Origin of the sequence: Paenibacillus sp. RS8 (assembly GCF_041956825.1) — a bacterium.
In the GTDB taxonomy this organism is placed as follows: domain Bacteria; phylum Bacillota; class Bacilli; order Paenibacillales; family Paenibacillaceae; genus Paenibacillus_AQ.
In genome coordinates this window covers 2,011,578-2,069,248 of sequence record NZ_CP168131.1, presented here as the reverse complement: position 1 = coordinate 2,069,248, position 57,671 = coordinate 2,011,578, and the positions used below count along the sequence as shown (strand labels likewise).

Annotated in this window: 53 protein-coding genes and 1 riboswitch (2 of these 54 cut by a window edge); of the genes, 15 read left to right on the top strand and 38 right to left on the bottom strand. The window is 46.0% G+C overall.

The window, feature by feature from the left end; translation table 11 throughout:
• From ACDZ28_RS10535 to ACDZ28_RS10500, 8 genes are all read right to left on the bottom strand, one after another.
• Positions 1-579, bottom strand: partial view of a sensor histidine kinase gene (locus ACDZ28_RS10535; RefSeq protein WP_375104603.1) — the 5' portion only. 1,395 nt of this gene lie to the left of the window's left edge; only the first 579 of its 1,974 coding nucleotides appear in the window; its start codon is at positions 577-579; its stop codon lies beyond the left edge, outside the window.
• Between the two features lie 65 nt (positions 580-644).
• Positions 645-2,321 (bottom strand): extracellular solute-binding protein, encoded by a 1,677-nt coding sequence (locus tag ACDZ28_RS10530; protein ID WP_076116625.1) that lies wholly within the window; start codon positions 2,319-2,321, stop codon positions 645-647.
• Between the two features lie 91 nt (positions 2,322-2,412).
• Complete coding sequence (locus tag ACDZ28_RS10525; protein ID WP_042123720.1) at positions 2,413-3,303, bottom strand: carbohydrate ABC transporter permease; 891 nt, start codon at positions 3,301-3,303, stop codon at positions 2,413-2,415.
• A gap of 18 nt (positions 3,304-3,321) precedes the next feature.
• Positions 3,322-4,311: a sugar ABC transporter permease gene (locus ACDZ28_RS10520; protein WP_081389681.1), complete on the bottom strand. Its 990-nt coding sequence runs from the start codon at positions 4,309-4,311 to the stop codon at positions 3,322-3,324.
• Positions 4,312-4,529: 218 nt separating this feature from the next.
• Positions 4,530-7,757, bottom strand: a complete 3,228-nt coding sequence (locus ACDZ28_RS10515; RefSeq protein ID WP_375104602.1) for a cellobiose phosphorylase — start codon at positions 7,755-7,757, stop codon at positions 4,530-4,532.
• A 28-nt stretch (positions 7,758-7,785) separates the two neighbouring features.
• Entirely contained in the window at positions 7,786-9,123 is a 1,338-nt protein-coding gene (locus tag ACDZ28_RS10510) for a glycoside hydrolase family 30 protein (protein WP_339288963.1), read from the bottom strand.
• Between the two features lie 323 nt (positions 9,124-9,446).
• Positions 9,447-10,460 (bottom strand): LacI family DNA-binding transcriptional regulator, encoded by a 1,014-nt coding sequence (locus tag ACDZ28_RS10505; RefSeq protein ID WP_339288961.1) that lies wholly within the window; start codon positions 10,458-10,460, stop codon positions 9,447-9,449.
• A gap of 52 nt (positions 10,461-10,512) precedes the next feature.
• The gene (locus tag ACDZ28_RS10500; protein ID WP_076116620.1) at positions 10,513-10,995 is read right to left on the bottom strand and encodes a hypothetical protein; all 483 of its coding nucleotides are present in this window, start codon (positions 10,993-10,995) and stop codon (positions 10,513-10,515) included.
• 367 nt (positions 10,996-11,362) lie between these two features.
• Between ACDZ28_RS10500 and ACDZ28_RS10495 the strand changes: the two genes are divergently transcribed.
• Entirely contained in the window at positions 11,363-12,088 is a 726-nt protein-coding gene (locus tag ACDZ28_RS10495; protein ID WP_375104601.1) for an HNH endonuclease, read from the top strand.
• 102 nt (positions 12,089-12,190) lie between these two features.
• On the opposite strand, the gene ACDZ28_RS10490 is transcribed toward ACDZ28_RS10495, so the two are convergent.
• Positions 12,191-12,388, bottom strand: coding sequence for a YwbE family protein (locus ACDZ28_RS10490; RefSeq protein ID WP_042123710.1), 198 nt, complete (start codon positions 12,386-12,388; stop codon positions 12,191-12,193).
• Between the two features lie 61 nt (positions 12,389-12,449).
• Between ACDZ28_RS10490 and ACDZ28_RS10485 the strand changes: the two genes are divergently transcribed.
• Positions 12,450-12,752, top strand: coding sequence for a hypothetical protein (locus ACDZ28_RS10485; RefSeq protein ID WP_042123708.1), 303 nt, complete (start codon positions 12,450-12,452; stop codon positions 12,750-12,752).
• Between the two features lie 32 nt (positions 12,753-12,784).
• Here ACDZ28_RS10485 and sdaAA read toward each other — a convergent pair whose 3' ends face one another.
• The 4 genes from sdaAA to ACDZ28_RS10465 all read right to left on the bottom strand — a co-directional run bounded on the left by sdaAA (position 12,785) and on the right by ACDZ28_RS10465 (position 15,520).
• A complete protein-coding gene (gene sdaAA, locus ACDZ28_RS10480; protein WP_042123707.1) occupies positions 12,785-13,663 on the bottom strand; it encodes an L-serine ammonia-lyase, iron-sulfur-dependent, subunit alpha in 879 nt (292 codons plus the stop codon).
• Positions 13,660-14,370 carry an L-serine ammonia-lyase, iron-sulfur-dependent subunit beta gene (gene sdaAB, locus ACDZ28_RS10475; RefSeq protein WP_042123705.1) on the bottom strand — a complete coding sequence of 237 codons (711 nt, stop codon included), beginning with the start codon at positions 14,368-14,370 and terminating at the stop codon, positions 13,660-13,662. The genes sdaAA and sdaAB overlap by 4 nt, the downstream gene beginning before the upstream one ends.
• 152 nt (positions 14,371-14,522) lie before the next feature.
• Positions 14,523-14,942, bottom strand: a complete 420-nt coding sequence (locus ACDZ28_RS10470) for a GNAT family N-acetyltransferase (RefSeq protein WP_375104600.1) — start codon at positions 14,940-14,942, stop codon at positions 14,523-14,525.
• Entirely contained in the window at positions 14,939-15,520 is a 582-nt protein-coding gene (locus ACDZ28_RS10465) for a DUF4269 domain-containing protein (protein WP_375104599.1), read from the bottom strand. Before ACDZ28_RS10465 ends, ACDZ28_RS10470 begins: the two co-directional genes overlap by 4 nt.
• Before the next feature lie 319 nt (positions 15,521-15,839).
• Here ACDZ28_RS10465 and ACDZ28_RS10460 point away from each other — a divergent pair, with 319 nt between their 5' ends.
• Positions 15,840-16,295: a hypothetical protein gene (locus ACDZ28_RS10460; protein ID WP_052414434.1), complete on the top strand. Its 456-nt coding sequence runs from the start codon at positions 15,840-15,842 to the stop codon at positions 16,293-16,295.
• Positions 16,296-16,302: 7 nt separating this feature from the next.
• On the opposite strand, the gene ACDZ28_RS10455 is transcribed toward ACDZ28_RS10460, so the two are convergent.
• The 10 genes from ACDZ28_RS10455 to ACDZ28_RS10410 all read right to left on the bottom strand — a co-directional run bounded on the left by ACDZ28_RS10455 (position 16,303) and on the right by ACDZ28_RS10410 (position 28,786).
• Positions 16,303-17,946, bottom strand: coding sequence for an NAD(P)H-hydrate dehydratase (locus ACDZ28_RS10455; protein ID WP_375104598.1), 1,644 nt, complete (start codon positions 17,944-17,946; stop codon positions 16,303-16,305).
• A 46-nt stretch (positions 17,947-17,992) separates the two neighbouring features.
• On the bottom strand, positions 17,993-18,625 hold the full coding sequence (locus ACDZ28_RS10450) for an NAD(P)H-binding protein (protein WP_339291217.1): 633 nt from the start codon (positions 18,623-18,625) through the stop codon (positions 17,993-17,995).
• A 217-nt stretch (positions 18,626-18,842) separates the two neighbouring features.
• Entirely contained in the window at positions 18,843-19,256 is a 414-nt protein-coding gene (locus ACDZ28_RS10445; protein ID WP_042123695.1) for a GNAT family N-acetyltransferase, read from the bottom strand.
• A gap of 20 nt (positions 19,257-19,276) precedes the next feature.
• Entirely contained in the window at positions 19,277-19,492 is a 216-nt protein-coding gene (locus ACDZ28_RS10440) for a hypothetical protein (protein WP_042123693.1), read from the bottom strand.
• A 55-nt stretch (positions 19,493-19,547) separates the two neighbouring features.
• On the bottom strand, positions 19,548-20,621 hold the full coding sequence (locus ACDZ28_RS10435; protein WP_375105334.1) for a glycoside hydrolase family 88 protein: 1,074 nt from the start codon (positions 20,619-20,621) through the stop codon (positions 19,548-19,550).
• A 108-nt stretch (positions 20,622-20,729) separates the two neighbouring features.
• Positions 20,730-22,685 (bottom strand): alginate lyase family protein, encoded by a 1,956-nt coding sequence (locus tag ACDZ28_RS10430; RefSeq protein ID WP_375104597.1) that lies wholly within the window; start codon positions 22,683-22,685, stop codon positions 20,730-20,732.
• 79 nt (positions 22,686-22,764) lie between these two features.
• Positions 22,765-24,387 (bottom strand): extracellular solute-binding protein, encoded by a 1,623-nt coding sequence (locus tag ACDZ28_RS10425; RefSeq protein ID WP_339288948.1) that lies wholly within the window; start codon positions 24,385-24,387, stop codon positions 22,765-22,767.
• Positions 24,388-24,446: 59 nt separating this feature from the next.
• Positions 24,447-25,307, bottom strand: a complete 861-nt coding sequence (locus ACDZ28_RS10420) for a carbohydrate ABC transporter permease (RefSeq protein ID WP_339288946.1) — start codon at positions 25,305-25,307, stop codon at positions 24,447-24,449.
• A 10-nt stretch (positions 25,308-25,317) separates the two neighbouring features.
• On the bottom strand, positions 25,318-26,238 hold the full coding sequence (locus tag ACDZ28_RS10415; protein ID WP_339288945.1) for an ABC transporter permease subunit: 921 nt from the start codon (positions 26,236-26,238) through the stop codon (positions 25,318-25,320).
• Positions 26,239-26,524: 286 nt separating this feature from the next.
• The gene (locus ACDZ28_RS10410) at positions 26,525-28,786 is read right to left on the bottom strand and encodes a helix-turn-helix domain-containing protein (protein WP_339288944.1); all 2,262 of its coding nucleotides are present in this window, start codon (positions 28,784-28,786) and stop codon (positions 26,525-26,527) included.
• Positions 28,787-29,045: 259 nt separating this feature from the next.
• Between ACDZ28_RS10410 and ACDZ28_RS10405 the strand changes: the two genes are divergently transcribed.
• On the top strand, positions 29,046-29,354 hold the full coding sequence (locus ACDZ28_RS10405; protein ID WP_042123682.1) for a hypothetical protein: 309 nt from the start codon (positions 29,046-29,048) through the stop codon (positions 29,352-29,354).
• 315 nt (positions 29,355-29,669) lie between these two features.
• Here ACDZ28_RS10405 and ACDZ28_RS10400 read toward each other — a convergent pair whose 3' ends face one another.
• The 4 genes from ACDZ28_RS10400 to ACDZ28_RS10385 form a co-directional block, all read right to left on the bottom strand.
• On the bottom strand, positions 29,670-29,894 hold the full coding sequence (locus ACDZ28_RS10400) for a YezD family protein (protein ID WP_042123679.1): 225 nt from the start codon (positions 29,892-29,894) through the stop codon (positions 29,670-29,672).
• 111 nt (positions 29,895-30,005) lie between these two features.
• A complete protein-coding gene (cysW, locus tag ACDZ28_RS10395) occupies positions 30,006-30,869 on the bottom strand; it encodes a sulfate ABC transporter permease subunit CysW (RefSeq protein ID WP_076116607.1) in 864 nt (287 codons plus the stop codon).
• A 512-nt stretch (positions 30,870-31,381) separates the two neighbouring features.
• A complete protein-coding gene (gene cysT, locus ACDZ28_RS10390) occupies positions 31,382-32,236 on the bottom strand; it encodes a sulfate ABC transporter permease subunit CysT (RefSeq protein WP_042123674.1) in 855 nt (284 codons plus the stop codon).
• A 100-nt stretch (positions 32,237-32,336) separates the two neighbouring features.
• Positions 32,337-33,464, bottom strand: coding sequence for a sulfate ABC transporter substrate-binding protein (locus ACDZ28_RS10385; RefSeq protein WP_375105333.1), 1,128 nt, complete (start codon positions 33,462-33,464; stop codon positions 32,337-32,339).
• A gap of 485 nt (positions 33,465-33,949) precedes the next feature.
• Here ACDZ28_RS10385 and ACDZ28_RS10380 point away from each other — a divergent pair, with 485 nt between their 5' ends.
• On the top strand, positions 33,950-36,217 hold the full coding sequence (locus tag ACDZ28_RS10380; RefSeq protein WP_375104596.1) for an alpha/beta hydrolase family protein: 2,268 nt from the start codon (positions 33,950-33,952) through the stop codon (positions 36,215-36,217).
• Between the two features lie 128 nt (positions 36,218-36,345).
• Here ACDZ28_RS10380 and ACDZ28_RS10375 read toward each other — a convergent pair whose 3' ends face one another.
• Positions 36,346-37,395 carry a lactonase family protein gene (locus tag ACDZ28_RS10375; RefSeq protein WP_375104595.1) on the bottom strand — a complete coding sequence of 350 codons (1,050 nt, stop codon included), beginning with the start codon at positions 37,393-37,395 and terminating at the stop codon, positions 36,346-36,348.
• 249 nt (positions 37,396-37,644) lie between these two features.
• Here ACDZ28_RS10375 and ACDZ28_RS10370 point away from each other — a divergent pair, with 249 nt between their 5' ends.
• The 3 genes from ACDZ28_RS10370 to ACDZ28_RS10360 all read left to right on the top strand — a co-directional run bounded on the left by ACDZ28_RS10370 (position 37,645) and on the right by ACDZ28_RS10360 (position 39,791).
• The gene (locus ACDZ28_RS10370) at positions 37,645-37,905 is read left to right on the top strand and encodes a GlsB/YeaQ/YmgE family stress response membrane protein (protein WP_042123669.1); all 261 of its coding nucleotides are present in this window, start codon (positions 37,645-37,647) and stop codon (positions 37,903-37,905) included.
• A gap of 246 nt (positions 37,906-38,151) precedes the next feature.
• Complete coding sequence (locus ACDZ28_RS10365; RefSeq protein WP_076116602.1) at positions 38,152-38,652, top strand: CcdC family protein; 501 nt, start codon at positions 38,152-38,154, stop codon at positions 38,650-38,652.
• Between the two features lie 173 nt (positions 38,653-38,825).
• Positions 38,826-39,791, top strand: a complete 966-nt coding sequence (locus ACDZ28_RS10360) for an L-lactate dehydrogenase (RefSeq protein WP_076116601.1) — start codon at positions 38,826-38,828, stop codon at positions 39,789-39,791.
• Between the two features lie 60 nt (positions 39,792-39,851).
• Here ACDZ28_RS10360 and ACDZ28_RS10355 read toward each other — a convergent pair whose 3' ends face one another.
• Positions 39,852-42,092, bottom strand: coding sequence for a heavy metal translocating P-type ATPase (locus tag ACDZ28_RS10355; protein ID WP_042123662.1), 2,241 nt, complete (start codon positions 42,090-42,092; stop codon positions 39,852-39,854).
• 229 nt (positions 42,093-42,321) lie between these two features.
• Here ACDZ28_RS10355 and ACDZ28_RS10350 point away from each other — a divergent pair, with 229 nt between their 5' ends.
• A complete protein-coding gene (locus tag ACDZ28_RS10350; protein WP_076116597.1) occupies positions 42,322-43,083 on the top strand; it encodes a CPBP family intramembrane glutamic endopeptidase in 762 nt (253 codons plus the stop codon).
• A 119-nt stretch (positions 43,084-43,202) separates the two neighbouring features.
• Here the strand turns inward: ACDZ28_RS10350 and ACDZ28_RS10345 are convergent, their stop codons facing one another.
• The 7 genes from ACDZ28_RS10345 to ACDZ28_RS10315 all read right to left on the bottom strand — a co-directional run bounded on the left by ACDZ28_RS10345 (position 43,203) and on the right by ACDZ28_RS10315 (position 48,776).
• Positions 43,203-43,568 (bottom strand): metalloregulator ArsR/SmtB family transcription factor, encoded by a 366-nt coding sequence (locus ACDZ28_RS10345; RefSeq protein WP_042123658.1) that lies wholly within the window; start codon positions 43,566-43,568, stop codon positions 43,203-43,205.
• A 112-nt stretch (positions 43,569-43,680) separates the two neighbouring features.
• Positions 43,681-44,415: an ABC transporter permease gene (locus tag ACDZ28_RS10340; RefSeq protein ID WP_375104594.1), complete on the bottom strand. Its 735-nt coding sequence runs from the start codon at positions 44,413-44,415 to the stop codon at positions 43,681-43,683.
• A gap of 2 nt (positions 44,416-44,417) precedes the next feature.
• Complete coding sequence (locus ACDZ28_RS10335; protein WP_042123654.1) at positions 44,418-45,134, bottom strand: ABC transporter permease; 717 nt, start codon at positions 45,132-45,134, stop codon at positions 44,418-44,420.
• A complete protein-coding gene (locus ACDZ28_RS10330) occupies positions 45,131-46,042 on the bottom strand; it encodes an ABC transporter ATP-binding protein (RefSeq protein WP_341110216.1) in 912 nt (303 codons plus the stop codon). Before ACDZ28_RS10330 ends, ACDZ28_RS10335 begins: the two co-directional genes overlap by 4 nt.
• 70 nt (positions 46,043-46,112) lie before the next feature.
• Entirely contained in the window at positions 46,113-47,537 is a 1,425-nt protein-coding gene (locus ACDZ28_RS10325) for a histidine kinase dimerization/phospho-acceptor domain-containing protein (RefSeq protein ID WP_375104593.1), read from the bottom strand.
• Positions 47,534-48,208 (bottom strand): response regulator transcription factor, encoded by a 675-nt coding sequence (locus ACDZ28_RS10320; protein ID WP_375104592.1) that lies wholly within the window; start codon positions 48,206-48,208, stop codon positions 47,534-47,536. Before ACDZ28_RS10320 ends, ACDZ28_RS10325 begins: the two co-directional genes overlap by 4 nt.
• Before the next feature lie 148 nt (positions 48,209-48,356).
• On the bottom strand, positions 48,357-48,776 hold the full coding sequence (locus ACDZ28_RS10315; protein WP_042123646.1) for a pyridoxamine 5'-phosphate oxidase family protein: 420 nt from the start codon (positions 48,774-48,776) through the stop codon (positions 48,357-48,359).
• A 161-nt stretch (positions 48,777-48,937) separates the two neighbouring features.
• On the opposite strand from ACDZ28_RS10315, the gene ACDZ28_RS10310 reads away from it, so the two are divergent.
• The 6 genes from ACDZ28_RS10310 (at position 48,938) to ACDZ28_RS10285 (ending at position 55,382) form a co-directional block, all read left to right on the top strand.
• Positions 48,938-50,152, top strand: coding sequence for an MFS transporter (locus tag ACDZ28_RS10310; RefSeq protein ID WP_339288931.1), 1,215 nt, complete (start codon positions 48,938-48,940; stop codon positions 50,150-50,152).
• Positions 50,153-50,232: 80 nt separating this feature from the next.
• Positions 50,233-51,684: a hypothetical protein gene (locus tag ACDZ28_RS10305; RefSeq protein WP_042123643.1), complete on the top strand. Its 1,452-nt coding sequence runs from the start codon at positions 50,233-50,235 to the stop codon at positions 51,682-51,684.
• Positions 51,685-51,840: 156 nt separating this feature from the next.
• A riboswitch (TPP riboswitch) is annotated at positions 51,841-51,951 on the top strand.
• Positions 51,952-52,111: 160 nt separating this feature from the next.
• A complete protein-coding gene (locus ACDZ28_RS10300) occupies positions 52,112-53,161 on the top strand; it encodes an ABC transporter substrate-binding protein (protein WP_042123640.1) in 1,050 nt (349 codons plus the stop codon).
• Positions 53,162-53,459: 298 nt separating this feature from the next.
• Positions 53,460-53,753 (top strand): MTH1187 family thiamine-binding protein, encoded by a 294-nt coding sequence (locus ACDZ28_RS10295; RefSeq protein ID WP_036682688.1) that lies wholly within the window; start codon positions 53,460-53,462, stop codon positions 53,751-53,753.
• A complete protein-coding gene (locus ACDZ28_RS10290) occupies positions 53,750-54,511 on the top strand; it encodes an ABC transporter permease (RefSeq protein ID WP_042123637.1) in 762 nt (253 codons plus the stop codon). Before ACDZ28_RS10295 ends, ACDZ28_RS10290 begins: the two co-directional genes overlap by 4 nt.
• A 16-nt stretch (positions 54,512-54,527) precedes the next feature.
• On the top strand, positions 54,528-55,382 hold the full coding sequence (locus ACDZ28_RS10285) for an ABC transporter ATP-binding protein (protein ID WP_081953973.1): 855 nt from the start codon (positions 54,528-54,530) through the stop codon (positions 55,380-55,382).
• Between the two features lie 101 nt (positions 55,383-55,483).
• Here ACDZ28_RS10285 and ACDZ28_RS10280 read toward each other — a convergent pair whose 3' ends face one another.
• Together ACDZ28_RS10280 and ACDZ28_RS10275 are read right to left on the bottom strand one after the other, a co-directional pair.
• The gene (locus ACDZ28_RS10280) at positions 55,484-57,034 is read right to left on the bottom strand and encodes a flavocytochrome c (RefSeq protein WP_375104591.1); all 1,551 of its coding nucleotides are present in this window, start codon (positions 57,032-57,034) and stop codon (positions 55,484-55,486) included.
• A gap of 330 nt (positions 57,035-57,364) precedes the next feature.
• Positions 57,365-57,671, bottom strand: partial view of a RidA family protein gene (locus ACDZ28_RS10275; protein WP_375104590.1) — the 3' portion only. The gene runs 83 nt beyond the window's last position; the window shows 307 of its 390 coding nt (coding positions 84-390); its start codon lies off the right edge, out of view — the gene reads right to left on this strand; it ends in the stop codon at positions 57,365-57,367.

Here is a 57,671-nt window from a genome sequence, read left to right as displayed (position 1 = left end):
CTCCTGTCCCTCCAACTGCTGTGCTTTCTGGTACCAGGGCTCGGAAGAGACTCGCTCTTCACGAAATAAAATCGGCCAAATTTCATGCATCGTTTTACTTTTCGAATACAGCCGTAAATGCTCAATATTCGGATTATTAAATTGAATACGTGTCATATTCACATAAGCATTTGTATTAAAATCAACCAAATCTTCAAGCATCGGCTCAGTCTCATTCGCAAGAAAGTCTTTAACATCCGAGTCAGAATACGCCATCTGTGCTGCCCGCTCCATCGCTTCAATTTGATTGTGGATATGCAATTTTTCCATTTGCAGCAAATATTCATTTTTCTCAACAGCATCTCGGAAATAGGTATTGTTGATAGACTCATAAAAATAGACGGACACCAACAAGCACGGACCTATAATAATAAAAACATAGGCAGCAATCAAACGACTCTGCAGCGACCTTCGCCCCCACCAATACAAGAAGGAATTCCATATTTCTCTGCTGCGCTCACGCAAATTCTCCCTCTTCACTTCTTCAACGTTCACCTCGCTAATATCGTGAATACTTAACATACTTAACTTACTTAACAACTATACCTTATTCTTGTTTGAAAATAACCCAAAAACCCGCAATCAGCGGGCTTCTGGGTTATATTTTATTGGGCGAGCTTCACTTTGTTCTCTTCATACTTTTTCTGTTGATAGGCTTGGAATTTATCTACACCTATATCCTTTTGTTTCGCTAAATACTCAGTCCATATTTTATCGAACTCAGCATCTGAAGAAGCCATAAGCAGCTTAGGAATCGTCTTCCCACGCAGTTCTTTCAGCTTTGTAGCAATGATGCCTTCAGGGGAGTTACCTGTAGGATCAATCTGTTGGAATGTTGAAGTACTAGTCGCTTTTCCTCTCGTCCAATCTTCCAATTGTTTAAAAGGTTCTACTGATTTAGGTGCCCATTGATCCGTGATATTCGTGTTCTGCATCATCCAGTAGGTGAACGAAGATCCGTATTGCTTATCAAATGCCGAACGATCCTTATTCATTAGATCAAACACTTCAGGCTTAAATTGGTCTTTGCCATCAATCGTTTCGTAGCTGACACCCTTTTCACCGAGGAACAAGTCTTTATTACCTTCTTCACTGTTCAAGTAGCTTAGGAAGCGGATAGCGCGAGCTTTATCCTTCACATCTTTGGAGATCAGCGTCACTGTCCAGCCTGCGATCGCAGGTCCGTCAAGGGTCGGTTGATCCAAGTTCGTATTCGAAGGACCATCAATAGCAATATAAGTTTTGCTAGGATCTTGTTGGTAAATCGTACCTAGTTGCGCTGCAAAGTCTGTACGTTGATAGAGCATCGCGAAATAACGGCCTTGAGCGATCTTCTCTTCCATTTGTGGACGTTTATCGATAAAGATATCTTTAGCAAGCAGTCCATCCTGATTCGCTTGACGAAGCGTCTTCATCCAGCGGATATATTCAGGATCTGTCTCACGGGCATATACCTGACCATCTTTTTCTCTAGGAATCGCCAGGAAGTTCTGAAGATAACCTTCCAGAGAATCATTACCGTTTACACCAAACTCATGCAGACCAAGCGGGATTAGCGGTTGTCCATTTACGTCAGGAAATTTCTCTTTCGCTAACTTAAGCGCATTCAAGAATCCTTCTGGTGTGCGCATATCAGGACTGCCAATCGCTTCATACATATCCTTACGTACCGCGAATACTTGGTTGGATACGTAGTTCTCTCCATATTTCTCATAGTCGGCAGGAGAGGAAGAAGAGTTCGGGTAGCCGTACACATTACCATCTTCTTGAGTGTACCAATTCAGCTTATCTTTATCGGATACTTTGTAGAAATAAGGATCATATTGATCAGCAAGCTCGTTCAGTGGTAGTGCAAGATCACCTTCGATAATTTTCTTTATCGCATCTTCATAGAAGCCCAATGTAATGAAATCTGGCAATTTACCAGAGGCAATCAGTGTGTTCAGCTTCTCATTCTCGTTACCAGCCGGAACGATGAAATTAATATCAACGCCGGTTTTCTTAGTTACATATTGGGAAGTTGGGTCCACGCCCCATTTGTTGGGGAACCAAGAGAAGTTCAGATACCAGTCAAACGTAATCGGTGAAGTGTCAATCTTCCAACCTGGTTCATCAGCAGACAATGTAGCAGCAGGTGTATCCGTCGCCCCCGTGTTCGTTTCTTTAGTGCCATCCGAATTTCCTTTAGCGTTATTTCCACTGGAACAGCCTGCAGCTGACAAGGCCATAACCGCTGCCAGAAGTAGAGCCATCGCTGTTCTCGGTTTGCGTTTCATACCCATATTCTTTACCCCTTTTCTATGATTGTTAATTATAAGCTCAACCCCAGAGCTCATAGAGATGAGCTGCTGGAGGAGTTACCTTTACTAAGGATCAGCCCTTAATGGAGCCGATCATCATGCCTTTAACAAAGTAGCGTTGTAAGAAAGGATATACGAACACGATAGGAAGTGTGGTGACCACCATCGTCGCCAGCTTAATAGACTGTGATGTTACGCTTCTTGTCATACCGCTACCTTGTGCAGCAACCATCATTTGCGTCGAGCTAGATTGTGCTACAACGCGGAACAGATACGTCTGAATGGGCTGTAGCTCTGTATTATTGATATAGATCATGCCTGTAAAATAATCATTCCATTGGAACACGCCGTGGAACAGCGCAATGGTCGCAATAACAGGCATAGACACTGGAAGCACAATTCGTAGGAAGATGGACCAATCATTAGCCCCATCAATCCGGGCCGCTTCCTCCAATCCTTCAGGGATCTCTCGGAAGAAGGTCATGAAGATAATAAGATCAAAGAAGCTAAACATCGCAGGAATGATATACACTAAGAAATTATCTAGTAACTGAAGGTCTTTGATAAGCAAGAAGCTCGGGATCAACCCTCCCGCGAAGAAGAGCGTAACTGTACCCATAAGCATGTAAAACTTTCCGCCAATCAAGCCTTTACGAGAAAATGCATAGGCTACCATCGCTGTGAAAAATACATGCAGGACTGTACCGATCACTGTTTTGGCAACGGTGATCCACATCGCCTGCATAATGCCAGGGCTGTCGAACACTGCCTTGAAGTTTCCTAGACTGAACACCCGCGGCCACCAGTATATACCACCTCGCATAGCGTCCGTACCTTCATTAAAGGCATTGACGAGTACGTACCAGATCGGATAAAGCGTTATGAAGCAAATACACAGCATAATGATATTGTTGACGATATCGAATAGGGCCTCGCCCTTCGTTTTGCGATTGAGAGCAAACATGTGTAGGTCCTCCTTATCCTAGAACAATGATGTATCGTTGATTTTTTTAGACACTTGGTTAGCTATCAGCAGCAAGATTAGAGCAATAATCGATTTTAATAGTCCAACCGCAGCCGAATAGGAGAAGCGGCCTGAGAGAATCCCTGTGTAGTACACATAATAATCGATTACATTACTTGCACTATCATTCAACGAGTTACGTAGCACCAAGATCTGATCGAAGTTGGAGCTTAGTACACCACTGACTGCAAGAATGAAGAGAATACTGATCGTCGATTTAATGGCCGGCAGCGTAACAAACCACATCTTCTGGAATCTTCCGGCACCATCAATCGTAGCCGCCTCATACATTTCAGGAGATACACCAGAGATTGCTGCCAGATATATAATCGCTGACCATCCAAGTTCCTTCCAGATATCAGAGGAAATAACAATCGTCCAGAAGTAGCTAGGTTCGGCCAAATAGGTAATTGGCTGATCAATGATATTTAGCGCTAACAAGATGTTATTGATAATTCCTATATCCGCTAGCCATGTCGCTAGAATACCGCCAAGTACAACCCATGAGAGAAAGTGAGGTAAATACGAAATCGTCTGAATCCACTTTTTGAATCTCACCGAACGAACCTCGTTCAAGAATAGTGCGAATATAATCGGCAGTGGAAACCCGATGAAGAGCTTAATTAAGCTAATGCCTAACGTATTCCTAATAACGTCAACCAAGCTTTCATCTTGTAGGAATTCTTTGAAATGAGCTAGTCCTACCCATGGAGCTTCGGAAATTGATTTTACGATATTGAACTCTTTGAAGGCAATAATAACTCCATACATTGGAATGTAGTTGAAGATGATCATCCAGGCTACGCCTAGTAGGGCCATGGTCTGTAAATGACGCTGGGCTACAAATCTCCTCCACAGCGAGTTACGATTTACTTTACCGGTTTCGAAATTGCCAGGAATTAACGGATTCATCGCTGGACTTACTTCCACGCTTTTTTTGTTCTCCATCCTTTGGACCTCCAGGCTACATATCTTTTTCTTTTTCTGAAGCGCTTACAATATCTATGTATTTATTGTATTTGCTTTTGCCTGTCTCCGTAAGGCTTTGAATTTCGGGTTATAGGTTCCATTTTTCGGGTTCAAGCTAAAACACCTTCGGCGTCCTTCAAAGACTTTCTTATATTTGGAGAAAAAAATAAGGGAGGGCCTAGGCCCTCCCTTATTTTCTATGCCATTATTGCTCGAATTTGCTTGATCTCACCACGCCGCAGAGCCTCTGCCTCTTCCCCACGAACGAGTGCTCCAGAAATTTCAGCCACCGTACCATCGTGATAGACGAGCGTCATGCTCTGAATAACAGCCTTCTTCTCACCAAACGTATTCTCACGTTGCGGGTTCGAATACGTTACTTCCGTACCACCAAGGAATGTGAAAGAAAGATTGCCTTGTTCATCAAATAGCCAGCCCGGTAGAACCGGACCCAAAGATAACGTAAGCTGTCCATCTTCTACTCTGAAAATATGGCTTCCGGCCATCATCGTTCTCCACATACTGAGGAATTCAGCGGTCGATCCACTTAGTCTTGCTACGAACCCTCTACCGTGGTTATTGGGATCAGGATTCCCTCCAGTTGCGATAAAAGATGAGTTCTCCAGTGTACTGCGTCCATAAACCGCAGGATCAAGGAACGGCACCAGCGACGTCTTCAGCTCGCCGTAGAATTCCTCATATAGACCGCCCTTCAGCAGCTCAAGCAAATACTTGTAGGACATATGCAGGAAGTTAGACTCCCGCTCTAGCCAGCCTGGTGTGAAGGCTCTCATTCGCCCGATCTCATGAGACTCTCCCTCTAGGCTAACCGAGGTTTGGTACATAGACGTAGTCGGATCATACAGCTCCGTTTGCTTAATCAAATTGTAGATTTCTTTGACTTGCACCGGATCTTTCAACGTCTTCAACCAGCGAGTAGGTCCCTCAAGGAAGTATGGCAAAGCATATACCTCAAACTCCTCCACTACAGCTTTTGGCAGACCGTATCCGCTAAGTACCGGTTGACCTTCAGCATCTGTTACCTGCTGGAATTTCTTCGCCTCAAAGCGGAAATAGGTTGGGGTAAGTCCGTTACCGAGTTCTACCGCCTTGTTGATCCCCTCGTCGATTTTAACTAAGAATTTGGAGAGGGCTTCACGAATGTATTCTAAGGCTACTGCAGACTCAGCCCCAGTAATACCGAAACGAATACGTGCTCTATAAGCCTCACGCGCTGAAGCTACAATGTCCCAATAATTGAATTGTTCCAAATCTCCTGCTAGGACAGCCGTTACCGCACGATGTACCTCTTCAAGCAGCTGTGCAATTTCTTCTGGCAAGTCTACAGCGCCTTGGACGTTCTCTTTGCCTTTCAGAGCCTCTAGCAAAAAGACTACGGTACGTTTCAGCTCAAAAGTCTCACTCATTCCGGAGCCGAACAATCCCGGCAGTCCATTCATAGCATCGTTCCAGCCCGGCTTATTGCCTTCCATCTCTATCCCCATACCGTAAGGGTCAAGTGTAGCGAATTTATTCAAGGCAAGAGACAGCATCTTCACGAACAGATTGGTGTGGTAAATGGCACCGTGTCCACCTTCGGTACGCAGCCAATGGGTATCTCCAGCTTTCCATTTCAGCTTGTGCAGCTTCTCCTCATCCTCAAGAAGTGCACCATATTGCCGAGCCTTTCCATCACTGATTACATATTTCTCACTTCGTGGCAGCACATACGCCGGGCTGTCATAGAACGCATAGGTGTTATCCCCAAACAGAAGCTCCTGCTTTTTGTCAGGGAAGATATCCAAATAACCAACTACCAGATCCATATTATATGTCCAGTGATCCGACCAGAAGCCTTCACCAAAAGCAGCCTCAATGTTTTGTTGCGACAAGGCTAGTAGCCCCGACAGAAATTGTTGTTCGCTTACCTTCAGGGTAACGTTATGATCTGCAATATAGTTCACTAAACTACCAGGTGTGAACCGAGTGCTGCACAGCTTTACAAGCTCAGCTTGATGATCTGCCGCAGCCTCCTCGATCCACTTCACAGCTTGCGTCTTACTATCCGGTTTCACTTCAAAGGTTGTTCCTTGTACGCTCAGCGGGTTGTAACCGTCCGCTTGTATCAAGCTATAGAACATTTTGATGTTGAAGCTGCCCACCTTCGGATTAAAAAACACATCGTTCCGCCGATTCTGATTCATATCACGGAAGTTTCCGTTCCCCTGTGAATAATATTCTGGGGCGAGAGAGAAGAAGTTGTAGTCACGCTCCAAGTCACCATGCTTACGCGAGTATAAGTGAACTACAAAGCCATCTCCACCATTGTCGAAGACAAAAGGATAGCCTCCGCGCAGGAAGTTATCGAGATAGGATTGACGGCAATACGCATCAAACACAGCCGATGAAGTGTGAGTGGCAATGTCTTCCGTTAATTCTTCCGTTAGTCCTGCGGCCTCTTGAGATTTAGACATGATATATTCATCGCGGCATAACTGCTCTGCCTTCTTATTGATTTTGTCGATGTCATTTACATGTCCAACCAGTGTATTCAGGATCAGATTGCTACCTGGTGCTAAACGTCTTGCCACTCCGCTAAAACCGCACGGAACCTTGTTAACCGGGTATTGCGGAAGCTCGCCCAGTTCGGCAAGGGTTAATCCCGCAAAGCGGTCTGGGTACGTTAGCGAGGTGTTGCCACCAAAGACTAGCTCAAAATCGACAATTGGCGAGACTTTTTCTCCTTCTCCCGTAAAGGACAGATAGAAATGTCCATTGGTGATTTCACTAACCTGCGCACTATCATTAGTGCTGGAACGCAGCTTATAGAACGGAATGCCATTCTCTAAGTTGTATACATCCATCCAGCTGCGCAGCAGATTACCTATTTCCTTGTATCCACTATTCTCCACACCGTAAGGCAGGATTTCTGGCAGACCATCCATCAGTTCTAACTCGATCTCTTTGCCACCGATGTTCTCAATCTCTACCCGACGTACCAATGCCGCATAATCGTCATTCGGCAGATTGAAATAGTGTACAGTCGTCTTCAGACCATGCCCGGCATGGCTTTCTTCAATGGTAAGCCCATTAGGCAAAATCGTCATGATCCGCTTGGCAGCAGGATCTGGACGTGCCGATTGAAACGGCTCATAAATCTCTTGCTCCCCTTTAATCTTGATAAAGGTTCTGAACCCGGTCGTCCCCACGTTCTTATAAGAGATATTTGCGGGTGAGAATTCCATGATCGGCGAGTTCTTATCGCGTACCCCGAAGCTGCAAATGGCCTGACCGCGGTTCACATAAAAAGTCCACATCGGAATTCCCTTCAGTCCGGCAAGACCCGGCAGGAAACTGGAAAAAGGCTTTCCCTCGTCAAATTGCTCCATTACAAATGTACCTGATTCGAAATAATAGTTGCTCACACTTATGACCTCCTAGGTTGTAGATTATTTATGAAATCAAATGCGTTACGATGGAATGCGGCGCTAGCTCGCAGCTCGCAATCTCTTCGCCTAGACCTAACGTTACATTGTGTACTTCTTCGCTTTCATTCATCAGTACAACAGCAATGCTTCCGTCAGGATTACGGAATGCTGTGGTTAAGATGCCTTCTGCTTCAGACGTAAATCCGATCCGTACTGCACCTGGCGCAATGAATTTACTGAAATGCCCAATGTAATAATAAGAGCTGTTATAGTGCACTTCATCTGTTGTCGTATCTGCAATGATCGGTGCATCGCAGAGATTGCCTACATGGTTGGGACCTCCCGTCTCATCCAGTACCAGGTTCCAATCCAGGTATCCTTCTGTCCACGCATTTAGATCTCCAATCATGTTTCTGCCGTAACGTTCACCAGTAAACCATTCCCCCAGCTTAACGCCGCCCTCTTGGCAGCCTTCTGTGAACAACAGATGCTTGTCAGGAAATAAATCATGTACCTTTTCGACCTTGTCGAACTCCTCGCCTCCGTACCAGTGAATACCGGTCCCCCACACATACTTTGCTGCGTCAGGATCAGATAGTACTGCCGAAGCACGTTCGACCATAATATCGCGGTTATGATCCCAAATTACGATGTTCACATCTGAATGGCCTGTCTGATGCATCACCGGTCCAAGATAATTTTTAACAAAATCCCGTTCCTCTTCCGCACTATAAATACATGAATCCCAGACTTGAACGGCAGCCGGCTCATTCTGCACGGAAACCGCCCAAATTGGCACTCCCTCTTTTCCGTAAGCTTCAATGAACTTCGTATAGTAGCGTGCCCAAACCTCTGCGTATTCCGGCTTCAATGATCCACCGTTATTCATTTCACCATTTGTTTTCATCCATGCCGGAGGGCTCCAAGGAGAAGCCAGCATCGTGAATGCGCCGCCTCTTACTTCCATGGCGTCTTTTATCAGCGGAAGTACCCACTTATGATCACGAGAGATATCAAAAGTAGCTAGCTCTGTATCATGATCAGCAACATACGTATAATTTCCGAGGGCAAAATCACAGCTATGAATATGAACACGCCCCATGTTATAGCCTAATCCCTCTACAGGGTGGAAGTACCGATGAATAACCTCTGCCCGTTTCTCCGGGCTCAGGCGTGATAACGTATAGGCTGCAGCTTCAGTGAAAGCGCCGCCAAATCCAATCATCTTTTGAAACTCCTGCTCTGGCTTAAGCTCCACATCGGCAGACCCAGATCCTACTCTTGCGCTAAAAACAATTGCATCTTTTGGAGTTAAGCGTTCCCCTGTATCTTTTGCAGTTACCACAGTTTGAACTTTTGCCATTTCATCCATCTCCTCTGAATTGTTTTCTTACCAAGCATAAACGTCTTCGACGCCCTTTACTGGATCATTTTCCGATGTTATAGATTCGGAGCAATGAGCCACCGAAACAATCGAAACCGGTTTCGATTGTTTCGAAAAAAAATGATCTTTCGAAAGCAATTGAAAGAGCATTTTTATTTCAATGATTCGATTATAGCTCCATCCCACTAAATTAGATGTATCAAATACCACTAACTAGGAAAATAAAAGCTATGATGTCCTTTACTTTAGCAGGACTCTTTTCAGTTCGTCAAGATTTATCCTGATTTTAATACTAGCTAAATTCAGCTAATCGGAGGTGAACAAGACTCCCGTTCAACCACTTCCACCGGAACTATAATCGCTTCCTTATCTAACACTTTGCCTTCAATTGAAGCTAAAAGAATGTCAGCCGCACGGCTCCCAAGAAGTTCTGTATCCTGACGCACCGTTGTCAGTGCAGGTGTGACATACTCGGCAAGATCGATGTCATCATAACCCATAACTGAAATATCCATCGGTACGGAAAGTCCACTATCTTTAGCAGCCATAATAGCTCCTAAGGCTAATAAGTCGCCTGAAGCAAAGACCGCGGTTGGACGTTCAGGGAGCTTAAGAAGCTCCAACATCGCGTTATAGCCGCTTTCCCGAGAATAAAAGGCTCCGTTTACAACATAGGTCTTGGGTACTTTAAACCCTCGCTGCTTCATAGCGGACATATATCCCAGCTCCCGCATTTTTCCTGGAAATGTGTTCGTGCCACCAGAAATATGAGCAATCTTGCGATGCCCCAATGAAGCTAGATACTCCACCGCCAGCTGTGCCCCGACTGTATTGTCTGAGCATACCGTATGTGTCTCAGAGGTATCAAAATCCACGATAACCGTAGGAATATCACTCTCAAGCAGTTCACGGAAATACGGATCCTCATAATCGGACAAGAAGACAACAACGCCGTCTACGCCACGAATCCTGCAATTCTCTAAATAACCACTTTGCTTACCGCCGACATCTTTGGAGATAAACATGAGGGCATAACCCTTTTCCACGGCAACCTTCTTAAAGCTCTCGATCACAGCGCTGAAAAAGGGATGGCGAATACCAAATCCCGTATTCTCTACGAATAGCACGCCGATGGTCCACGATTTCTTAGTGGTCAATGTACGGGCATGTGAATTTGGCAAATATCCCATTTCTTGGGCAACCCGGAATATTTCCTGACGAGTTTTCTCCCGTACATCGGAATAATTATTAAACGCCTTAGAAACCGTTGTTGGAGAGTAACCGGTTCTTTTAGCAATATCGTATATCGTTGTCAAATCGGCTCGCTCCTTGCCCTGACAAATGAAATGCCTTATGTTCACTGCAATTTTAACGTCTTTCCGTACCGCCGTCCAGCGAAAAGTAACTTTGTACAGAGGGGAGTAGTGTAACCGCCTGAATCAACAGCCCTAGACTCATATAGATCAAATGTATAATTGCAACACTATTCAGCATGTACGTCTGCACCGTTATCCAAATAATTTGCCCAAACCCGATATACAGAGACATAGCCCAGAAGCTATATAATTTCTTAAAAGGATTTAATAATTCCACCAAGTGCCACTGAGGTCTCTTGATCAGACCATAAACAACGAGGAGGGGCAGTAAACCAAATACGATAAATAGCAGAATACCCGGGAATAAAAAATCTGAGAATGGCGATCTTTCCAGCATAGAAGTCGGCATTTTGATTAGATCCCCGCTTGGATCTATTACAAGAGCACCGCCCCCTCCTAACGCTCCAACCCCCAAAAAAATAAGAAGAATATAAAGCCATGTTACTGTACCCGGCCTTCCATTCGTTAATTCCATTTCACTTCCCCATTTCCAAATAAGAATTAGAGCAACCCTATCTAGAAAACGAATCTGCCCTTTTTATATTTTACAAGTTTTCCCTGTATTTCACCGAGATGCATATCACAAACTTCGCTGAGTTTTTGATTTTTTTACGTACGATGTGAACAACAGCGCTTTAAGTTATACTAAGTTTAGAAGCTAATATATTGCACCTGACCGATCTCATAAATAGAAGCCATCGAATCCTAAGCATGAACGCCTCCGACGTCCTTATAAGGACGCTAAGTGTTTAAGCGAGAAATTCAAGACATAAAGTATGGTGTGAAACTTATAAAACAAGGAGACAGGACATGCGTACACACGCGCTGCACCTAACATACCTATGAATGATACCGACCTTCTATCTACCAAACAGTGTGCTTATTGCCACAAACAAAAGCCACTCTCTGAGTTTCGCAGACGTACAGGCAAACGTTCCAAGGGGCAGTCACGCCGTGGTGCCTGCCGTGAATGTCGTAAACAACGGGAAGCACTAAATATAAAGCTCACAGCAAACCCCTTACTGGTAAAACCTGATATGGTCCAAACCCATCAGCAGGCTCTATTGGAACGCTCCAAAGAGGGGAAACCATCTTCCGCCGCTGCTTCTTCAGGACAATCCAATCCGAACCGCCGCGTACGTGGTTTGGAGCAGCGAAGAAAACATACACCTTCTCAAGGTGCGAAGATAAATCCTGAAGATCCGACCCAATTGATTCCCACTGCTAAAGGGATGATCATAATGCGTGGCCATAGCGATAAGGGACGGCGCTGGCATCAGGAAATCGATCTAGCCCTTGCGGTTACGCTAGTCAGGGAACATGCCGCTATCGTTGTGAATCGTCGAACCATAAGGCGGTTGTATAGCAATAAGGATTTTCGCGCTTATATCCTAGCTAGAGATAGCTATACCTGTTACTTCTGCGGCGCTTATGGGGATACTATTGATCATTTACTACCTCGCGCTAAAGGCGGCCATACAACCCCGGATAATTGCGTCTGCGCTTGCACGTTGTGTAATCAGACCAAAGCCGATAAATCTGTTGAGGATTTTATGGGCCGAATATAACCTCTTAAATCAAAAAGCCCTAATCTCTGAAGGCTGTTCTGTTCCCGTGAACAGATGCCTTGAGATTAGGGCCGCTTATTAATATGGAGAAGTATAGGCTATTTAGTTCCCTGTAATATTCTTAACTCGTCCTACCTGTCCGCTTGTTAATCTGACCTTAATGCCATGCGGATGCCGAGGCGAGTTCGTGAGAATATCTTTTACCGTACCGCGTGTCAGCTTGCCTGTAGGCTGATCCTGCTTAAGCACAATATCCACTTCAAGCCCAGGTCGAATATCCGCTCGTACTTGTCCGTTCATGATGTAATCCCCTTTCATGGGTTATAATGTTGTCAACTACAATAGATAAGGAGGAGCTGTTATGGCCTTCGGCATCAACAGAGAAGAATTATCCCGGTGGAAAAAAGCGGTCTCCGCAGGAGAGATCGCCTTCTTGACTCATTATTGGCTGGATCCGCGCTTTCCTGACATCACTACTGTGACCAAGGTGGGCTGCAGTAATCTTACCACACTGAAACATTGGTGCGAGAAGAATGGATTGCCTGCCCAATATATTCATAATCGTTCATCGTTTCCCCACTTTGACCTCATTGGACCTAGACAGGCAGAAATCCTTCGGCAAGAAGGGCAATGGGATCAGCTGGAACGTTTCAAAATGCTCTAATCTACGAAGAATTGTGATTCAAGGTTTATAGATTACTTCTTTTTGCGTAAATCCTGCATGATTTTACGACCGGTAGGTGTCTGTGCTAAACCGCCTCCCGCAGTTTCACGATGTTTCTCTGGCATTGCTGAGCCCACCTCAAGCATGACCTTGATGACTTCATCAGATGGGATCACACTACGAACACCCGCTAATGCCATATCTGCGGCGGCAAGTGCGGTAACTGCACCGAATCCGTTTCTAACAATACAAGGAATCTCTACAAGTCCACCAACCGGATCACAAATCAGACCTAAGGTATTCTTAAGTGCTAGCCCGACAGCATGCACTGCTTGTGCAGGCGTTCCGCCGCGTAGCTCGGTTAAAGCGCCTGCCGCCATCCCAATAGCAGAACCAACCTCAGCTTGACAGCCACCTTCCGCGCCCGATACAAACGAATTATTGGCAATGACATAACCGATAGCCCCGGCCGCGAACAATCCGGATACCATATAATCATCATCCCAGCCAAACCGCTCCTGACAGCTGAGAAATACACCCGGAATAATCCCGCATGAACCAGCAGTAGGGGTTGCAATGATCCGCCCCATAGAGGCATTCACTTCAGATACAGCCAGCGCGTAAGCCATAGCTTGACCTGCGGGTCCGCCTAGGCACGGCTCATCAGCTGCATTATATGCGCCTACACGCTGGGCATCCATGCCTGTAAGACCGCTGCGTGAAGTTGTATCTTCATGCATCCCGCGATGAACAGCCTCTTTCATCACACCATAATATTCACGCATCGTGGAGAATTCATGTTCACTGGAACGTCCAGATTCCGCGCTTTGCTCTTCGAGCATTAGCGCTCCAATGGTGAGACCCCGTTCCTCACACAATACAGCCAGCTCACTAAGTGTTTGAAAATTCATGTTAAACTTTCCTTCCCCTTCTCTTCTTGCTTACCTTCGTTTAGATTAACCAACTTCACCGATTTCACAGCAGTGAGCGCTTTAAGCGCTTCAATAAGCTCCGGTGTAGCTGCTTCATCCAGCTCCAGGACCGTTAAGGCTGCCCCACTGCGATTTTTTCGGTCCAGAGACATATGCCCTATATTAAACTGTCCGTTACGCATCACTTCCGTAACACTCGCCAGAACACCTAAATAATCCATATGATTAATCAGAACCGTTGGATAGATCCCTGTAAGCTTCACCCCAAAACCGTCGATATCGACAATCTCGATGTTCCCGCCACCAATAGATGTCCCTATTAGTGTCAGTTTGCTTCCTGTTTCTTGTCCGATAAGGTTCAGCTTAACTGTGTTGGGATGTGGAAACAGGCCTGTTCCCTGTTTAAAAGAAACTTCCATCCCTGCTTCAACCGCCAGTTCTAGGGAATCTGGAAGCCTATGATCGTCGGTAGTGAAATCAAGTAACCCTCCAACAATCGCTCGATCTGTACCATGTCCCTGATAAGTTGCTGCAAAAGAACCGAAAAATGTTACCTCGGCTACACGCGGTACTTCTCCTAACACCTGCCTTGCAGCCCTCCCGATCCGTGCCGCTCCAGCGGTATGTGAGCTTGAGGGACCGACCATTGCCGGACCAATAATTGAAAATACATCCTTAAAACGCATAAAAGACCTCCTGCCTGCAAGAATAGGCAATTATCGTACTCCTATATAGTATACTGCACTAGCTGTCGGAGTTCACCGTGACATTTGCTGTGATATACAATGCCTAACATTGCTTATTCAAAGGCTAGTATTTCTATTTCATGCCCTGAGTATCACAAGATATCCTGGGAGTACAGCATAATTCCACTTCTATACTGCCAGCCCATCCCTTCCCAGAACCCTCTTCCTTGTTCGTTGGTTCCAATAACCATCAGGTGACATTTGGCAATACCGGCTGTACGGAGATTCTCAAGACAGCGAGTCACAAGCTTACGACCAACACCCATCCCCCGGCAGTCATTATGAACTGCAACATGATACATGTAGCCTCTTCGCCCATCATGCCCGCATAATGCCGTACCTACCATCTGGCCATCTTCATTCTCACAAATCTGGCTAAAGCCTCGGTTATGCGCCAGATAACGCAGAATTTCCGGCTTTGAATCCGCTTCGCTAAGTCCCATCCCCTCTGCATGCTCCCACAGCTGATAAGCAGCTTCATAATCATCCGCAACCATTTCTCTATAAATCATACTTGTCCCCTCGCTTGTACAGAACGGCATAAAGCATGAAGAGCACTTCGAGGAAGCTTTTCCAGCTCCAGCAGCGCTTCGTAAGGATCTCCCACTAATCCCAGAGCTTTCGCAAAGGCAGGCTCTGTCTTCCATCCACTTGTCTTTAAAAAAATGATTTGTTTGCGAAAAGCATCATCCATTTGAGCTAGAATTTCAGCTTCAACGATCATATGCAAATAACCATTCTGGAGCTCCGTTCGCCTCGGCTGTCCAAACAGTTCTATAGGCCAGCCCTTTGCCATAAAGTTAATTTTCGTTCGAGGTATGCCTTGAACCACCCGCGATTCGCTAACAAACCCCTCCATGGCTCCAAAATATCGAACAACTAGCGCCTTAAACTTCGCAGAATCATGAACCTCGCAAATGATATCCAAATCGCTGCCCTCCACTTGAATTCCAAGCGGTATTGTCCCAACCAACAAGGGATTATAGTCCGTTAGTAAATTCATAATATCCAGCTCTGTAAGAAGGTTATAGACCTCTTTCTGAACCGCGGTTCCACGATTCAAATCATCGATTTTTCGCCAATCATTCACTTTGGACAAGCGCCTCCTCCGACTCGGGTTTATAAACGCATATGTATTAAAGACAGCGCACGCTTTTCTGGGCGCAAGCATAGAAATATACGGAGGATAGAAGGCAAGGAGGAGTGTATTAGAAAAATGAATCCCACCTACCCCTATTATGGGGAACGAACAGGATGTAAGGACCAGCCCGTCATTTTCCCCACACAGCACCAAAGCCGCCAGCCAAGTCTAGAAAATCAAATGAATCCCCGCCGACGTGTATTCATGTCAACGGTGAAGACATGGGTACAAGCTGATACACAACACACCATGAGAGGAATGTATACCTATGAATAAGATGCCCGATTATGATATTCCTTCTGTCCGTTTAACAAGTGGCATGTATGCCTTAACAAAATTAGCCTGCGCAGGGCTAACGTACGTCCTTATCTCCTTACTTATGCTTGGGTTTCCACAACATAACGGCGTACCTGAGGGTTGGCCTCTTTCAATCCCATATGCGATTTACGCTTATGGACTGCCAGCAGCACTAGTAGCCGATGTTCTGCTGCGCCTCCTACGCTCCACATCCCACATCGTTTCCCTTGTTGTATACGTTGCCGCAGGTTTCGGTGCAGGTCTATGGCTAGCAGCAGAACAAGGTGCAGATCTACTGCTATGGGGTTTTGCAGGAATTTTGGGACTGTTGCTGCTACGGGTGACGCAACTGGGTGTGGAGCGCTCCCCTCTGCTACTGCCTGTATTTGCACTATTTCTACCGCTGCTCTGCTTACTGCTGTTATAAGCTGCACTCAGAGTGCTTCTATGATATCACCGGCAATGATAGCCGCTGGATTATTGCGCTGACGGGCAGCTCTCTCCCCTGCTAATCCGTGTAAATATACACCAAAAGCTGCTGCCTGTGTCTCATTCAGTCCCTGAGCCAGCAGGCTGGAAATGATGCCCGTTAGCACATCACCGGCTCCACCAGTGCCCATGCCGGGATGGCCTGTGGTGTTTACATAAGCTTGCCCTTCTGGCGTTGCTATAACCGTATGTGTTCCTTTTAATACGAGTGTAATCCCATGCTCTTTCGCATAACCTGTAGCCAGTCTGATGCGGTCCCGTTGCACCTCAGCTGTTGTTATACTAGCAAGGCGAGCCATCTCACCTGGATGAGGCGTCAGAATCACGGGATGGCGTCTACTTGCCCAGCTCTTGTAATCAGCTTCAGCTAATATGTTCAAGGCATCGGCATCGATCACCAGAGGACAATCCGTTCCTTCCCAGAGATTGCGAAGCCATTCTGTATCGGCCTCAAATCGACCAAGACCGGGACCAACGGCAAGAACATCTCGCTCTTTACTTAGCTTCAGCAGCTCTGAAACGCTCCCTGCTTTCCAGGTTCCATCTTCATTGCCTCCAACATCGGCCAGCATGAGTTCAGGGGCAGAACCGATGATAGCAGACATCAGCTTCTGAGGAAGCGCCCATGTCACCAACCCACAGCCTGCCCGGAGCGCAGCACGGGCAGAGAGCAGTCCGGCACCGCTCATTCTTAAGGTGCCGGCGGCAAGAAGGACATGCCCATAAGTGCCCTTATGGCCCTCAGGCGAACGCCGGCGGGCTATATCTACGCCTAGATGGGCATGCAGCACTTCCGGTGTCAGCAGGTGAACCTGCACACCGCTTTCTGAGGCCAGAGAAGTCGGAATGCCGATGGCCCGGACCTTCACATGCCCCGCAGCGCCTGCGCCGGGGTACTGCAGGAGGCCTCGCTTGAGAAACGCGAGGCATACCGTCACCGACGCATGAATGCAAGGCTCATGCGTCTCACCCGTGTCCGCGTTCAGACCACTCGGGATGTCCGCGGACACAATCACTTTGCCGCTGCTGTTCGCTGCGGCAATCAGCTCCGCATAGGCGCCGCGCGGGGCTCCCGCGGCGCCGGTGCCGAGCAGCGCATCCAAGATGCCGCTGCACTCGGCAAGGTCCAGCCGGTCCCTGCCGTATACCACGGCAGGCAGGCCCATGGCTGCAGCCGCATCGCGCTGCAGGGCGGCCTCGCCGGAGAGCGACTCCGGCGGCACCGCATAGACGAGCGTGACGGCAATGCCCGTCTCGCAAAGGTACCGTGCGGCGGCGATGCCATCGCCGCCGTTGTTGCCTTTGCCGACGAGGATGAACCATCGCTCGTCGGCGGCATGGTCCAGGGTCAGCGCATGATCTGCGCTGACCTGAAATGCCGCGACGGGAAGCGCGGCATCCGTCCGCCCGGCGTCTTCTCCATCGGCTGCATTTCTGCAGCTCGCTCCACCTCTCCGCCGGCACAGCGCAACAATCTCCTCTGCGATCACTCTTCCCGCATTCTCCATCAGCGCAATCGCTGGAATCCCCAGCCGCTGGATCGTTTCTCCATCCAGCTGCCGCATTTGCTCAGCAGTTACCAGATACATGATTCGGCCCCTTTCCGCTACACTTCAATCCACAACTAGCTTGATATCAATAAGCTACAGTAAATCTCGTCCGGCTAAAATTCCCCTCTTCCAGCTCGTCTACCATAGCTACAGCAAAATCCTCCACACTAATCATGCTTTCGCCATTCTCATCAAAAACGAGACGGTCGAGTCCAATGCGAAATTGACCTGTACGTCGACCTGACTGAACTTCCGCGGCAGGACTGGCATACGTATAGTCCAGCTCTGTGTTTTTATAGATTTCATAAGCTTCCACATGTGCCTCAGCCAACGGTCTAATCTCAGCAGGGAATTTTTCCGTATCCATCAACAGCTCTCCGGTTTCTGTCTTCAAACTGCCCGCACCACCAACAACCAGCAATCGATTAAGCCCAGCTTCTTGCATTCCCCCTACAATCGCCTTCGCTGCTGTTATCAAATCCTTCTCTTGGCCGACTGCTGGACCGTAAGCACTAATGACCTCTTCATGTCCACGGACTGCAGCTGCAACTGAAGCAGCATCTAGAACATCTACTGTCGTGATGTGCAGACGTTCATGTTCAAGAGTGAACGTTTCTGGGTTACGTACCGCAGCGGTTACCTCATGTTTTCTTTTTAAAGCCTCCTGTACAATCGCCTTTCCAATCGTTCCTGAAGCACCCAATACTACAACATCCATCTGTTTTTCCTCACTTTGTTTAGATAAGGTCATTGTACGACCTTCCTACTTATTTGTATTTTCAATACTCGTCTCAATAGCTTTTCCCTTACAACCTTTAAACATTATTTATCCCACGAGGGTTATTTAAAATCAGATTCCCAATAAGTTAACTTCCAAACGAAAAACCCCTTAACCAACACAAGGGGCACTCTCTACTGAACAGCATGTACTCGCATTAAGGGCGCAAAAACATTCCCTGAGAACGTGGCATGACCGATTCAAAGCCATATTGTGCATACAATTTCGAGGCTTCCCCATCTGCAATCAGACTTACATAAGCCTTGTCCGGTACAGTATGAAGAAATTGCCTAATTTCCCCCATGATCAATTTGCCTAAACCCCGTCCTTGATGTGAAGGCTTAACCGCGATATCCGTGACCTGAAAAAAGCATCCCCCATCGCCAATCACCCTGCCCATCCCGATCAAGGTATTCTCCTCATACAAGGTAACCGCGAAAATAGATCGAGGCAATCCTATCCCAGCCCCTTCCGCGCTCATTTCACTCAGACCAGCTTCTTTTCTCAGCGCTAAATACTGTTCCACTGAAGGACATTCATGACGTATATCCAGCTTTCCTGTCGTCCCCATACCGTTCTCCTCCTAGCTCTTTAACATACACTAAGCTTAGCACCGTTCAGCATTGCTGTTCCAACTATATACGACTCTGTGGTACACAGGCAAGGATCAGCATAGTTCAGGTAACGCTTACCCCTCTTCCCATATTGAACATACAACAGTTTCTCGGAATAACGGAATGTCTGTCCAAAAATAATAAAGCCGCCTAGCACATACGCAAGGCGGCTTTTGGAATCAACGATTCTCATTAAACTATGCAATTACTCCCATTAATCTGATTAGCACATCTGGTATATCATTTCACTACCACAAAAACAAGTCGTTCCCCTTTAACTTGAACACAGCTTCCATGAAATAATAATCGCCATAAATGATTGAAACATGAATGTCTTTATGATGATACGCTGCTGAACCGTTCATTAAAAGATGATCGGAATCGGTCGTCCAGTCGCAGCGAGTAGCGTCCACTGTTCTCAGGAGCTTCAGCGCAGCGTTCAGGTAGACCTCCTTTTCGTGCTCGCCAACAACTTGGGTGATCTCGATCAGTCCGCAAGCTGCGATCACCGCTGCCGTGGAGTCTTCGTAAGCGGGCTCCTTCGGTTGCCGGAAATCGACTGGAATAACCCCGTTATCCGGAATATTAGCCATAAAATAATGCGCCACCCGTTTGGCCGCCTGCAAATACTCCGGCTTTCCCGTATGTGTATAACTGATCATAAAGCCGTATAAAGCCCAGGTCTGCCCACGTGTCCAGGACGAGCCATCCTCGTAGCCTTGGCCGCCGTAAGTTCGGACTACTCCTCCATGGAACGGATCAAACTCCACGATATGGTTCACGGAACCGTCCGGCCTGATAAAAGCTTCTAAAGCGGTGTCCGCATGCCTCATTGCGATTTGCGCATATCGCGGATCGTTAGTCTCTTCGCTCGCCCAATAGAGAAGCGGGAGATTCATCATGCAGTCCACGATCGCCCACCCTCTTGTATCTTCGCTGGCCGTATCATCGTTCCAAGCGCGGATAAATCCGCCTGCCAGATTAAATCGTCCAGCAAGTAAGTTGGCGGCATGCATTGCCCTCTTACGGGATTCCGGATTTCCGGTAACTTTATAATTGGCCAAGCTCGTAGGCAACCACATAAATCCGACATCATGATGCAGACCGTAGAATTGATGGAAGCAGGCATCCAATGCATCTTCCGTGAAATTGGCGATTTCCTTGTACTTCTGAGCGCCGGTTTCATGGTGCATGAGCCACATCATACCGCCCCAAAATCCATTCGTCCACCAGTTGATATCTTTTTCAATCTGATTGTCGTGCGTGCCATTTCTTGTCGTATATGGAATTTTGCTTCTTGATCGTTCACATACGGCGTCCATTTTGTCCGTTAGTTTAGAAATGACATTATCTACCCAAATTTGATCATCAGCCTGAAGGTTCAACAATCTGCTCACTCCTATTTTTAACTTTCTAAGGGTCCCCCCTTTTCAAGCCCGTTTGCTTATGTGCATATTTCTTTCGTTTATCGAAACCAAGTACTGATCTCCAAGCTCGAAGCTGAATACACTTTCCTCTTCTTCAATAATCTGAACGGCAGGCTGTTGCACCCCATGAAAAGGAATAAGCACGGTCATGAAATTCATAGTACCGCTGTACCTATCCTGAAAGCGGACCCTTGTCGAAGGCCTTGAGAGATCGGTCTCATCGGATAATCTTCCCTTCAAGAGATTCAATTCTCCCGTATGGCTTGTCGCTATCGCGAGATTCGCAATATTACTTGTCGCGATCACACCGTTCTTGTTCTCTTCCACCTCGACAAAATCTAGATGGAAATAGCGCTGAACGCTATGGTCATTCAGCCCTTCTACCCGATCGGCAATAAGCACGAATCGATTATCCACTAGCGAAATATGCCGGTGATGAACAACCGGATCGTAGTTGGTATGACAAGCACTGGCGAGCCGGTAGAAGCCTCTATCTTCTACATTGTAGATTCCACCGGGCTTTTGCGGCCCGAATTTAAACGGAGAAATATACTCGAAATGATCTCGCTCATCGATCAGCAGTGTGGAGTGATAATTTGAGCTCTTAAACTGTTTGCGGTCTTCATCATCCCGATAACAAAAAAATCCGGGATCGCAAATCATGTCTTTTCCAAGCGCCGTAAAATCAAAGCTCATCAGATCGATATGGGCGTGGGCATTCTGTATTGGGCTTTTACATATAAACAAAAAGCTAAGAGCCTTTGAATCCCAGCCGCTGCGGATAATCGCTTGATCTAGCGTACGATTCCAGAATGTCGTCTGCTTATCTAATACAAATTGTCTGCCCTGCAGAGAATGCAGCTCTTCCACGAATTGGCGGACATCGAGTGCTCTCCATACATGCTTGCTTGCTTCCCGTACCACCTCAGTCACATCGATCAAGTTCGTTGCTAGCCCCAGCCAAGAAACATCATCCAACGCAAAATACCCATAGACACCGGACATTACAGCAAGCGGGTTCGCATAGGAATCACCTACAGGTACACATTTCCCGGTTGGTCTTAACGAGTAAATGGAGTAATCCAGATTTTTTCTAAACCGTTCCATGTACGCTGGGGAGAACTGAAACTGGAAACGCTTAGCCAGAACCACAGCCAGCCCAAACCAGAACATACAGCCATTATGATACGATGGGCAGCCCTCGATTTGACCGCCGTCCTCTGTCAGTTGCGCCATGCTGCACTTTTCGATGCCCTCGATCGCAAAAGCCTTCCATTCCTCAGCTTCTTTCAGCTCGGGAAAGTAAAGGGCAGTCGTCAGAAGTCCCAAACACTCCATTAAATAATGGTTATGATCCGCTTTAGGCCACAGCTGAGGCGACACGTTACGCAAAGCTTTTACTTGCTTGTAAATGACCGTTAAATACTGCTCTAATACTGCCTCCGTAAACAGCTCCGAGCGGCCTAGATGCTCCAAGACAAGCGGCCAAATTTTGTAGCCCCGGATACCAATCTCCAAAACCCTCAGCGGATGGCATTCCGTAAAATAGCCGATCGGCTTATCGAGCAAGTCCTCAGGAATAGTAACCGTTTCGATCCAGTCCAGCATTTCGTCGATGACCTTGAGTCCATACTTCGCGTCCTTGGTAAGCGAGTAAGCTTCCAGTAAGTCCTGCCAATGATTCATGCGATTCAGCTGCCATAAATATTCATTGTCATTATGTCTGCGCTCCAGCCAGCTGGGCGGATTCCCGACAAATTCCCTGACTCCCCCCGTACCGGGAAGCATGATCATTCCTTGATAGGCGAATTCGGCATTCGTGATCGTCTCGCGCACATGATCAGGCATATGTGCTGCGATATAGGCGGCTTTCTCGTCCATCGGCTCAAGCCGTGATCGCAAGTTAGCTAACAGCTCCGTCGTAGACATCGGCTCTTTCAGCCATGATTGCAGATTCATTTATTCATCTCCATTATGTTATTTCGAATTCGAAATGCCCCCTCCGAAATCATTAAGACTCCGGAAGGAGCGACTCCAGCTATTTCATGTAACGGTCGTATGCACCTTGCTCTAAAGCAAGCAAATCCTTTATTCCTAATCCTTCCAATTCCTTGATATACTTACTGAATGTCTCATCGTTGATCGGTTCCACGCCAAGCACCCATCTCTGAAGCTTCTCCTCCACATAAGTCAGTACGCCAGCATTTAACTCCTCAAATTTGGTCCGTTCCTCATCCGTATACGCAATCGGCGGGTAAGCCTCCATAATATAGCCATTGTCAATGTATTCCTTGATGCCTTTCAATGCAGTCGCGTTGGTCCATTGCTCTTCGTAAGCATAGTCTTGATGAAAGGCCAGCTCGATCTGTGCTCCCTCTTCCTGAAGCTGTTGGATCACTGTCTTTTCTTTATTTTTCAATACAGAATCTTTAAACTTCGGCTTGCCGTCCACGAGGTCGTAATCCTTTCCTTCGATGCCAAAGTTCATTAGTCTCCGGCCCTCTTCGGAGAACCAAAAATCCATATATTTGATCGCTTCGACGGGATGTTTGGTTGCCGCTGAGATTCCCCATCCGCTCGCATGCGTCTCTTTACGGGAGCTCTCTTCGACGACTTTGCCCTCGGTATTCGCTGGAGGCGTCATCGGAACAAAGGAGAAGCCCGGAATCTTAGCTGCAAGAATGTCATTAAAATTAGCCGTGCTGGCGAACCAGTCATGCGTCATGCCACCGACATTGTCTGCGAGCAAAATGTCACGCGCTTTCGCTCCGCGGGTGAAGATTTCTTTATCGATTAAACCTTCCTTATACCACTTCGCAATATTTTCAATGGCCGTCTTATATCCTGGCTCATACATGCCGTACTTCACGACACCGTTGTCCGCGTAAAATCCGCGTTTGGCCGCATCGGCCCCGCCCCGCACGCCCCACTGGATCAGCAGATCATAAATCCCATCCAGCTTTGTCCGGCTGAAGTATGGAATTTCATCGTTCACTCCGTTACCGTTCGGATCTTTTTCTTTGAATGCTTTCAATAGCGCGTACAGCTCATCTACCGTTTTCGGTTGCTCAAGTCCCAATTTATCCAACCAATCCTGGCGTACAAACCAGCCTTTAGCAGCCGGCCCATCCGGAGTAAAGTTAAGGAAATACGTTTTTCCGTTGTAGGCTTTCATATATTTGGCTGCATCTGGATGTTCGGAAAAGAACTTTTTAATGTTCGGGGCATGCTTTTCGATCAATCCATCCAGCTCAAGAAAGGCCCCTTCAATCCCCAGACTGTCATACTGCTCCTTAATTTGATGATGAACCAGATCCGGAATTTTCCCGGATGCCATCATTGTATTGAACAGTTCTTTGCTATTCGTCGAGGTTTTAGATGCGGTTCCCTTCAACTTAATATTGGTCATGGCTTCTGCTTCTTTGAAGACGGGCCAGTTATCGTCGAATATAAACTTATCTGAGTAGTGCATGTGGATCGTCAGTTCAAGCGGGTCTTTAACGATCAGATGCCCGGATAGAGGGTTTGCCTCTGCCTCTTTTGAATCATTCGCCGCGCTTCCACTATTTTGCGGAGCGTTATTGTTACTACAGCCGGCTAGCAGCATACCGACTGTCAACATGATTATTGCAGATGATTTCATCCATTTTTTGTTACCCACATTCACGACCTCCAATTATTGGTTTCTTGATTTCATATTAAAAAAATTTAAGCAGCCAACTATCCTTTGACCGAGCCGATCATGGTGCCTTTGACGAAATATTTCTGAATGAAGGGATAGGCTGCAACAATCGGAATAATAGAGACGATGATCGTCGCATAAATGATCGTTTCCTTAGAATATACCGCCATATTCCCCATCTCGTCGCTCACGTTCATTTCTACGATGAGTTTCTTTAACAGAACTTGTAGCGGTATCTTACTCTCATCGCTCAGAAGAATCATCGTCCAGAAATAGCCGTTCCAACGGTGCACCGCATAGAATAATCCGATCGTCACAAGAGAAGCTTTGGACAGCGGCAGATAAACCTTCCATAAGATCGTCAGATCATTTGCTCCGTCAACCTTTGCCGCTTCCTCGAGTTCCTCCGGAATACTCTGAAAGAACGTTCTCATGAGGAAGACATAGAAGGTCGTAATCGCGAAACCAATAATTATCGTAAACCTGTTGTCAAGCATGTTCAGATCTCGGAAATTGAGATACATCGGAATCATGCCCGGTTGGAACCACATCGTCAGCGCAATAAAGAAGCTGATGGCCGTGCGCCCCATAACCCGTTTCTTGGACAGGGCATAGGCACCGCAAATGGTGAGAATTAAATTGACGATTACGCCGAATATGGTGTAATAAAACGTGTTTAAATAGGCAATCCAAATCCCTTTTTCCGATAATACCTTTGCATAGGAGTCAAAGTTAATATCGCGCGGTAGTAAGATCACCTTGCCTGTAACGACCGCTTGGGAGGAGCTGATGGATGCGGATAAGACATAGACAAACGGGTACAACGCGAGCAAAGCGATCAATCCAAGAAATACACAGTTAAAGATATAAAACAGCTTTTCGCCTCTGGTTTTTTTCATCTTCCATCACCTACCATAATCCAGTCTCCGTTAACTTCTTGCTCATCTTGTTGGCAAATACGACGAGAATAAATCCAACGACGGCATTGAACAGTCCCACCGCTGTCGCCAGGTCGTAACGTGCATCCTGCAAACCGGACCGGTACACATAGGTGTTAATAACGTCGGCCGTCTCATAGGTGGCTGGCTGATACAGAAGAATGATCGCCTCATAGCCTACTTCCAGCATAGAACCCACCTTCATGACAAGCATGATTGAGATCGTCGGAATGATGGCGGGAAGCGTGATATGCCACATTTGCTTCCATTTATTAGCTCCATCGATAACCGCTGCTTCATACAAAGCCGGATTGACACCGGACAATGCAGCTATATAGATGATGGTACCAAATCCAGCTTCCTTCCAAATATCCATGGACCCGATAAAAATCGTACGGAAATAATCGGGATTGGTCAGAAAGTATTGTTTTTCTCCTCCCATCATTTCGATCAGGATATTGACAATGCCGTTGCTAGGAGCCAAAAAGTTAGTAACAATCCCAGCTACGACAACGACCGAAATAAAATGGGGCAAATACGTGAAGGTCTGCACCGTTGCTTTGAATACCCCATTCTTCAATTCGTTAAATAACAAAGCGAGGATAATCGGCACAGGAAACGCGAACAGCAATTGATACAAACTGAGCAATACTGTGTTTTTTAATAGCCGCCAGAAATATGGACTTTTAAAAAAGGTCTCGAAGTGTTCAAATCCAACCCAGGGACTCGCTTCAATTCCTTTATATACACTGAAATCCTTAAAGGCGATTTGCAGACCGTACATCGGCTTATACGCAAAGATGATATACCAAGCCAGAAACGGTATCAGGAGTAGATAAAGATAACGGTCTCTGATCAGGTTGGTTTTTATTTCCTTAAAGTTAAGCAGCACTCTCTTCTCCTCTCGCAACGATGTTTAGCTGATCCCCTCAGGAGCGCTCCCAATTGAAAGGTCAGCGTTGCAATTTAAACTATAGGAATGAATGTAAGCGCTGTCTATCACCATTATTTCATCTACCACCAACTCTTTATGTCATGGCCTATAATGTGCATTTTTTTATGTATCAACAATTTCTCGTTATAGAGAAACGTCCGTCGAACATACAATAGCCGCCTGGCACTTAGGCTAGGCGGCTATTGTTGAATCAACAATATTCATTATATAAAGCCTTGAAATCTTATTGCTTCTCGTTAAGCTTCTTTGCGTACTGACCGGGAGCTAACCCTTCATACTTCCGGAACATGCGAATAAACGTGTTCGCATTGTTGCAGCCGACCATCAGCGCCAAATCACCAATCTTAATGTCTTTCTGTTGACGCATAATTTCTTTGGCTTGCTGCACACGATAAAAATTCAAGTAATCTTTAAAATTTTCGCCGGAATGATTTTTGAATGCGATGCTGACATACCCGGGAGAGAAGTTAAACTCCTCCGCTATCATGCTAAGTGATAAATCCCTGTTGTAGTTGTCGTGAATATATTCGATCATCCGCTTTACCGTACTGTTATCCATCATTTCATTCTGCTGATCAATCGTATCGAGCATAGCGCTAAATAAGGTCGTGATGGCCGAAACCATCAGCTCCTTCGATTCGCCGTGCTGCACAATGTCCAGAGATTCCTTGTGGGCTTGAACAAATTCTTCGAAAGACATATTCAACTGCTGGATAATTCGACTCAGTGTAGCCAACACAAGCAAGCTGAACTGGTCGAGCTGCTGCCGCGTTAACTGCCTTTGCTCCAGATTTTCCGATAGAAGACGGTTTAGCGTATTTAATGCATTTTCCCGTTTGCCGCGAATCACATAGCTAATCAGCTCGCGTTCCGTATCGATAGGATAATAATAGCTAACCATCTGAACTTGGCTGAGTTGTTTATAAGTGATGACGGAGGTCTTATCCACTGCCGATCTCCGCTTCAGGATATCAAGCGCCTGGATAAAGGAGCGGTCAATCTCACCTGCAGAGGCTACGGGCTGGCCGACAGCTGCAGTCAATCCATACGCATGTGCATCCTCGACTTGAGCCATCGCTTTCATGAGCTTCTTCTGAATCGATTCCGTATCGGAGTCCCTGATTATGAAGACAAATTTAGTGAAATCGTGATCAAGCAGCTCACAAGGGAAATGAACCTTCAACTGCTCATAAATGATCAACGAAGTCTTTGATTTTATCGTAAGAATCGCTTCTTTCGAATATTGCTCCTCCAATTCCTTACTGTTCGAGAAGGAAATCACGCAAACGCTCAAGTTGGCAGAAAGGCTTTGTAGTTGATGCGTATTTAGCAGGTCATCCACCTTGTCAGGAGAAATTAATCCATGCAGCAAATCCCGCAGAAACTTGTCTCTCATTGAGAGTCTATGCTCATTTAGTGCAGATTTCATCTGTTCATTAGCTTTACTTATACTCGTCGCTGTCTCATTGAGGAAAGCGAATTCGTCTGTACCCGCAGGCTCACCGTAGCTTTTGAACAAGCCGACGAGATGACCTACTGGCCGGTACATGCGCCTGGAAACTGTATATGCGAACGCAAGTCCAACAATGATGAGAATAACTAGTAGAAGTACAGCCCCTTTCAAGTTCGGTGTAAAGGAGTCTGCCAATGAGTAATTCTGTGTAACATACATATACGACCATTGTGGCATTGTTTTCGAGCGGATCAAATGGAAATCGAATTCCTCATTGGACAGCTTCGTGTAATCAGCGGTTGCCTGCCCATCTAGTTGTGCCAGTGGATAAGTAAGCAATTCCTTGCCCCGTTTATCGTCAAAGCTTGATTTGAGCGTAACGTATCGACCATTCTCGATAATGGCAAAAGCTTCTTGCGTATCAGATGATAGGGGCGGCAGCAGTAATTGCTCAAAGAATGAGACAACGAAAAACAATGAATTCCCTATTCCTACCCTTTCTGGATTAACAATTATTATGGATGCGCTTTCATCTCCCACCGAAGTATTTCGTCTACTCGATAGCGTTATATTTGGGCTCGTGCTGTCTGTGCCTAATTGTGCAAAATCCTCATTAGTCATCCCCATATCTTCCATATAACGTCTTCTATCCGACGAGATTTGCGGCGTAATGACCAGATCGTCGTTAGTCTTCATTAAATCGATGCTGTAGCCGAATTCAGAGAATGCATCTATATGATTTTGCAGTGCATATGAGGTTTGTGTGATCTCATAGTAATTCCGTTCTTTTTCAGCGAATTTAACGACATGCTCATCTAATCTCAACTGCGCAATTAAATTGAAAGAAACACCGAGCTTCGTATCAATTTTGTCACGCGATTGCATCAGAAAATTCTGCTGATTCTGACTAAGTTCTGAACGCACTCTTTGACTGTCCTTAAAAAAAGACAGGCAGACCGCAATCATCGTGTAAGCGAATACAATAATAAGGTAGGCAATAAGTAGTTTTGTGAAAAAAGACTTTCTAAGCAATTTGATCTCCCCTTGGTGATTCCTTTAAAAATTGAAAATCACCTAATAGGAAAGTTTGTATCCTCATCGGGTGATTACAACTCCTTACCATCCTTTTGGAAATATCTAACTCACACTATATATGAATATGAAAATGCCGTCCATTACCAAAATTCACTGCGCTATTCACAGGACTTGGGAAGATCAAATTCTTGAATCCTATTACTAACTGTGTGGAATAGTATCTATAACAATATTCTAAAAAGGTTGGTGAAGCATAATGTCTCCTGTAGCAAAGCTGTTTAAATGGGGTACGTGCCTGTATGAAGCCTTTCTGGCTCTGCCGTTGATCGGTGGACTCTTTATCATCGCTAATGGTTGGGTTCCACTGGCCATTGCTTTTTTGCTCCACGCAGTAGCCATCGTTATACTGCAAAGAGAGCGGAAACCCATTGTCGGAAACGTGCTAGGCATTATCACCTCGATTTTAGCGTTCATTCCTATCTTAGGCTGGATTATGCACGGCGTTACTGCGCTCGTACTGCTGATGGAGGGTGTGTCCGCCTCACGCCAAGCCCCTCGCTATTAAAAGGGCTGATATCGTCGGTCGCTTGCGTGGGAAAAAGATAACAGAGCAGTCGTTTCTCCATGTTCGGATGAATCGCTGCTCTGTCTTTTGGTAAAAGAGATACCTATTTGATGTTTTTTATGCGATAGCGACTATAGGGTCCGTTAGCATGCCAAATGTGCAAAAAAACTGCGTTTAGGGGTACTCTGAGTCCGATCGATGCTTCGTATCAAAAAACAGAGGAGTTGCCTCAGCAGGCTTTCAAGGCTGCTGAGGCAACTCCATAATTTTAATCCAGTAAGATAATATATACCTGTATGATTGCCCGGGATTGTATCAACGTCCTGCCGATTGGGAATCAGCTCGCCGGGTTCCGCCCTCACCAATGTAACGCCCATTTGCGTTGCCATTGCCATTCTCAAAACGTTTGCGTTCCGTACGCTCCATCTGAACAATCTGACCTTCATGCACTACGATGTGCAAGGAGCCAAACTCCATATCATCCAGAAGCCCTGCAATCCGCGTAAGCCATAAATCATCCACTTTCAGCGGTTTAGCCATTCTCTAGCCTCCCTTTCCCCATCCAAAGGATTATATCCGCCTAATTTTCACAATTCCGTTATTACCAACCAGTATACTATGAATTAACTTAGCACGGAACCAAAAGTACTGTCAATGGGCATTTTTTCGTGATAACCAGCTTTTAATAATCATCGTCACCAAAGCCAATAAGAGGAGCAGTGATGCTACTGCAAAAGATGCTGAAAATTGATATTCATTGTACAAAATCTCAACGTGCAGCGGCAGTGTATTCGTCTCCCCGCGTATATGCCCGGATACTACAGAGACTGCACCAAACTCGCCCATGGCCCGCGCATTACACAAAATAATGCCGTATAATAAACCCCATTTAATATTAGGAAGCGTGACTCTGAAAAAGATTTGCCAACCATGTGCTCCGAGGGTAATCGCTGCCTCTTCCTCCTGTGTCCCTTGATCCTCCATCAGTGGAATTAACTCACGCGCCACAAAAGGAAATGTAACAAACAGTGTGGCCAACACGATCCCTGGAAGCGCAAATACGATCTTGATATCATGGGCGCTCAGCCAAGGGCCAAACCAACCGTTGGCGCCGAAGACGAGCACAAAGATCAGACCGCCGATGACCGGCGATACTGCAAAGGGGAGATCAATCAAGGTAATGAGAAACCCTTTGCCGCGAAAACGAAACTTGGTTACTGCCCACGCAGCTGCTACACCAAAGAAGGTGTTCAATGGTACAGTGATCGCTGCAACTAGAAGCGTCAGCCTCAGTGCGGAACGGGCATCTGGATCAGTTAGAGCAGCTATATATACGTCCCAGCCTTTTTTCAGCGCCTCTGTCAGCACTACAACCAAAGGCAGAGCAATCAGCCAAAAAAGGACTAGTCCAGCAACTCCGATCAACACCCATTTTACAACCTTGGTTTCCGTTGTCGCTGGTGAGGACGTATTCTTCTGCAGCCGGGGGGCTTGAAGTGGGACGGTGCCTGCCACAAGTTATTCCTCCTTTAAAGGGTTTTACGAAAGCATGATTAGCTTCTGAAAAATGCCGAACAACGGGAAATATGAAGCGTCTTTGAGTAAATTTTGGAGTTATCGGGCGGCTGGAATCGTTCAAACAAGATTACTGGTAATGGGTCACTTCCAAGGAATATCGGACTTCCGATCGCTGTTATCCTCAGATTTCCTGATTTGAACCGCTGTCCGCGGTAGAAATCCGAGGATAAAGGCGAACGCTAACGCTTCTACAGTTCCAATATTCCTCTCCGTTCCTTTCTTACCAGTTATCTGGTTCAAAACTTCGAGATCGCTATCGCTCCTCTAAAAGAAAATTCACTCTGCGAATCCTCAATTTCCCTTGGGATTCCGCATTTTACGGAAGCAAGTATGCTTCGTAAAATAAAGTCGTCATTTACCTGTTCGGTTATAGCTTCGCTAAGAATCGCTCAGCAAAACAAAACTTCCAAATTAAATACTTGCAATATAGAGAGTCAAAACCTAAAGACCTACCGAGAAGTCTTACGCACCCAACGCTGGAGCGTATTGATGACTAACAGCATTAAGAAGGAAATGAGCAGTAGCAGCAATGCTACGGCAGTAGCACCAGCGTAATCATACTGCTCCAGTTTAGACATAATAAGCAACGGAGCGATCTCCGTTCTCATCGGCATATTACCGGAGATAAACACGACTGAGCCAAATTCGCCGATACCACGGGCAAATGCCAAAGCAAAGCCTGTTAACAGCGGAGGGAACAACTCTGGCAATACCACTGAACGAAAGGTTCTCCAGCGGCCTGCACCAAGGGTTGCTGAGGCTTCCTCCATATCCCGATCCAAATCCTCCAGCACCGGCTGTACCGTTCGCACGACGAACGGTATCCCAATGAACATTAAGGCAAGGGTAATGCCAAGCGGGGTAAATGCCACCTTTAATCCCAGCGGCTCAAGCCACGCTCCGATCCAGCCGTTTGTCGCATAAAGAGCCGTCAAGGAGACACCAGCTACAGCTGTCGGTAAAGCAAACGGAAGATCGATCAGCGCATCAAATATTCTTTTGCCCGGAAATTCATATCGTACCAGTACCCATGCCAGCAAAAGACCTAGAATAGCATCGACAAAAGCAGCAGCCGCTGCCGTAGATAGGCTGACACGATACGAAGCCAATACGCGCGGATCGGTAGCTACATCCCAGAATTTCGCCCAGCTCAGTCCAGTAGAATTGAACAATAGCGCTGAGAGCGGCAAGAGTACTACAAGACTCAGGTAAAGTACGCTGTACCCCATCGTTATTCCAAAACCGGGCAGTATCTTTCTCCGAGTTGTCGCCGGTGCAGCTGTAGTAGTTGCGGTGACATTCATCCCCTATTCATCCTTTCTCGCCTTCGGCAGGTTAGCCGATCAGCCCCTTACTAGGGACAAATCTCTAAAAGCAAAGTAATAATCCCATTTTATTAATCTGTTATTTAGCACCCGGCACATAGATCTTGTCAAAGATCCCGCCATCGTTAAAATGCTTCTCTTGTGTTTCTTTCCAGGTTCCAAATTTATCAGACAGTGTGAATAGCTTAATTTCCGGGAACTTATCTTTATATTGTTCTTTCACGCTTTCTAGCGTTGGACGGTAGTAGTTCTCAGCCGCGATTTTTTGTCCTTCCTCCGTATAGAGATACTTCAAGTAAGCCTCGGACACCTCACGCGTATTTCTTTTATCCACAACCTTATCTACTATTGCTACCGGCGGTTCAGCCAGGATACTTTCAGATGGATTTACGATATCGAATTTATCCGGACCGAGCTCTTCTACAGAAAGATAAGCTTCATTCTCCCAAGCAATCAGCACATCGCCAATTCCACGCTCTACAAAAGTGGTCGTCGAACCGCGCGCACCCGTATCCAGCACTGGAACATGTTTGAACAGTTCTTTTACAAATTCCTCAGCCTTAGCTTCATCGTTATTGTTGTGGTCTAACGCATAACCCCACGCCGCCAAGTAGTTCCAACGTGCACCACCTGATGTTTTCGGATTCGGTGTAATCACTTCTACGCCTTCCTTGAGCAGATCTGGCCAATCTTTGATTCCTTTCGGATTCCCTTTGCGTACTAAGAACACGATTGTTGAGGTATAAGGTGAACTGTTATGATCAAATTTACTTTGCCAGCCTTCATTGATAAGACCCTTTTCCTGCAATGCGTCAATATCATATCCAAGGGCCAGTGTGACCACATCCGCTTCCAGACCATCAAGCACTGCACGGCTTTGTTTACCTGATCCACCGTGAGATTGCTTAATTGTGACCTTCTGTCCCGTTTCTTTTTCCCAGTAAGCTGCAAAAGCCTTATTATAGTTCTCATATAGCTCACGAGTAGGATCATAGGAGACGTTGAGCAGTTCTACCGGATCTTTGGATGGCGCCTTTGTAGCTTCTGCAGCATTCGTAGCCTCCGCTGTATTAGTTGTTGCTGGTGAGTTCGTTGCCGAACTAGCACTATTTCCGCTATTGTTATTGCCGCCGCAAGCCGCAGTAAGTCCTGCCGTCAGCAACAAGGTAAATCCTACAAGAAGCCCTTTGTTCATTTTTCTCTTCATCATTGCCACTCCCCCATGTTTTTCTTGCCATCATTTCATTCTTAAAATATAAGAAAGTATAAGTTTCACGTTATACATTTTCCTTATATTTCTCGCTTAAACGCTTATAGTCCTTATTAGGAGGCCGAGGCGTTTATGCTTGCAGGTAACAAAAAGAACGGAGGAAAGCCCACGTATGGCAGGTCAAACCGGTCCAATGACACGTGTCTGCGAGCCTAATGCGAGCGTCCCTCCGTCTGTACGGTAAGAACTTTCTTCGATTATTCCTATCTACTTAGTTGGTTATATGGATATAATACTGAAACCCTTTAACTGTGTCAAACCTTTTTTCCAACCAATGACAAAGGAATCTTTTAAGTCCCACGCTATACAGGCAATGGTGTGGGTTCCTGTAAGATCCACTTGTTATTGATGCTATAAAGTAATATTATTGCTACAGCTTATGGTCTAGAGAAAATTACCGCTTAATGTCGGGAGTGAGAATCATGGGTATGGATTTAGAGTACGTCCCTGCGCCGATAAGACCACGGCTTCACAGGCGAATGACTCAAGAAATTAAACGAAGAGTTAGGGGAACTTACCGTTATGATACAACGGTCTGGAGGACAGCAATCGCTGGTCTTTGGATCGTTTGCTTTTTGGCTTTCACGACTGCTGTATTAGGTATACCTACTGGGTTAGGGGTGCCCACAGATATTGCACTTGCTGCAGGTACGAGCACCATTCTGCTGGCCATTGCCAGCAATATCATAGCCGTACTGATCGCGTTGACCGGACTTCGCATCCCACGATTATTCGCAGGCTGTGTATTGAGCGATTTTGGAGCTATTCTACTAATCTTATATTACGCTGATTTTGAGATTGAAGCAGCGGCACTCATTGCTGTCCTTCTGTCACTACTAGGTGCGTTAGGCGGTTTGGCTATCGGTCTGCTGCGCAGCAAAAGAGTAACACTGGGACTTCTGCTTACCATTACGGTAACTTTTTCCCAACTGGCTCTGGCAAACGGAGTGCAGGAACTTCCTACTTTGGAGCCTATTGATATCAGTGATTCGGATGTAATTCCACTGACTGCCTCCGATCCGGCACAACCTGGCAATCAAGCTTATCAGTCCTTCACCTATGCCAACGGTAAGGATTTGCACCGAACGGAATACGGCAAGGATGCAAATGTGATCTCTTCTACAGTAGATGCTTCTGCTTATATTAAGAATTGGTCAAAACTGCGCACTTTATTCTGGGGATTCGATTATAATGCACTTCCACTTAATGGTCGTGTATGGATGCCTGAGGGCGAAGGTCCCTATCCGGTAGTGTTGATGGTGCACGGAAATCACATGATGGAAGATTACTCTGACGGAGGGTATGCTTATCTCGGTGAACTCTTGGCCAGTCGAGGGTTTATCGCAATTTCCCTGGATGAGAATTTCCTCAACTATTCGGCTTGGTCTGGTATTCCGGACAATGATTTTAAAGTACGAACCTGGATCATTCTGAAACATCTGGAACAGCTTGCAGATTTCTCAGAACAACCGGGCAATCCTTTTTATGAGAAAATAGATTTCACAAAAACCGCCCTGCTCGGTCATAGCCGCGGTGGACAAGCTGTTGCTATGGCTGCAGATGCCGATCGCTGGTTCAAAAATGATCCCGTTATGAAGGCAGTAGATCGTTTTAATATAACCTCTGTAGTCGCCCTTGCCCCAACGGACAAAGCGATAGACGATCAGCAAGCCCGTCTCAAGGATGTTAACTATTTGACTCTGCAAGGGGCTCGCGATGGGGATGTACATGATTTCTATGGTGATCGACAGTATATACGTACTTCCTATTCCCAAGGGTCCTCCGCTTTCAAAAGCTCGCTGTATATTGCGGACGCCAATCACAGTCAGTTCAACAGCGATTGGGGTGCCTATGATCAGACATTACCTGCTGGACTCTTTTTAAATCGAGCGCAAATTATGGAAGCAGATAAACAGCGGAAAATCGCAAAAGTCTATGTATCAGCTTTTCTGGAGACTACCTTACACGGAAAAGACGAATACCAGAGCTTGTTCCGGGATTACCGCAGTGGACTGAAATGGCTACCGGATACTACTTACTACAGTCGATTCCAGGATGGCGGATATCGGCCAGTAGCCACATTTGACGAGGATCGCAACAAGAATACCGTTGATCTTGGAACAGCAGAAGCTTCCGGATTATCCTGGTCGGAAGAGCTCGCGAAAGATCGTGAATCTAAGAGTAAAGGCACCTATGGTGTCGTTCTTGAACGGACAGCCAAAAAAGACGAGGACGCCTATTACAACATTAAGCTTAAAGACAGTGTTGTTACTGAAATGGCCCTTTCAGACGCAGACGGTCTTACGTTCTCCTTAGCAAACCTCAATGGTGATATTAAGGATGAATTAAATATTCCGCTACCTCCGAATGTAGAGGTGGAATTAACCGACAAAAATGATACCTCAGCACGCTTGCCGCTAAGTGAGGTAATGGATATTCTTCCACTGCCGCAAACTCAGTTCACGTTATTCCCATGGCTTGAAGAACGGATTAATGATGGGAAATACGGTGATCTATCCGAAGCTGTTTTTCAAACCTATGAGATGCCTTTCGAACAGTTTCAAGAGGAAGAACCCGAGCTAGAACCTGAGAACCTGACGGAAATCACCTTCTACCTTGAAGCTGAGGGAGATAAAATCATGCTAGATGACATTGGCTTCTACGATTTAGGAATTCGAAACACGTTTTAAGGTATCTTGCCATTATACCAATAAGGCCTTCCCCTCAGCACATGTAGAGCTGATTGGAAGGCCTTTTATTTTGATGGATTACGGGGAATAGCCCCTAATATTGAAACATACAATAACCTATTCCCAGCCTACAAGGCTTGAATACAGACTGGTGTCTTTATCTTCAGCTCATTCCCTGTAGGAATTAATCTGCCACTGTCACTATCGATGGAGAACGAAGTAATAATGTCGCTATTTTGATTCGCAGCGAGCAGCTTGCCGCCAATGATGGCGAAATTACGCGGAGTACGTCCGCCTGTAACCTGCCAATCTACCGCTTCAAGATGACCTGTTGAACCCTCAATATGGAACAAGGCGATACTGTCTTGTCCCCGGTTCGAGACATACAAGAATTTACCGCATGGCGATACATGAATATCGGAAGCTGTATCATCACTACCCGCAATGTATTGCTCTGGAAGCGTGCTAACATGCTCTAAAATGCTGAGGTTCCCATTCTGCTCATCATTAGCAAATACCGTTACTGTACAGTTTAGTTCATTCGCCAGGTAAATCCATTGTCCTGAAGGGTGTACCGCCAGATGGCGGGGGCCTGAACCAGGTGGGAGATTAATCTCCCGATGCTTAGACAGCTTACCTTCTTCAAGGTGATAAATCAGGATTTGATCCAGTCCCAAATCGCAAACCAGTATATGCTTTCCGCTTCCATCCGGAATGACGGAGTGTGGATGCGGAGCCTCCTGACGGTCTTCACGAATTCCTGAACCTACATGCTTCACTTGGTCAGACATAACCTGAAGCGAGCCATCCTCATTTACAGGAAATACGTTAGCGTTGCCACCGGAATAATTAGAGACAAATATGTAATCTTGCTTAGGACTGATGGAGACATAACAAGGAGCGCCGCCTTCCGTAGGACGACTTCCAAGTGGACTCAGCGCTTTAGTAACAGGATCAATAGCAAAAGCATAGACCTCGCCCTCATCCTTCTCACTAACCGCATAGAGCACGCTTCCTGTGCTGTTTACTGCTAAAAACGATGGATTCTCAATGCCCTTTGTACCCTCAAGAATCTTCATTTCCCCTGATGAAGGACTAAGCGAGCATAATAGAATAGCTTCTTCACCCTCAGGGTTATACGTTCCCACATAAAACAATACCTCATTAGGCCGTTCCATAGTAGCGACTCCTTTGTTTGTATAAAGTGTATTTACTTCTTAATTACCCTTTACTGATAGCATCTTACTCAGTATTTCACAATATTTTTTCACTATAGCATGTTTATAGTTGTAATACATTATCGAGTTGAATTTTGAGCCCACTTCCTAACAATTCCGGTAGAAGTAAGTTTTTACAAGTGGTTTAAACATGATTGGTAAGGTTAATAGTAGACATCGAAAACAACAAAACGAAGGAGTTGAAGTAACATGAGTTTTTTATGGATGTTAATTGTTGGTGGGATTATTGGTTGGTTAGCGGGTCTGATTATGGGCAGAGATATTCCAGGCGGGGTTATTGGTAACATTATCGCAGGTATTATCGGTTCATGGCTCGGCGGCGTGCTTCTGGGAAGCTGGGGACCTAAAGTAAGTGATTTCTACTTCTTCCCTTCATTGATCGGGGCCGTTGTTCTGATCTTTATCGTCAGCCTTATTCTTCGCTCAACAAGCGGACGTAGCCGTTCATAAGCTAGACCGAACTAATATTATCGGGCTACTTCCCTAAATGAATATTTATGCTAAAAAATAGCAGGTCTAGGCGGTTTAGCCTTGATCTGCTATTTGGTGTTTTCGGCTCCTTTCTACTTAAAGTAGTTTGCAGTGCTTTTCATGGAGTTACTACCTCCGTACAGCGGCTACACTTCAATGTTCTGCCATCGTTTTTCTGTTATAATGAAGATACAAGTGACTCAAATCATAGAGAGGTCGTGAATCATGGGTAGCATTAACCCCTCACTCCTACATATCGGCTCCACTATAGGGACCTTGCTCATGGCGCTAATGGTTATTTTTATTCGTCTTAAAGCTAGCGCACGTCCGGTTACCATTCGAAAAATATGGATTCCTCCTCTAGGTATGTCGACCGGCTTTGCCATGTTCGTTGTACCTGAAGTTAGGTTTCCTTTATGGTGGGCAGCGCTCGCCTTTCTGATCGGCTGGTTCATCTTCGCGTATCCTCTAATACGCAGTACAAACTTCGAACAACGGGATGGACAAATCTATGCTCAGCGTTCTAAGAGCTTTGCTTTCATCCTGCTCGGACTTCTTCTAGTCCGCACCTTACTTCATGAATTTATTAATAGTTATGTTTCTATCCCACAGTCCGGCGGATTGTTCTTCATCTTGGCCTTCGGGATGATTGTTCACTGGAGATTCTTTATGTACAAACGTTATAAGGTAATGACTTCCTCGGAGACACAATCCCTACAGTCATAAGTATATATTGTTATTCCAAGAAGCCATTTCAATCCATATGATTGAGATGGCTTTTTACTATTGAACGCCTTGGAGTAAAAAAATCATTTTTTCTGTGTCCGATGTTAGGTAACTTGCGGAGGGATACGTTAAAATATATGCATATCTAACGATAGAGAGTGAGGTCAAGGCAATTGAAAAGTAAATCGAGAAAAGTCGCCATCGTCGGTTCCGGAATGGTCGGTTCCAGCTGCGCCTACTCCATGGTCAATCAGGCGATTTGTGATGAGATCATGATGATCGACCGCACCTATGACCGTGCTATGGCACAAGCACTTGATCTCTCGCACTGCATGGATTTCACCAACACACGCACAAAGGTGTATGCCGGAACCCATAGCGACTGTGCAGGAATGGATGTAGTTATCCTGACTGCCGGCGCCAATCCAACGGCGGGACAGACAAGATTGGATGTTCTGGAAGCCTCTGCGGTAATTACTAGAGAAATTATCACCAACATCATGGCTGGGGGATTCGATGGAATATTCGTAGTCGCCGCTAATCCAGTCGATATTGTCACTTATATGGTATGGAAAATATCGGGGCTGCCCCGCCACAGAATTATTGGTACGGGAACCTCCATTGACTCCTCACGCCTAAAGACACTACTGTCCGATGTATTCTCTATTGATCCGCGCAGCGTTAACGGCTACGCGCTCGGAGAACATGGTGAATCCCAGTTTGTAGCTTGGTCACATGTGACGATTGGCGGCAAGCCTATCCTGCAAATTATGGAGCAGCATCGCGAGCGGTTCCAGCATCTGGATCTGGAGGATATCTCCCGCAAGACCAAAGACGCGGGCTGGGAGATATTCACCAAAAAAGGCTCTACACATTTCGGTATTGGCAGCGCACTGGCCTACATTACTCGCTCCATCCTGAATGATGAGCACAAGATCATTGCCGTATCTGCAATTCTGGACGGAGAGTACGGGCAAAGTGGTGTATGTACCGGTGTGCCTGCCATTATTGGCAGTACTGGCATTCAAGAACTGCTCGAGCTTAACCTAAACACTGAAGAAGCAGCGAAATTCGACGCCTCCTGCAGCATTGTACGCGCAGGTATTGAGAGTCTGCACTTGGAAGACAACCCCCTTTAAACAAAAGAAATCGCTCTTTGGGATCAGTAAGTAACACCAATACCCTAAAGAGCGATTTTTTTATCCTTGATCTTTAACCTTTAATGCTCGAATACTGTTCAGTACAGCTAACACAGTTACCCCAACGTCTGAGAATACGGCTTCCCACATCGTGGCGATCCCAAATGCACCGAGGACAAGAAATATAGCTTTAACGCCTAAAGCAAAGATAATATTCTGCCATACAATCATCCGTGTGCGTTTAGAAATTCCGATAGCTACAGCAATCTTAGATGGTTCATCAGTCATAATAACGATATCTGCCGCTTCAATCGCTGCATCCGAGCCCAGTCCACCCATTGCGATCCCCACATCTGCTCTAGCCAGTACCGGGGTATCATTAATTCCATCACCGACAAAAATAATTTTCTCACGATGTGACTTTTCACGATCCAGCTTCTCGATGGCCTCTACCTTATGCTGCGGTAAAAGCTCCGCGTGTACCTCATCTACACCTAACTGCTTCCCAACAGCTTCAGCTACGGAAGAAGCATCGCCAGTAAGCATCACCGTCTTGCGGATGCCAAGTTTTTTGAGCGTCTGAATGGCCTGCAGTGAGTCCTCCTTCACTTCATCAGCAATCACCAGATATCCTCCATACTGATGATCCACTGCGATGTGAACTACTGTACCACTCTGCTCTGGCACCTCATAAGCTATACCCTCTCGCTCCATCAGACGCGCGTTACCTGCAAGGACCGTCTTACCTTCAATCGAAACCTCAATTCCGTGACCAGAGATTTCATTGTAATTGGAGATCGCTTCCTTAGAAATCTGTTCTCCATAAGCCGTCCGAATCGATTCGGCAATCGGGTGATTCGAATGGCTCTCCGCATAAGCGGCTATTCGCAGCAATTCATCCTTAGAGTTACCACCCGACGGATAAATTCCAGTGACCTTAAACTGCCCCTTGGTCAACGTTCCTGTCTTATCAAAGACAACTACTTTCACATCATTTAATGCTTCAAGGTAGTTACTTCCTTTGATTAGAATTCCACTGCGTGAAGCTGCACCAATTCCTCCGAAGAAACCGAGTGGAATTGAGACCACAAGCGCACACGGACAGGAGATTACGAGAAATACAAGCGCCCGGTAAATCCAATCTGAAAAGGTTGCCCCGCTAATCACTAGCGGAGGAACGACAGCCAGCAGTACAGCTGTGATCACTACTATAGGTGTGTAAGCCCGTGCAAATTTAGTAATGAAGTTCTCCGTTTTCGCCTTGTTGCTCGAAGCATTCTGCACCAGTTCCAGAATTTTAGATACAGCTGATTCTCCAAAGGTCTGCGTGACTTGCATAGTAATAACACCGTTCCGATTAATAAACCCACTTAATACCGTACTTCCCGGTCCAGCCGAACGCGGTACAGATTCCCCGGTAAGTGCTGATGTATCCATCATGGCGCTCCCCTCAAGGATCGTTCCGTCCAGAGGTACCTTTTCACCCGGTTTCACAACAATCAAATCACCGATCGCCACTTCCTCAGGGGAGACTCGTTTAAGATCATTTCCAAGCTTAAGGTAAGCAAATTCAGGACGGATATCCATAAGTGCCGTGATAGATCGGCGTGAACGGTTTACTGCCAGACCTTGGAACAGTTCTCCGATTTGGTAAAAAAGCATAACCGCTACACCCTCTGGATACTCACCAATCGCAAAGGCACCGATGGTTGCGAGAGCCATCAAGAAATTCTCATCGAACACCTGACCCCGGATAATGTTCTTCACTGCTTGCCAGACGACCTCACTACCCACGATGAGATAGGCTGCTAAGAAAATCAGTAGTTCTACTACACCCTCGACCGGTAAGAATATTCCGGCAAGAGCGAGTATGCCACCGCCACCTAACCGCAGTAGAATCTTACGGGTATCGCCTTCCCCATGCTCGTGACTGTGACCATGGCTATGGCCATCCGCATCATCATGCTTATGTCCGTCTGCAGCCTGATGATCGTGGTCATGTCCATGTTTATGATCATGTTGATGACTACTGTTATTATGCGGCTTGCGACTACCCGAAACCTTCTCTTTCACATTTACATGGGGCTCAAGTGCTTTCACCGTTTTCTTTGCTTCAACAATCGCTGACTCCTCATAACCTGCGGCGGTTTCCATCGTCATTGTCTTCGTAACAAAATTAACAGAGCAAGACGATACGCCTTCAATCTTCTTCACTTTATCTTCAATTTTCATTGCGCAATTGGCGCAATCTAAGCCTTCTAATTCCCACTGACGTTTTACTTTTCCTTGCATCGTATCCATACGGCACATCTCCTCAGATAAAAACCATATATGAGCACTTGTTCATATGTTATCTTATTGCTATTATATTCCCTTTATTTTTGAAGGTCAATACGTGATATGCACCATTTTTCTCCGTTTCCATAAAAATTAAATAAATTGACCTTTTCACGAAAATATGTAAAATTATGCATGATCACTTTCTAGATGGATTGGCAACTGAAAGATAAAGAAAGGATGAATGTAGACCATGTCAAAGCTAGCCAAAACGTCTTCTTTTTCACAGAAATACCCTGTTTGGACCGTTGTTATTATTGAGGTGTTGTTACTTTTAGCGGTATCAGCCGCCGGGACTTACGCCACGCTTAAAGAGCTATCGTATACCGCTCCAGTACTGATCTCCTTTATTCCAATTGCTCTTGTACTACTCATCTACTTCACGGTTAAGAACAAATGGAGTGATCTTGGCTTCCGTCCTCTGAACACCATATCTTCTGGGAATTGGATCTATTATGCACCTCTATTGGTCATCCTGATCACCATATCCTTTAAAGGTTTTCGTGAAATCAGTACGTCTGAGGTATTGTTCTTTATCTTTTTCACCCTGCTTGTAGCTTTTGTGGAAGAGAGTATCTACCGCGGATTGATTTTCAAGACTTTGCTCAGTAAGGGTGCTACAACGGCAGTAATTACTTCAAGTATTCTATTCTCTATTACCCACTTACTTAATGCCTTATCTGGTACAGACATCACTCAAGTCCTTCTACAGCTCGTATATGCTCTTCTGATCGGCTTTGTGCTTTCTTTATTGATGTTGAAAAATAATAATATTGTTCCGCTGATATTGTTTCATTTTGTACATAATCTGATTCAGTTTGTTGGTAACGATAATACAAGCGATTATATAGGAATTGATCTGCTCATTCTCCTGGTGCTCGCTGCTCAATGTGTCTGGCTAGTATTATCCTTTAGAAAACCAAACATGACGAAGAACCTAAATCAAGCTGGTTAATCGACGCCATTCCTTTAAGAAGAGCATATTCATCGCAAACCCACTGCGACATAATAAGAAAAGGGAATCCCAAGCGCCTGAAACGGCTGTTGGAATTCCCTCTTTTTTTGCTTCCCTAGCTATTCGTGACGGACATGTTCATGTGTCTGCAGAAAGATCTGCTCTACATGCGCATCATTGAGCGAATAGAATACCGTCTTCCCTTCTTTACGACGCTTCACAATTCGTAAATTCCGTAAATAACGGAGCTGATGGGATATCGCAGATTGGCCCATATCAAGGATCACAGACAAATCGTGTACACATAATTCTTTCTGGGACAAAGCGTAAATGAGCCGCACTCGTGTTGGATCACCCAACGCCTTGAACATCTCTGCCATTTTATCCGTTATTCCTCGGTCAGGCAGGATCAATGCAATGGATTCCGGTTCAAGCTCCGAACCCTTGCATGTATTATCGCAATCCTCTAATGCCGTTGGCTCCATGCTATCGCCCTCCTCCACCAGCCAGTTAGCTTTGCTGATTGTTTTCTTCAATTATATGAAAACCAGCTCTGGATGTCCATTGAGAAGGCGTGTGTACACTCCGAGTTGCATATCAGACCGCTTTACGATAAAAGGAGATCAGTCCTGCCATAAAAAAGACAATGAAGCTTCCGCCCACTACCATCATCAGCGTTTCGAACGGTAAATTAAAAGCCCCAAACGTGTCATCACCATACGGCATCATAGCCAACATCGGTTGTACCCAGGGATAATAAGGACCATAGGTTGAAGAATTGGCGATCAGCATATTAGGAATGGTCAGACTCACATTAAGCGCCAGCGGTGCGCCGAAACTGCTCCAGCCTTGAGAGATAGCCAGCTGCAGTGCAGCGAGTGGCAGACAGGCAACAAAGCCGCCAAATACCGAGCTAAGTAGCAGCGACCAAGGGATTGAACCCGGAATATCTCGGAATAAACCCATTCCCAGCACCATCACCAGGAACGTTAGTTGGACCGCAGCCAGCAATCCGATAATCATCACATATTTTGAAAGGTATACTGATAACCGAGTCACAGGCAGAGACAGCAACATCTTCCAGCCCCCGTCATGATGTTCATAACGACAGATCAGCGCGGCAAAAATACCCGAGAGTACAGGTAGAAACAGCAAGGCATGCATCATGGACATCACATTTAACAGCAGTTCCCAACTCATCTTCTCCCCTTGATTATCTGCCAATGCCCCGGGAAGTAATGCTAAAATCGGACTGCCTATAACTAAAAGCCAGACATATGATTTAGACATTTTTAATCGTTCTGAGGATAATACTCTCCAAAATGAATTCATCGTTAATCCACATCCTTTCGTGCGAAGTGCAGTGCACCCGGCAAAAGAATCAGCAGCCCCAGCAGCAACCCTGCGCCGCTAAATAAGAGACGATGAGAAGAGTCCCAAGCCATATAGGGCCATGTTAAGGGAACCCATTCTGAAAGTAACATAGAAAAGATAGATACCAGAGATAAGGTAATCCCCAGAGCGACCGGCAATGTCTGATTTCGGTTAGCCAGAGAAAGCCACAGCTGCAAGGCAATTACCGGCAACGCCGCGATATAGGACATAAAACCAATTCGTAACACATCCAAATAAGGAATCAGTTCTACCTTGAAGCCCAAAACAAGCCCTAAACCAACTGTACCCACCGAAAGCAGCAAACAAGAAACCGCCACTAGCACCAAACATAACACCAGCTTAGCCATAAATACTGAAGTACGTGAGATAGGTAGCGCCAAGAGCTGCTTCCACGAGCTCATCTGATGTTCTACATTTGCAATCAACGAGCATACTAAGGTCCCTCCGAGAAAAAGAGCAATGGGCACAAATGCAGCCACATTGTTCAGAAGTCCACCCCATAAATCCGCGCTATACTGCTCGCGAAGATAATCATAACGAAGGCCGAAGTTCAAGCCTTGCATGGCTACAAGCCCAAGCGGTCCAAGAAACACTAGAAACCAGAGTCCCTTGCCACGGATTTTGAGCCAATCCGCCGACAGTGCCCGCCACATCATGATTCCTCTCCTCCTACAACCTGCAGGAAGAAGTCCTCAAGTGATTGTCTCCGCTCCTCTACACGATAAATAGCATGCCCATTCTCTACCAAGGCTTTGACTAGCAAGGCAACTCTTGCATCGATCATCCGGGAGAAGACTAGCTTTTGGTCTTGAAGTATCCCTGCGTACCCCCGTTCTTCAGCAAGACGAAGCGCGGCCTCCGGGTCCGAGACTGCTAAACGCATTTCTCCCCCGGCTTGCCGCTGCAGATTCGTTATACTATCTTGGTACACCATTTGCCCTTGACGAATGATCCCTACGGTATCCGCCATTTGCTCAATTTCACTAAGCAAGTGACTGGATACTACGACAGTAATCCCTTGCTCCTGCGGCAATCGTTTAATCAGTCCGCGAATTTCCTGAATCCCAGACGGGTCAAGTCCATTCGTCGGCTCATCCAGAATAAGCAGCTCCGGTTCCCCGAGCAAGGCAGCAGCAATACCTAGTCTCTGCTTCATCCCGAGGGAGAAGCCTTTAACCGGGCGCTTCTCTTCCCCTGTTAAGGAAACAATATCAAGCACCTCAGCAATCCGTGACTTCGGAGCACCAAGAATACGCCGGATGGCTTCAAGATTATCCACAGCGCTTAAGTGCCCGTAATAGGATGGAGACTCTACAAGCGATCCTACCTTCCGCAAAATTTGCAGTTTATGCTTGCGAAGATCCTGGCCGAATACTTCAATCCCTCCTGATGTTGGAGTGATCAGTCCAAGCAGCATACGAATTGTTGTTGTTTTCCCTGCCCCGTTTGGGCCAAGAAAGCCATAAATCTCTCCCTTGCGGATGTTCAAATTTAAATTTTCCACCGCAGCCCGGCCACGGTATTTTTTTAATAAATCCTTCGTTTCAATCACTGTTTCTTTCATGTTCCTCACCTCGGTAATTAGCATAACGTCCCAAGGTTAAGAACAAGGCGGCACGAAGTTTAAGTTTTGTTTAAATTTCATCCCGTGGATTGAAGATTACAATAGAGGTGCCATCTCCTGTACTCTCCATATCCCACTCTAACTCCATATGCTTCATTAACAGATCCACGATGGACAGCCCTAATCCTGCCCCTTTGTAATCGGATGGACTTTGGATACCTCTGCCGTGATCCGTTATCAAAATAACGCGTTGCCCATTACGGGACTCCGTAGAAATCCCTACATAAAGACCGCTGTTGGCATGACGTACAATATTCTGAAACAGATTATCAAGAATACGGCGGAACCACACCTCATCCACCATCCAGATTAGTGGTTCAGCTTCGAGATCAATATCGATCTCGAAGCCCTCTTTTTCCCATACGGGGTACCAAGCAGCGGCACTTTCCCGCAACAAACGCAGGACATCTTTACGTTCCGGCTTTAAGGTAATCCTTCCGCTGCTCAGTAAATTGTAGGATAAAAGATTCTCGATCAAGACGCTAAGATCCGCAATACGCTCATCCATAAGCTGTAGGGACTGTTGACCTTTTGGAGTTAAGCTCTCCTTAGTCATTACATGAATGTGGCTGCGGATGACTGTAAGCGGCGTACGCAAATCATGAGATAGGTTGGATACTAAACGCTTTCGCAGCTCCTCTTCTTCTAATTCCCTGCGTCGACTTTCGTCAAGCTTTACGACCATCGTATTAAAGGCTTCCTCCAATCGGCCAATCTCGTCCAGTTTGCCTGTCGCTATAGGTCTAGGCATTCTATCTGGACCCGTAATGGTCATCGCCGTTTGTAGCTGTAGTAGCCGTTTGCGTATTTTTTTAAAGAACAGCAAAGAAACCAGTGCGAACCCTCCAAAAAGTACAAAGAGCACAAAATAATACAAAGCCCAAGCCCCGACTCCCCCATAAGCCCCTTTGTTAAGCAGCTTGTTTGGAATTTGCATTACCATAAACCCTTTACCCGCATCCGCTCGATCTCCCATGAAGGCGACAATGGCTAAAGGATCACGCTTTGTACTTTCTTTCATAAAAAAAATAGCCTCAGCCGCAGTCCACTGCTCCGGAACTCCGCTGCCATGGTCCGGATTGCCTTCATCAGGTGTGAGAATCAACTGGGTCATTCCCTGCCCATCTACCCAAAACATAGTAGCCTCAGTGTATTTCCGGCTCAGTTCATATAGCCGCTCATTTATGCCTTCTGAAGAAGCATCTTCCAATTGAAGCGCCTCTTTATGCCACATGGTCTCCAGCGCTGCAACACTCGAATACAGAGAGGTGTCTACAGGTGGAGCCCCTTTAGTCACTTCATTAACCATATTGTAGAGAACAAAAGATAACGGCAGGACCACAGGGATAAAAAGCAGTGCAGAAACAATAATAAGCAAATATCCCGATAGCAAAGAGGAGTTACGCTGCTTGCGAATGCGCCCTAACCCCCTCATGCTCTTACCCGATATCCGATCCCCCGGACAGTTTCTATAATTTCCGGATTGCCCGGATCAAGTTCTAGCTTTTCGCGCAAATACCGAATATGTACCATTAGCGTTTTATCCCCTTCGATATAGCTCTCCCCCCAGACCGTTTCATAGATCTGCTCCTTCGTCATAATCTGACCAAGATGACGCAGCAAATAAGAAAAAATCTGAAACTGCTTACCCGTAAGCATGATTTCTTCCTGTGTCTGAGCATTTATCACTCGGTTATCCCCTTCATAGACGACTAAGTGCTTAAGCGCGAGTGAATCCTGCACTGCTGCTCCATTCCGTCTAAGCAGCACCTCAATACGGGCTGCCAATTCATCCGGATGAAAAGGCTTGGTCAAATAATCGTCCGCGAACTCAAGGCCCTGTAACTTGTCATCAATCGAGGTTCGGGCTGAGAGCATCAGAATCGGCAGCTTTGGGTACACCCGCTTCAAGCGTTGTCCGACAGTAAAGCCATCCAGGCCAGGAAGCATTACATCCAGAATGGCCAATTGACAAGGCGCCGCTTCCTCCGTCGCTCCCTCCCCGCTCCGCAGCCAACGCACACTATAACCACGCTCACTTAAATCCGCAGACACGACGCTGCCGATTTCATGATCATCTTCAATATATAACAGAGTAACGGTCATGTATTTTAAGTCCTCCCCTGAGAAATTACGTAAAAAGTTGAAGTCATTATAACATGTTTTAACAGGTCACTCAGGGACTTATCTTTTAAAAAAGCCCTCCTAAACCCGTGGGGGATAGGAAGGCTTTCGGAATTGATTTTAAATTGGTTTAAGGGGTCCACACGCCGTGCTCTTTATTACTGCCAACATACTCAATACGCGTTGGAGTAAGTTCAAGAATCACATAATTAGGGTCATCAGGCCCTGTAAACCATGGCTCCAGCTCTTTGTTCCACACCTTTGTGCGCAGCCCTTCATCCTTAGAAACGGCAACGGTGGCTTCAATCTCCAGCACATCTTTGCTTCCGCCTGACTCATATCCAAGCAGCAAAAAAGCATTCGGATTATTCGATAATTCCTCCACCTTATGAGTTTTGCGATTCGTAGCTAAATAAATCTTCAAACCCTCATGGAAAATGGCCATGTAACGTACTTTCGGCTTATTTCCTTCTTCGATCGTACCAAAGGAACCGAACTTGTTGTCATCCAATGCTCTAATAATGAGTTGTTCCAGTTGTTTGTTATCCATTACGTAAATCTCTCCCTTCAAGCATGTAAACAAAAGTTTATATATCCAAGCTCACCGTTTGGATTTATCATAACAATGGTGCTTATTATAATGTACCCTTCCGGTTCACATTGAATCCGACCTTACTCCATAAACTACTTTCAATATAAGGGGCTTACTTCGTGAAAAAACTGATCTGGATCGGCTGTCTTTCCTACTTTGTCATTGGACTTGCTCATGTAGTGCTGGGATCTATTCTTCCCGTTCTGCTACAGCATTATGACCAAAATTATAGTGCCGGCGGGCAATTAATTTTTAGTCAATTCGCTGGTTTTTTGGCTGGTGTGCTTGTCTCTCCCCTACTCAATCGCCGTTTTGGGAAACGAGGAGGCATCATTATCGCCACCGCTCTTCTCCTGACTGCTGAGATTGCGTATGCTTTTCTACCCCCTTGGGAGTGGATGTATGTCATTGCTGTTGCGGCTGGCTTTGGTTTCGGTATGATCGAAGCCGTCATCGGCACCATCATTATCGGAGCTGTGACAGAAGGAACCGCGATTGCGATGAGCCGACTTGAAGTCCTATTTGGGATAGGAGCACTTGTAATGCCTCTTATCGCCAGTCCGCTCATTGCTACCGGAGCATGGAGATTGGCATTCCTAATTGTCGCTGGCTTCTCATTACTTTCCCTCATTCTCTGGGGAAGAGGCCATTTTGGGAATCTGCAGCCCATACTGGACGAGCGAGCACCTCGCAAAGTCTCAGCATCCGCACATTCCTCGCAGTCCAGCACACAGCTTCCGTATAAAGGGAAACAATGGATTCTGCTGGGCATCTTCATCCTTTTCTTCTTTCTTTATGTAGGTACGGAGATGAGTCTGGTCAACTTTATGCCCGCCATCTTTATCGCCAAGCTAGGGATGACAGAATCTGCGGCGGCGCTGACAGTCACTTTCTTTTGGCTAGCTATGTCTACGGGAAGATTGTTTGCTGGAGTGATTGCAGAGAAAATTTCTTACCGTGTATATATTTTAAGTAGCTGTTTACTGACCTTGTTACTGCTGGCTCTTTTTCCGTTCACAGATAATCGATTAGCTGCATTCATCGTAATTATGCTACTTGGGCTATTTATGTCCGGTATTTTCTCCATAGCTCTAGTCTTCTCCAGCAAGATGCTACCAGGAGCCGAAGAATCAACACCCAGCATAATGATCGCTGCTGGAGGTGTCGGTGGAGCTCTGCTGCCCCTATTTATGGGCTGGTCTATGGACCATCTAAAAGTGGCACAAACTGCTGGGTTACTTGCCGGTTTTGCCGCCTTCTTGTTCTTGCTGAGCATTGCCACATGGAGATTCCAATCCAGACAAGCAGTGCAAAGAAAGAGTTCCAGTATTTAGAATGTCAAAATGGTATCAACCTAATCCTTTTAGGGTAATGTCATCTATAAGCATATTCTGAGCACAAGGATGGACGATGAATGGATAAGCTTTCAACTGAGCCTTTATTACATACTGCGCTTATGCAGTTTATTTTTCCCTTTTCAATAAAAAAGGGCGATTCTAAGAAGCTTATCCAACAATTGCAGGATGATGGCTTCACACGTTTTTTTCTGGATAATAAAGAGTTAGAAAATGCCTATTACGGAGAAGATCACTGTGTTTCCCATGAACGGATGGAGCGCACCTATTTACCGTTTGCTGCACATATTCTTTTTCCACGCAAGAAGGATGTAGACTCTTTCCGCCGCTTTTCCAGAGTCAATAATCTGGACTGTATTCTAGAGATTCCTCAGCAGTCTATATTTTTTAAAATTCTCTCGACGGATATATTCATATGTCCTTTTCAGCTTGGATTTGTGACGATACGTGTCCAGCTTGAGGGGGATTCGATTCCCTTTAGTATTGCACTGGAATTCGCGGACCGCTTCCGGACGCTTGAGAATACCTTCGTGCAGGATGACTACACCTATATCCATTGCGGGGAACAGACCTATGAGATGGTAGAGGATTTTGTCTTCCGAAATCTGGTGGATGGACTGGAGCCTTTTCTGGATCACTCGGATATCAATGGGGCTTATTTCGAGACCCTTCCCTTTTTCGTAGATGAAAGAATGCAGGTGCAAGCCTTTTATGGCTTTCAGAGTGAAGGAGATTCTGATGAGATTAGTATAAATATGCGCTATCGCGCCTCTCAGCTTGATGGAATTGATCTGAACGGGAAGCCCTATGCCAGTGCCAGCGATCCAGCGTATATTGCGAACTACTGTCATGAGCATTCCTATAATCGATGGGGCCCAGACTCGTATTATATGATGAATGAGCAGACCTTTTGCTGTCTGACCCGAGCTGAACCAAAGATCGCCGTTAGCCTGGCCAACCAGATGTACGGGCAATATTATTACGGATTTCTACTCAATATTTTCCACAAAATTGTTCTGCTAAAGCTGGCAAATATGCATTCCCGACTACGCATAAACCACGATTATGATGAGATCGACAATTTAATCTACTCGATTAATAAATTCTCGGCAAAGTTTTATTTCTTGGAGCTGATTTCACAGTCGCAAGGACGGGAGATTTTTCTTCAGCTGCGTAAAGTATACGGGAATGACGCTCTGTTCGAGGAAGTAAAAGAAACCTTGACTGACCTGTTTCAGTATCAAGATAAGTTCCAATCGAAGCGCCGGGATAATCTGCTGATGATCCTCACTGTATTTACGGTGGTAAGTGGGATTTATGGCATGAATCAAGTCATTGACGATCTGGATGGAAAGATTCAATGGAGTAAGATGGTTAGCTATTCCCCCTTTGAGTTTCTTGCTCTTTTCGTGATTATGAGCGGGATAATGATCAGTGTTGTCCTTACGCTAGGTGCTCTGGTTACTGAGCTTAAGCGGCGTCATCGCAAGAAACATAAAGATCTGGATTAATGAAAACGGACGGAGAGATTCGAAAAATTTAGGCGCGTGCTACTAGACATTCCGAGAACAGCCGTCTATAATACACCGTATGCGAGAAATATAAGACATAAAGTATAGATGAAAGCTTATACTTACTTATATTTCACGTGGAAATACCCGTTAACTTCATAGAACCAGGGGTGCTGGAATTGGCCGGCTGAGATTGTATCCCACAAGATACTGACCCTTATACCTGATCTGGATAATGCCAGCGTAGGAATCGCCAATTGGTTTTGGTCCCTGTGACCTTTACTAACCTTGCGCCAAGCCAGCGTCCCGATCACTCGGGGCGCTTTTTTTGTGTAGATCACAAAAGATGTAGAAGAAATGTACATACTACACTTTATGGTTCATGTTGGATGACGGGATCTGGCAACCTTAAAGGAGAGAAGAAGACATGCAACTCAAAAAAGCACTTATGCTTAGCCTCACCTGTATGCTCATTCTTGCGATTGCCGGATGCGGCAGCAACAATGGGAATACAGCCGGAAACAAAGGAAATGCTGCGGATTCGAATGCTGCGACCGGATCAAATGCTCCGAAAGAGCTTACCAAAGTTAAGGTTGCACTGGATTGGACACCGAATACGAACCACACCGGTCTATACGTAGCCAAGGATCTTGGTTATTACGCGGAAGAAGGTCTGGATGTAGAAATCGTTCAACCTGGCGCAGCGGGTTCTGATACTATGGTTACCTCTGGCGAAGCCGCTTTTGGGATCAGCGCTCAGGAAGGATTGACTCTAGCCCGTCTACAAGGCGTTCCCCTTGTCTCGATTGCAGCCATTATTCAGCATAATACTTCGGGTTTCGCCGCTCCAGTAGACCGCAATATTAAATCACCAAAAGATTTTGAGGGTAAAACCTACGGCGGTTGGGGCTCTCCTGCTGAAGAAGCAGCCATGAAGGCGATCATGGACCCTGTAGGTGGCGATGTGAAAAAGGTGAAGCTAATCAGTATTGGTGAAGCTGACTATTTTACCGCAGTCAAACGTGACATTGATTTCGCTTGGATCTTCTACGCTTGGACTGGTATTGAAGCCGAACTGCGTGGTGAGCCTCTGGATATGCTTTACTTGAAGGATTATGCGCCTCAGCTCGATTATTACACCCCTGTGCTGACCACGAGTGAGAAGCAGATTTCTGAGAATCCAGATTTGGTGAAGGCTTTCCTGAAAGCCACATCCAAGGGCTATCAATATGCGATTGATCATCCAGAAGAGGCTGCCGCTACATTATCCAAGGCTGTGCCTGACCTTGATGCAGAGCTTGTCCTAGCTAGCCAAAAATGGCTTAGCCCGAAATATAAGGACGACGCCCCACGCTGGGGAGAGCAAAAAACCGAGGTCTGGCAGAATTACGGCGACTGGATGTATGATTTGAAGCTGCTGGACAAACCGCTGGATGCAGCTAGTGCATTCACGAATGATTTTTTACCGGCGGAGTAGACCGGACTTCCCAAGTTCGTTCAAGATTCGACGCCGAATCTGCTTCCTGAATTACATCGTTATCAAAGTTGGCTTTTTGAACTTACCTATTTCAATGAGAGTTCAAAAAGTCGACTTTCAGAACCAAGAAGGTTGAACGTTACTTGAGGAAGGAGGAACGGAGCGTAGTGATGTGCTACGTGAGTACCGGACTTCCCAAGTTCGTTCAAGATTCGACGCCGAATCTGCTTCCTGAATTACATCGTTATCAAAGTTGGCTTTTTGAACTTACCTATACAATTTGAGAGGATTGATTATTGTGGCTAATACATTATTAAGCATTCAAGTAATTCCTAAGACTCCAAACAATGAGGACTCCATCCCCTACGTAGATAAAGCGATTGAAGTTATTCAGAAGTCCGGTGTTAAACATCAGGTGAATCCACTGGAAACTACTATGGAAGGTGAGCTTAGCGAGCTGCTGGAGGTTGTGCGTCAAATGCAAGAGGCGTTGATCGAAGCAGGCAGTCCAAGCGTGATCTCCCAAATCAAAATCGCCCATAACCCTAACGGAATCAGCATGGATAAATTGACGGAGAAATATCGGCCGTGAGATCGACCTGGAAGCTAATATGGCCGCCCCTTGTGGCGGTCGTCTTCTTTTTAACCGTATGGCAGTTATCTGTTTCTCTATTCCATATCGAATCCTGGATTCTGCCGAGTCCTGCTGACATTGCTCGCGAATCCACCAGTAATGCCTCAGGTCTCTGGGCTCATACGATGGCTACGCTTCGGCTCACATTAATCGGTTTCCCCATTGGTACAGGTGTAGGCTTGATCGTTGCTCTACTTTTGCATCTTTTGCCTTGGGCCAAACGGGCTTTTTATCCACTCATTATTCTGAGTCAAAATGTTCCCTCTATCGCACTCGGACCGCTGCTAATCATCTGGTTCGGCTTCGGTCTTTTGCCCAAAATCGTGCTGATTACACTGGTATGCTTCTTCCCGGTAGCTGTCGCTGCAATGGGCGGCTTGTCTCAAAGTGATCAGGTCATGATGAATTATATGAAAATGGCTGGCGCAAGCAAGTGGCAAATCTTCACCAAGCTGGAGCTTCCGTCTTCTATCCCGGCACTATTTTCCGGTGTGAAAATATCTGCTACCTATGCGGTTATGGGAGCCGTGGTCGCTGAATGGATTGGCGCGGATAAAGGGATCGGCTATTATATGCTTCTGCAAAAATCGGCTTACCGTACGGATCGGATGTTTGTCGCTATTGTGATTATTGTGCTCCTTAGTCTTGTGCTTTTTGCGATTATCGCATTATTGGAAAAATGGTTAGTCCGCTGGAAACCGCGCCGTAACTCATAGAAAGGAAGATGCCTGTATGTCTCAAGCGACGCAAATAGAGCAAAGAACAACAGAAATCATAAGCTCTCCTGAAGCTCATACTGCACCACCTGCTCTTGAAGTAAGCGGCATCTCCAAGTCCTTCACCCATCGTCGCCGCGAGACGAACGTGCTCAACAACGTCTCTCTTAAGGTAGAGCAGCAAGAGTTCGTCTCGATCGTCGGTCCTTCCGGCTGCGGAAAAAGCACCTTATTCCATATGATCGGCGGACTAGTGAAGCCTGATACAGGAACGATCCGCATGAACGGCAAGGTCGTTACAGGTCAACGCGGTGAGATTAGTTATATGCCGCAGCAGCCTGCTCTTTTTCCTTGGCGAACGATTGAAGATAATGTACTGCTAGCCGGAGAAATCAAAGGTGCTCTGCAGGATGGAGCTCGTGAAGAAGCGCGCCAGTGGCTCGCTAAGGTTGGCTTGAATGGATTCGAACAGGCTTATCCGCATATGCTGTCTGGTGGGATGCAGCAGCGTGCTGCTTTTCTCAGAGCACTGCTGGCTCCGCAGGAGTTGATGCTGCTCGATGAACCTTTCAGCGCATTGGATGCACTAACTCGCAGTGAAATGCAGCGCTGGCTGCTGGAGCTGTGGGAGGAGAATCGCCGCTCCGTGCTATTCATCACCCATAACATCGAAGAAGCGTTGCTGCTCTCGAATCGTATTTATGTATTCTCCGGTCGCCCCGGCTCCATCCTACATACTGTTGACGTGCCATTTCCACGGCCACGCCGTGATGAGATTACGGATTCCCCGGAATTCCTTAAACTCAAACGACAACTGTCACAATGGATGCGAGAAGAACAGGCTAAAAGCGGGAAGCAGCTTTTTGAATAGCGACGCTCCACTCACTTTGAATGAGTGATTAAACAAAGAACCGCCCGGGCTTCAATTAGCCCAAGCGGTTCTTTTGTTTTAACCAGAATAGTAGTTAAATCTTATTGTGCTTGCACGAACTCAGCAGATTTAATTCCGGCTTGACGGCCGAAGATAATGATCTCAGCTACAGAGTTACCGCCGATCCGGTTTTGACCGTGCAATCCGCCTGTTACTTCACCTGCTGCAAACAGGCCAGGAATAGCTGCGCCTTCTTTATTTAATACTTCTGTATTCGTGTTGATCTTCACGCCGCCCATAGTGTAGTGAATCCCAGGTGCGATCTTAATAGCGTAGTATGGAGCGGTGGACAAGTCGTTGTCCATTCCTGTCGTTCTGCCAAATTCAGCATCGTTCTTGTTCTTTACTGCGCTGTTCCAAGTATCAAGTGTCTCTTTTAGCTTATCGGCTGGAACACCGATTTCTTTCGCCAATGCTTCGATGGTATCCGCTTGGATCACGAAGCCCATTTTGTCATATTGTTCAATTGCTTTCACGCGTGATTTGACGCCGGAATCAAAGACAAGCGTTGCCGCTTTTTCAGGAAGTGCATTGATCGCTTCGGTAACTTTATCACGTGTAGTCAATTCATTTACGAACCGTGTGCCTTCGCTATTTACGAGGATAGAACCTTCGCCGCGTACAGCTTCCCCGATCAGATAAGATTTTTCTTGTTGAACTGTTGGGTGAACCTGGATTTGATCCATATCAACGGTGGTTCCGCCAAGTGCCTCGATCATTTTGATGCCGTCACCGGTACTGCCGATTTGGTTAGTAGTAACGTAACCTTCCAAATCAGGTCTAACTGTAGAGATCATGTCCATATTAGAACCGAAACCACCGGTAGTGACAACAACAGCCTTCGCTGTAATGGTTTTTTCATCGGCTTGGTTAAAGAGTACCTTTACTCCGTCAACCTTACCATCTTTTTGGGTGATTTCCTTCACATCTGCGTTCACAAACAATGGAATTTCTTTTTCTTGTATATTCTTAACCAATCCTTTGACAAGGTATTGGCCTACCGCAGAGCCGTCTTCTGGGCGGTGAGTACGTTTTTCGTTCATGCCGCCTGTGATCGTGATATTGTTCAGTCTGATTCCGATCGAATCCAACCAATCAATAGCACTTGCGGAATTATCTACGAAGAAACGAAGCATCTCTTTATCGTTGGTGTCGTGACCACCTTTTAATGTCTCTTCATAAAATAAATCATTGCTATCTTTAATACCTTGATCTTTTTGGAATTTTGTTTCAGAAGCATTCATCCCCGATGAGGATTTACTTGTATTCCCGCCAGCAACTGGCATTTTTTCTAAAATAACCGGGTTCAAACCTTTAGCCTTTGCTTCTAGTGCAGCGGACATTCCAGCACCGCCGGCTCCGACAATAACGATATCATAGCTATCTTTTAATTGATCCAGTGGTGTGTAGCTAGCCTCTGATGCACCAGATACGGCTTCGGTTTTATCATTTTTAGCCGTCTCATTGACCTTACTCTTGTTCTCGTTGCCAGCACTATTACCTGCGCTGTTGCTATTACTGTTACCGCAGCCTGCGATCACGAGCATAACCGAAAGAATGAGAATAAGAGCAGCACTTGTTGTCTTTTTCACCTTTATAACGCCCCTTTGTGAATGTTTTCACATTTATAATAAAGCAAAGATACTATTTTGTGAAGGTTTTCTGTAATTAGTTATGATTACTGTCACATTTTCATGTATATTTTCAATTATTTTTTCATAAAATTCCTCCATTTCAAATACATCTCAGCTCCCTACTCAGTTATTAAAGCTGTGCAGCCTATATACTCTTATATTTCAAAAAAGCCACCCTTTCCAGGGTGGCCATCTGCCTTATTTCCTTATCCTTTTTCCATACAGGGTGTGCAGGCTTAACTAACTGAAATTCTAAAGGAATCCGTAGTTTGAGCGTTACTGGATCACTTAAGGTACATAAGCTATAACTTCAATTTCTACGAGCCCATCCTTAGGCAGACGTGCTACTTCAACAGCGCTGCGAGCAGGGTATGGCTGAGCAAAAAACCTTCCATAAATCTCATTCACCTTAAGAAAATCATTCATATCCTTTAGGAAAACGGTCGTCTTTATTACCTGATCCATGCTTGTACCCGCCGCTTCCAGTATGGCTTTGACATTCAGCAACGACCGTTCCGTCTGTTCCTCAACCGTAGCAGGAAAAGTCCCATTAACCGGGTCTAGTCCGAGTTGTCCTGAAGTATATAGGACGTTC

What these genes read in the sequence shown, in the direction of transcription:
- ACDZ28_RS10490 (WP_042123710.1), bottom strand. Translation starts at nt 12,388, where the DNA reads ATGAACGGACAAGTACGAGCGGATATTCGACCTGGGCTTGAAGTGGAT.
- ACDZ28_RS10440 (WP_042123693.1), bottom strand. Translation starts at nt 19,492, where the DNA reads ATGAGAATCGTTGATTCCAAAAGCCGCCTTGCGTATGTGCTAGGCGGC.
- ACDZ28_RS10500 (WP_076116620.1), bottom strand. Translation starts at nt 10,995, where the DNA reads ATGGAATTAACGAATGGAAGGCCGGGTACAGTAACATGGCTTTATATT.
- sdaAB (WP_042123705.1), bottom strand. Translation starts at nt 14,370, where the DNA reads ATGCGTTTTAAGGATGTATTTTCAATTATTGGTCCGGCAATGGTCGGT.
- ACDZ28_RS10385 (WP_375105333.1), bottom strand. Translation starts at nt 33,464, where the DNA reads ATGAAGAGAAAAATGAACAAAGGGCTTCTTGTAGGATTTACCTTGTTG.
- ACDZ28_RS10485 (WP_042123708.1), top strand. Translation starts at nt 12,450, where the DNA reads ATGGCCTTCGGCATCAACAGAGAAGAATTATCCCGGTGGAAAAAAGCG.
- ACDZ28_RS10345 (WP_042123658.1), bottom strand. Translation starts at nt 43,568, where the DNA reads ATGGAGCCAACGGCATTAGAGGATTGCGATAATACATGCAAGGGTTCG.
- ACDZ28_RS10355 (WP_042123662.1), bottom strand. Translation starts at nt 42,092, where the DNA reads ATGGATACGATGCAAGGAAAAGTAAAACGTCAGTGGGAATTAGAAGGC.
- ACDZ28_RS10350 (WP_076116597.1), top strand. Translation starts at nt 42,322, where the DNA reads ATGTCAAAGCTAGCCAAAACGTCTTCTTTTTCACAGAAATACCCTGTT.
- ACDZ28_RS10365 (WP_076116602.1), top strand. Translation starts at nt 38,152, where the DNA reads ATGGGTAGCATTAACCCCTCACTCCTACATATCGGCTCCACTATAGGG.
- ACDZ28_RS10450 (WP_339291217.1), bottom strand. Translation starts at nt 18,625, where the DNA reads ATGGATGTTGTAGTATTGGGTGCTTCAGGAACGATTGGAAAGGCGATT.
- ACDZ28_RS10435 (WP_375105334.1), bottom strand. Translation starts at nt 20,621, where the DNA reads ATGGACGCCGTATGTGAACGATCAAGAAGCAAAATTCCATATACGACA.
- ACDZ28_RS10375 (WP_375104595.1), bottom strand. Translation starts at nt 37,395, where the DNA reads ATGGAACGGCCTAATGAGGTATTGTTTTATGTGGGAACGTATAACCCT.
- ACDZ28_RS10325 (WP_375104593.1), bottom strand. Translation starts at nt 47,537, where the DNA reads ATGAGGGGGTTAGGGCGCATTCGCAAGCAGCGTAACTCCTCTTTGCTA.
- ACDZ28_RS10460 (WP_052414434.1), top strand. Translation starts at nt 15,840, where the DNA reads ATGAATAAGATGCCCGATTATGATATTCCTTCTGTCCGTTTAACAAGT.
- ACDZ28_RS10330 (WP_341110216.1), bottom strand. Translation starts at nt 46,042, where the DNA reads ATGAAAGAAACAGTGATTGAAACGAAGGATTTATTAAAAAAATACCGT.
- cysT (WP_042123674.1), bottom strand. Translation starts at nt 32,236, where the DNA reads ATGAATGTCACCGCAACTACTACAGCTGCACCGGCGACAACTCGGAGA.
- ACDZ28_RS10285 (WP_081953973.1), top strand. Translation starts at nt 54,528, where the DNA reads ATGTCTCAAGCGACGCAAATAGAGCAAAGAACAACAGAAATCATAAGC.
- ACDZ28_RS10470 (WP_375104600.1), bottom strand. Translation starts at nt 14,942, where the DNA reads ATGATTTATAGAGAAATGGTTGCGGATGATTATGAAGCTGCTTATCAG.
- ACDZ28_RS10510 (WP_339288963.1), bottom strand. Translation starts at nt 9,123, where the DNA reads ATGGCAAAAGTTCAAACTGTGGTAACTGCAAAAGATACAGGGGAACGC.
- ACDZ28_RS10405 (WP_042123682.1), top strand. Translation starts at nt 29,046, where the DNA reads ATGTCTCCTGTAGCAAAGCTGTTTAAATGGGGTACGTGCCTGTATGAA.
- ACDZ28_RS10520 (WP_081389681.1), bottom strand. Translation starts at nt 4,311, where the DNA reads ATGGAGAACAAAAAAAGCGTGGAAGTAAGTCCAGCGATGAATCCGTTA.
- ACDZ28_RS10430 (WP_375104597.1), bottom strand. Translation starts at nt 22,685, where the DNA reads ATGAATCTGCAATCATGGCTGAAAGAGCCGATGTCTACGACGGAGCTG.
- ACDZ28_RS10335 (WP_042123654.1), bottom strand. Translation starts at nt 45,134, where the DNA reads ATGATGTGGCGGGCACTGTCGGCGGATTGGCTCAAAATCCGTGGCAAG.
- ACDZ28_RS10530 (WP_076116625.1), bottom strand. Translation starts at nt 2,321, where the DNA reads ATGGGTATGAAACGCAAACCGAGAACAGCGATGGCTCTACTTCTGGCA.
- sdaAA (WP_042123707.1), bottom strand. Translation starts at nt 13,663, where the DNA reads ATGAATTTTCAAACACTTAGTGAGCTGGCTGTATTGTGTGAGGAACGG.
- ACDZ28_RS10455 (WP_375104598.1), bottom strand. Translation starts at nt 17,946, where the DNA reads ATGTATCTGGTAACTGCTGAGCAAATGCGGCAGCTGGATGGAGAAACG.
- ACDZ28_RS10305 (WP_042123643.1), top strand. Translation starts at nt 50,233, where the DNA reads ATGGATAAGCTTTCAACTGAGCCTTTATTACATACTGCGCTTATGCAG.
- ACDZ28_RS10380 (WP_375104596.1), top strand. Translation starts at nt 33,950, where the DNA reads ATGGGTATGGATTTAGAGTACGTCCCTGCGCCGATAAGACCACGGCTT.
- ACDZ28_RS10300 (WP_042123640.1), top strand. Translation starts at nt 52,112, where the DNA reads ATGCAACTCAAAAAAGCACTTATGCTTAGCCTCACCTGTATGCTCATT.
- ACDZ28_RS10445 (WP_042123695.1), bottom strand. Translation starts at nt 19,256, where the DNA reads ATGGGGACGACAGGAAAGCTGGATATACGTCATGAATGTCCTTCAGTG.
- ACDZ28_RS10420 (WP_339288946.1), bottom strand. Translation starts at nt 25,307, where the DNA reads ATGAAAAAAACCAGAGGCGAAAAGCTGTTTTATATCTTTAACTGTGTA.
- ACDZ28_RS10320 (WP_375104592.1), bottom strand. Translation starts at nt 48,208, where the DNA reads ATGACCGTTACTCTGTTATATATTGAAGATGATCATGAAATCGGCAGC.
- ACDZ28_RS10495 (WP_375104601.1), top strand. Translation starts at nt 11,363, where the DNA reads ATGAATGATACCGACCTTCTATCTACCAAACAGTGTGCTTATTGCCAC.
- ACDZ28_RS10340 (WP_375104594.1), bottom strand. Translation starts at nt 44,415, where the DNA reads ATGAATTCATTTTGGAGAGTATTATCCTCAGAACGATTAAAAATGTCT.
- ACDZ28_RS10315 (WP_042123646.1), bottom strand. Translation starts at nt 48,776, where the DNA reads ATGGATAACAAACAACTGGAACAACTCATTATTAGAGCATTGGATGAC.
- ACDZ28_RS10525 (WP_042123720.1), bottom strand. Translation starts at nt 3,303, where the DNA reads ATGTTTGCTCTCAATCGCAAAACGAAGGGCGAGGCCCTATTCGATATC.
- ACDZ28_RS10400 (WP_042123679.1), bottom strand. Translation starts at nt 29,894, where the DNA reads ATGGCTAAACCGCTGAAAGTGGATGATTTATGGCTTACGCGGATTGCA.
- ACDZ28_RS10370 (WP_042123669.1), top strand. Translation starts at nt 37,645, where the DNA reads ATGAGTTTTTTATGGATGTTAATTGTTGGTGGGATTATTGGTTGGTTA.